At 56.8% G+C, this 56,232-nt stretch carries 54 protein-coding genes and 1 tRNA gene (2 of these 55 running past the window's edge); 34 read left to right on the top strand and 21 right to left on the bottom strand.

Annotation, left to right across the window (positions count from 1 at the left end):
* The 3 genes in view from uvrC to GTU67_RS00550 are tightly spaced (at most 42 nt apart) and all read left to right on the top strand, a layout consistent with a single transcriptional unit that may run on beyond the window.
* Positions 1–322: the final stretch of an excinuclease ABC subunit UvrC gene (uvrC, locus tag GTU67_RS00560; protein ID WP_185778254.1), read on the top strand. Its footprint begins 1,502 nt before the window's first position; 322 of the gene's 1,824 nt are visible here — the last part of the coding sequence; its start codon lies off the left edge, out of view; the stop codon is at positions 320–322.
* 15 nt (positions 323–337) lie between these two features.
* Positions 338–913, top strand: coding sequence for a CDP-diacylglycerol--glycerol-3-phosphate 3-phosphatidyltransferase (gene pgsA / locus GTU67_RS00555; protein WP_185778253.1), 576 nt, complete (start codon positions 338–340; stop codon positions 911–913).
* 42 nt (positions 914–955) lie between these two features.
* Entirely contained in the window at positions 956–2,215 is a 1,260-nt protein-coding gene (locus GTU67_RS00550; protein ID WP_185778252.1) for an MFS transporter, read from the top strand.
* 68 nt (positions 2,216–2,283) lie between these two features.
* On the opposite strand, the gene queF is transcribed toward GTU67_RS00550, so the two are convergent.
* Entirely contained in the window at positions 2,284–3,108 is an 825-nt protein-coding gene (gene queF / locus GTU67_RS00545) for an NADPH-dependent 7-cyano-7-deazaguanine reductase QueF (RefSeq protein ID WP_185778251.1), read from the bottom strand.
* Positions 3,109–3,219: 111 nt separating this feature from the next.
* Between queF and GTU67_RS00540 the strand changes: the two genes are divergently transcribed.
* Genes GTU67_RS00540 through GTU67_RS00500 form a run of 9 tightly spaced genes read left to right on the top strand, consistent with a single transcriptional unit; the run spans position 3,220 to position 9,752 of the window.
* Positions 3,220–4,197, top strand: a complete 978-nt coding sequence (locus GTU67_RS00540) for a P-type ATPase actuator domain-containing protein (protein WP_185778250.1) — start codon at positions 3,220–3,222, stop codon at positions 4,195–4,197.
* 9 nt (positions 4,198–4,206) lie between these two features.
* Positions 4,207–4,392: a cbb3-type cytochrome oxidase assembly protein CcoS gene (ccoS, locus tag GTU67_RS00535; protein WP_185778249.1), complete on the top strand. Its 186-nt coding sequence runs from the start codon at positions 4,207–4,209 to the stop codon at positions 4,390–4,392.
* Positions 4,393–4,435: 43 nt separating this feature from the next.
* On the top strand, positions 4,436–5,941 hold the full coding sequence (ccoN, locus tag GTU67_RS00530) for a cytochrome-c oxidase, cbb3-type subunit I (protein ID WP_185778248.1): 1,506 nt from the start codon (positions 4,436–4,438) through the stop codon (positions 5,939–5,941).
* An 11-nt stretch (positions 5,942–5,952) separates the two neighbouring features.
* The gene (gene ccoO / locus GTU67_RS00525) at positions 5,953–6,612 is read left to right on the top strand and encodes a cytochrome-c oxidase, cbb3-type subunit II (protein WP_185778247.1); all 660 of its coding nucleotides are present in this window, start codon (positions 5,953–5,955) and stop codon (positions 6,610–6,612) included.
* 2 nt (positions 6,613–6,614) lie between these two features.
* A complete protein-coding gene (locus tag GTU67_RS00520) occupies positions 6,615–6,818 on the top strand; it encodes a cbb3-type cytochrome oxidase subunit 3 (protein ID WP_185778246.1) in 204 nt (67 codons plus the stop codon).
* Entirely contained in the window at positions 6,811–7,713 is a 903-nt protein-coding gene (gene ccoP, locus GTU67_RS00515) for a cytochrome-c oxidase, cbb3-type subunit III (RefSeq protein WP_185778245.1), read from the top strand. Before GTU67_RS00520 ends, ccoP begins: the two co-directional genes overlap by 8 nt.
* Before the next feature lie 11 nt (positions 7,714–7,724).
* Positions 7,725–9,233, top strand: a complete 1,509-nt coding sequence (gene ccoG / locus GTU67_RS00510; RefSeq protein ID WP_185778244.1) for a cytochrome c oxidase accessory protein CcoG — start codon at positions 7,725–7,727, stop codon at positions 9,231–9,233.
* Between the two features lie 25 nt (positions 9,234–9,258).
* The gene (locus tag GTU67_RS00505) at positions 9,259–9,507 is read left to right on the top strand and encodes a hypothetical protein (protein ID WP_185778243.1); all 249 of its coding nucleotides are present in this window, start codon (positions 9,259–9,261) and stop codon (positions 9,505–9,507) included.
* Positions 9,504–9,752 (top strand): hypothetical protein, encoded by a 249-nt coding sequence (locus tag GTU67_RS00500; RefSeq protein WP_185778242.1) that lies wholly within the window; start codon positions 9,504–9,506, stop codon positions 9,750–9,752. The genes GTU67_RS00505 and GTU67_RS00500 overlap by 4 nt, the downstream gene beginning before the upstream one ends.
* Positions 9,753–9,765: 13 nt before the next feature.
* Here GTU67_RS00500 and GTU67_RS00495 read toward each other — a convergent pair whose 3' ends face one another.
* Both GTU67_RS00495 and GTU67_RS00490 read right to left on the bottom strand, forming a co-directional pair.
* Positions 9,766–10,494 (bottom strand): helix-turn-helix domain-containing protein, encoded by a 729-nt coding sequence (locus GTU67_RS00495; RefSeq protein WP_185778241.1) that lies wholly within the window; start codon positions 10,492–10,494, stop codon positions 9,766–9,768.
* 105 nt (positions 10,495–10,599) lie between these two features.
* Complete coding sequence (locus GTU67_RS00490; RefSeq protein ID WP_185778240.1) at positions 10,600–11,508, bottom strand: LysR family transcriptional regulator; 909 nt, start codon at positions 11,506–11,508, stop codon at positions 10,600–10,602.
* An 81-nt stretch (positions 11,509–11,589) separates the two neighbouring features.
* On the opposite strand from GTU67_RS00490, the gene clpB reads away from it, so the two are divergent.
* Positions 11,590–14,190, top strand: a complete 2,601-nt coding sequence (gene clpB, locus GTU67_RS00485) for an ATP-dependent chaperone ClpB (RefSeq protein WP_185778239.1) — start codon at positions 11,590–11,592, stop codon at positions 14,188–14,190.
* 241 nt (positions 14,191–14,431) lie between these two features.
* Here clpB and GTU67_RS00480 read toward each other — a convergent pair whose 3' ends face one another.
* Together GTU67_RS00480 and glnE are read right to left on the bottom strand one after the other, a co-directional pair.
* Positions 14,432–15,091 (bottom strand): epoxyqueuosine reductase QueH, encoded by a 660-nt coding sequence (locus GTU67_RS00480; protein ID WP_185778238.1) that lies wholly within the window; start codon positions 15,089–15,091, stop codon positions 14,432–14,434.
* A gap of 76 nt (positions 15,092–15,167) precedes the next feature.
* Positions 15,168–17,966 (bottom strand): bifunctional [glutamate--ammonia ligase]-adenylyl-L-tyrosine phosphorylase/[glutamate--ammonia-ligase] adenylyltransferase, encoded by a 2,799-nt coding sequence (glnE, locus tag GTU67_RS00475; protein WP_430458988.1) that lies wholly within the window; start codon positions 17,964–17,966, stop codon positions 15,168–15,170.
* A gap of 102 nt (positions 17,967–18,068) precedes the next feature.
* Between glnE and GTU67_RS00470 the strand changes: the two genes are divergently transcribed.
* Positions 18,069–21,722 carry a YhdP family protein gene (locus GTU67_RS00470; protein ID WP_185778236.1) on the top strand — a complete coding sequence of 1,218 codons (3,654 nt, stop codon included), beginning with the start codon at positions 18,069–18,071 and terminating at the stop codon, positions 21,720–21,722.
* A gap of 96 nt (positions 21,723–21,818) precedes the next feature.
* Here GTU67_RS00470 and gdhA read toward each other — a convergent pair whose 3' ends face one another.
* From gdhA to trxA, 3 genes are all read right to left on the bottom strand, one after another.
* Entirely contained in the window at positions 21,819–23,159 is a 1,341-nt protein-coding gene (gdhA, locus tag GTU67_RS00465) for an NADP-specific glutamate dehydrogenase (protein WP_185778235.1), read from the bottom strand.
* Between the two features lie 193 nt (positions 23,160–23,352).
* Positions 23,353–24,609: a transcription termination factor Rho gene (rho, locus tag GTU67_RS00460; protein WP_185778234.1), complete on the bottom strand. Its 1,257-nt coding sequence runs from the start codon at positions 24,607–24,609 to the stop codon at positions 23,353–23,355.
* A 77-nt stretch (positions 24,610–24,686) separates the two neighbouring features.
* Positions 24,687–25,013: a thioredoxin TrxA gene (trxA, locus tag GTU67_RS00455; RefSeq protein ID WP_093970551.1), complete on the bottom strand. Its 327-nt coding sequence runs from the start codon at positions 25,011–25,013 to the stop codon at positions 24,687–24,689.
* Between the two features lie 131 nt (positions 25,014–25,144).
* Between trxA and GTU67_RS00450 the strand changes: the two genes are divergently transcribed.
* The 6 genes from GTU67_RS00450 to GTU67_RS00425 all read left to right on the top strand — a co-directional run bounded on the left by GTU67_RS00450 (position 25,145) and on the right by GTU67_RS00425 (position 33,392).
* On the top strand, positions 25,145–27,109 hold the full coding sequence (locus GTU67_RS00450) for a DNA topoisomerase IV subunit B (RefSeq protein ID WP_488153840.1): 1,965 nt from the start codon (positions 25,145–25,147) through the stop codon (positions 27,107–27,109).
* Positions 27,110–27,135: 26 nt separating this feature from the next.
* The gene (gene parC / locus GTU67_RS00445) at positions 27,136–29,442 is read left to right on the top strand and encodes a DNA topoisomerase IV subunit A (protein ID WP_185778233.1); all 2,307 of its coding nucleotides are present in this window, start codon (positions 27,136–27,138) and stop codon (positions 29,440–29,442) included.
* A gap of 32 nt (positions 29,443–29,474) precedes the next feature.
* Entirely contained in the window at positions 29,475–30,515 is a 1,041-nt protein-coding gene (locus tag GTU67_RS00440; RefSeq protein WP_185778232.1) for a CDP-6-deoxy-delta-3,4-glucoseen reductase, read from the top strand.
* Positions 30,516–30,581: 66 nt separating this feature from the next.
* Positions 30,582–31,835: a D-amino acid dehydrogenase gene (locus GTU67_RS00435; RefSeq protein WP_185778231.1), complete on the top strand. Its 1,254-nt coding sequence runs from the start codon at positions 30,582–30,584 to the stop codon at positions 31,833–31,835.
* 7 nt (positions 31,836–31,842) lie between these two features.
* Complete coding sequence (locus GTU67_RS00430) at positions 31,843–33,159, top strand: extracellular solute-binding protein (RefSeq protein ID WP_185778230.1); 1,317 nt, start codon at positions 31,843–31,845, stop codon at positions 33,157–33,159.
* A 156-nt stretch (positions 33,160–33,315) separates the two neighbouring features.
* Positions 33,316–33,392 (top strand) — tRNA-Met (locus GTU67_RS00425).
* A gap of 147 nt (positions 33,393–33,539) precedes the next feature.
* Here the strand turns inward: GTU67_RS00425 and GTU67_RS00420 are convergent.
* Positions 33,540–33,854 carry an addiction module antidote protein gene (locus GTU67_RS00420; protein WP_185778229.1) on the bottom strand — a complete coding sequence of 105 codons (315 nt, stop codon included), beginning with the start codon at positions 33,852–33,854 and terminating at the stop codon, positions 33,540–33,542.
* Positions 33,851–34,165, bottom strand: a complete 315-nt coding sequence (locus GTU67_RS00415; RefSeq protein WP_185778228.1) for a type II toxin-antitoxin system RelE/ParE family toxin — start codon at positions 34,163–34,165, stop codon at positions 33,851–33,853. The genes GTU67_RS00420 and GTU67_RS00415 overlap by 4 nt, the downstream gene beginning before the upstream one ends.
* A 173-nt stretch (positions 34,166–34,338) precedes the next feature.
* Between GTU67_RS00415 and GTU67_RS15650 the strand changes: the two genes are divergently transcribed.
* Positions 34,339–34,575, top strand: coding sequence for a putative hemolysin (locus GTU67_RS15650; protein WP_185778227.1), 237 nt, complete (start codon positions 34,339–34,341; stop codon positions 34,573–34,575).
* A 93-nt stretch (positions 34,576–34,668) separates the two neighbouring features.
* Here GTU67_RS15650 and GTU67_RS00405 read toward each other — a convergent pair whose 3' ends face one another.
* The 4 genes from GTU67_RS00405 to GTU67_RS00390 all read right to left on the bottom strand — a co-directional run bounded on the left by GTU67_RS00405 (position 34,669) and on the right by GTU67_RS00390 (position 37,190).
* Positions 34,669–34,959 carry a hypothetical protein gene (locus GTU67_RS00405; protein ID WP_221893212.1) on the bottom strand — a complete coding sequence of 97 codons (291 nt, stop codon included), beginning with the start codon at positions 34,957–34,959 and terminating at the stop codon, positions 34,669–34,671.
* 141 nt (positions 34,960–35,100) lie between these two features.
* Positions 35,101–35,301 carry a hypothetical protein gene (locus GTU67_RS00400; RefSeq protein WP_185778226.1) on the bottom strand — a complete coding sequence of 67 codons (201 nt, stop codon included), beginning with the start codon at positions 35,299–35,301 and terminating at the stop codon, positions 35,101–35,103.
* Positions 35,302–35,378: 77 nt separating this feature from the next.
* Positions 35,379–36,299, bottom strand: a complete 921-nt coding sequence (locus GTU67_RS00395; protein ID WP_221893211.1) for a DMT family transporter — start codon at positions 36,297–36,299, stop codon at positions 35,379–35,381.
* A complete protein-coding gene (locus GTU67_RS00390; protein WP_185778225.1) occupies positions 36,300–37,190 on the bottom strand; it encodes a LysR family transcriptional regulator in 891 nt (296 codons plus the stop codon).
* Positions 37,191–37,315: 125 nt separating this feature from the next.
* Here GTU67_RS00390 and GTU67_RS00385 point away from each other — a divergent pair, with 125 nt between their 5' ends.
* Together GTU67_RS00385 and GTU67_RS00380 are read left to right on the top strand one after the other, a co-directional pair.
* Positions 37,316–37,498, top strand: coding sequence for a tautomerase family protein (locus GTU67_RS00385; RefSeq protein WP_185778224.1), 183 nt, complete (start codon positions 37,316–37,318; stop codon positions 37,496–37,498).
* A gap of 72 nt (positions 37,499–37,570) precedes the next feature.
* The gene (locus GTU67_RS00380) at positions 37,571–38,047 is read left to right on the top strand and encodes a YybH family protein (protein ID WP_185778223.1); all 477 of its coding nucleotides are present in this window, start codon (positions 37,571–37,573) and stop codon (positions 38,045–38,047) included.
* Between the two features lie 193 nt (positions 38,048–38,240).
* On the opposite strand, the gene GTU67_RS00375 is transcribed toward GTU67_RS00380, so the two are convergent.
* The gene (locus GTU67_RS00375) at positions 38,241–38,462 is read right to left on the bottom strand and encodes a TIGR02450 family Trp-rich protein (RefSeq protein WP_185778222.1); all 222 of its coding nucleotides are present in this window, start codon (positions 38,460–38,462) and stop codon (positions 38,241–38,243) included.
* Positions 38,463–38,685: 223 nt separating this feature from the next.
* On the opposite strand from GTU67_RS00375, the gene GTU67_RS00370 reads away from it, so the two are divergent.
* A complete protein-coding gene (locus GTU67_RS00370; protein WP_185778221.1) occupies positions 38,686–40,137 on the top strand; it encodes an aldehyde dehydrogenase in 1,452 nt (483 codons plus the stop codon).
* Between the two features lie 57 nt (positions 40,138–40,194).
* On the opposite strand, the gene GTU67_RS00365 is transcribed toward GTU67_RS00370, so the two are convergent.
* The gene (locus GTU67_RS00365) at positions 40,195–41,448 is read right to left on the bottom strand and encodes a GAF domain-containing protein (RefSeq protein ID WP_185778220.1); all 1,254 of its coding nucleotides are present in this window, start codon (positions 41,446–41,448) and stop codon (positions 40,195–40,197) included.
* A 258-nt stretch (positions 41,449–41,706) separates the two neighbouring features.
* On the opposite strand from GTU67_RS00365, the gene GTU67_RS00360 reads away from it, so the two are divergent.
* The 4 genes from GTU67_RS00360 to GTU67_RS00345 are packed head-to-tail and all read left to right on the top strand — an operon-like array spanning position 41,707 to position 45,058.
* Positions 41,707–43,443: a GMC family oxidoreductase gene (locus tag GTU67_RS00360; protein WP_185778219.1), complete on the top strand. Its 1,737-nt coding sequence runs from the start codon at positions 41,707–41,709 to the stop codon at positions 43,441–43,443.
* A gap of 59 nt (positions 43,444–43,502) precedes the next feature.
* Positions 43,503–44,045, top strand: a complete 543-nt coding sequence (locus GTU67_RS00355; RefSeq protein WP_185778218.1) for a YaeQ family protein — start codon at positions 43,503–43,505, stop codon at positions 44,043–44,045.
* Between the two features lie 10 nt (positions 44,046–44,055).
* Entirely contained in the window at positions 44,056–44,745 is a 690-nt protein-coding gene (locus GTU67_RS00350) for an AzlC family ABC transporter permease (protein WP_185778217.1), read from the top strand.
* The gene (locus GTU67_RS00345; RefSeq protein WP_185778216.1) at positions 44,738–45,058 is read left to right on the top strand and encodes a branched-chain amino acid transporter permease; all 321 of its coding nucleotides are present in this window, start codon (positions 44,738–44,740) and stop codon (positions 45,056–45,058) included. Before GTU67_RS00350 ends, GTU67_RS00345 begins: the two co-directional genes overlap by 8 nt.
* A 76-nt stretch (positions 45,059–45,134) precedes the next feature.
* On the opposite strand, the gene GTU67_RS00340 is transcribed toward GTU67_RS00345, so the two are convergent.
* The gene (locus GTU67_RS00340; RefSeq protein WP_185778215.1) at positions 45,135–45,983 is read right to left on the bottom strand and encodes a 3-hydroxybutyryl-CoA dehydrogenase; all 849 of its coding nucleotides are present in this window, start codon (positions 45,981–45,983) and stop codon (positions 45,135–45,137) included.
* Between the two features lie 191 nt (positions 45,984–46,174).
* Here GTU67_RS00340 and GTU67_RS00335 point away from each other — a divergent pair, with 191 nt between their 5' ends.
* The gene (locus GTU67_RS00335) at positions 46,175–47,605 is read left to right on the top strand and encodes a bifunctional enoyl-CoA hydratase/phosphate acetyltransferase (RefSeq protein ID WP_185778214.1); all 1,431 of its coding nucleotides are present in this window, start codon (positions 46,175–46,177) and stop codon (positions 47,603–47,605) included.
* 92 nt (positions 47,606–47,697) lie between these two features.
* Positions 47,698–48,903: an acetate/propionate family kinase gene (locus GTU67_RS00330; protein ID WP_185778213.1), complete on the top strand. Its 1,206-nt coding sequence runs from the start codon at positions 47,698–47,700 to the stop codon at positions 48,901–48,903.
* 336 nt (positions 48,904–49,239) lie between these two features.
* Here GTU67_RS00330 and GTU67_RS00325 read toward each other — a convergent pair whose 3' ends face one another.
* A complete protein-coding gene (locus GTU67_RS00325; protein ID WP_185778212.1) occupies positions 49,240–50,901 on the bottom strand; it encodes an FMN-binding glutamate synthase family protein in 1,662 nt (553 codons plus the stop codon).
* Between the two features lie 167 nt (positions 50,902–51,068).
* Here GTU67_RS00325 and GTU67_RS00320 point away from each other — a divergent pair, with 167 nt between their 5' ends.
* Both GTU67_RS00320 and GTU67_RS00315 read left to right on the top strand, forming a co-directional pair.
* Positions 51,069–51,266: a hypothetical protein gene (locus tag GTU67_RS00320; protein ID WP_185778211.1), complete on the top strand. Its 198-nt coding sequence runs from the start codon at positions 51,069–51,071 to the stop codon at positions 51,264–51,266.
* Positions 51,267–51,350: 84 nt separating this feature from the next.
* Complete coding sequence (locus GTU67_RS00315) at positions 51,351–51,812, top strand: GNAT family N-acetyltransferase (RefSeq protein WP_249417471.1); 462 nt, start codon at positions 51,351–51,353, stop codon at positions 51,810–51,812.
* A gap of 16 nt (positions 51,813–51,828) precedes the next feature.
* Here GTU67_RS00315 and rsuA read toward each other — a convergent pair whose 3' ends face one another.
* From rsuA to GTU67_RS00300, 3 genes are read right to left on the bottom strand one after another with little or no spacing between them, the layout of a single operon-like run.
* Entirely contained in the window at positions 51,829–52,524 is a 696-nt protein-coding gene (gene rsuA, locus GTU67_RS00310) for a 16S rRNA pseudouridine(516) synthase RsuA (protein WP_185778210.1), read from the bottom strand.
* A 15-nt stretch (positions 52,525–52,539) separates the two neighbouring features.
* Positions 52,540–53,373: a class I SAM-dependent methyltransferase gene (locus tag GTU67_RS00305; protein WP_185778209.1), complete on the bottom strand. Its 834-nt coding sequence runs from the start codon at positions 53,371–53,373 to the stop codon at positions 52,540–52,542.
* Between the two features lie 53 nt (positions 53,374–53,426).
* Positions 53,427–55,070 (bottom strand): sensor domain-containing diguanylate cyclase, encoded by a 1,644-nt coding sequence (locus tag GTU67_RS00300; protein ID WP_185778208.1) that lies wholly within the window; start codon positions 55,068–55,070, stop codon positions 53,427–53,429.
* A 251-nt stretch (positions 55,071–55,321) separates the two neighbouring features.
* Between GTU67_RS00300 and GTU67_RS00295 the strand changes: the two genes are divergently transcribed.
* Both GTU67_RS00295 and GTU67_RS00290 read left to right on the top strand, forming a co-directional pair.
* Positions 55,322–55,738 (top strand): DUF411 domain-containing protein, encoded by a 417-nt coding sequence (locus GTU67_RS00295; RefSeq protein WP_185778620.1) that lies wholly within the window; start codon positions 55,322–55,324, stop codon positions 55,736–55,738.
* Positions 55,739–55,748: 10 nt separating this feature from the next.
* Positions 55,749–56,232: the 5' portion of a cupin domain-containing protein gene (locus tag GTU67_RS00290; protein WP_185778207.1), read on the top strand. The gene runs 182 nt beyond the window's last position; only the first 484 of its 666 coding nucleotides appear in the window; the start codon lies at positions 55,749–55,751; the stop codon falls past the right edge of the window.

Below are 56,232 nucleotides of genomic sequence, written 5' to 3'. Positions count from 1 at the left end.
GGTGGGGCTTGAAACGCTGGTGTTTGCCGATGGCCGCCCGCCTGTGGCTTTAGGGGTAGAATCTGCGGCATTGATGCTGGTTGCGCAAATTCGCGACGAAGCGCACCGGTTTGCCATCACGGGTATGCGCGCGCAGCGCGCCAAAGCACGTAATGTGTCGCGCCTGGAACAGATCGACGGGGTCGGCGCCAAGCGCAGGCAAAAGCTTCTGGCCCGTTTTGGCGGGTTTTCGGGGGTTGCCGCCGCCAGTATCGATGACCTGCGGTCAGTCGACGGGATTTCCGGCGAGCTGGCTGAACGCATTTATTTCGCCTTGCGATAAGTTAGTATTGAGCCTATGCCGACCAATTTCCCAATGATGCTGACGTGGCTGCGGATTGTCATGATTCCGCTGTTCGTTGCGTTTTACTATGTGCCCGAAAGCTGGCTGTCGGTACCTGTGCGCGATACCGCGGCGGCCGTGGTGTTCATTGTTGCGGCCCTGACCGACTGGTTCGATGGCTGGCTGGCGCGCCGCTGGAATCAAACATCGTCGTTTGGCGCCTTTCTCGACCCGGTTGCCGACAAGCTCATGGTGTCGGCAGCGTTGTTGGTTTTGCTCGACCTGCAGAGAGTCGACGTGTTTATCGCACTGATTATTATTGGCCGCGAAATCACAATTTCGGCGCTGCGCGAATGGATGGCCAAAATCGGCGCGAGCGGCAGTGTGGCCGTGCACTGGTTGGGTAAATTCAAAACTGCAGCGCAAATGGTCGCCATACCGTGCCTACTGTTTTGGCAACCCTTGTATGGTGTGCCCCTGCATTGGGTGGGCCAGGTACTTATTATTGTGGCCGCCATTCTTACGGTATGGTCAATGTTTTATTATTTGCGCCGTGCCTGGCCGCAAATTCGCGCCAAATCGGGCGAATGACCCGATCGAGCCCAATCGTTTTTATTCGTTTCTGCTAACGTCATGACCACAACAACCGTCGAGCATTTCGCTGACTCGCCACAAATCCAGCGTCGCGACTGGAAAATCATCACGCTTATCGGTGCGGCGCATTCCTGCTCGCACTTTTTCCAGCTTGTTTTTCCCACATTATTCATTGCACTGAATACCGAGTTTGGTTTCAGCTACAGCCAGTTGGGGCTGCTGGTAGCGATTTTCTTTGTGGCGTCGGGTGTCGGGCAGGCGTCGTCGGGCTTTATTGTTGATCGTATCGGCCCCACGCCTGTGTTGCGTTTCGGGCTGGCCAGTTTTGTGGTGGCCGGGATGCTCATCGGGCTCGCTAACGGTTATGCCATGCTGGTGCTGGCAGCCCTTATTGGCGGGTTTGGCAATTCCGTGTTTCATCCTGTCGACTACTCCATTCTTAACCATCGGGTCAGTGCGCGCCGGTTGGGGCATGCGTTCAGTACCCATGGTTTTACCGGCAACCTGGGGTGGGCGCTCACGCCACTCTTCATGTCGGCGCTTATTTACCTGGCCAACTGGCGGGTTGCGGCCATTGGCGCCGGCGCGCTGGTGGCGGTTGTGCTGGTGTTTGTCTGGCGAGGCCGCGAGTTGCTGGCGGGTAAAAACGTCGAGCATGCCGCCGGTCAGGCCCACAAAGAAGGGTCGCTGGCGTCCAAGTCGGTCGGTCAGACCCTCGCTACGCTGGCTCGGCAACCAGCATTGTGGGGGGCGTTTTTCTTTTTCGCACTCACGTCCATTTCGCTGTCGGCCGTTCAAAATTACAGTATTCCCATGCTGGGCGACGTCTACAGCATCGATGCCGTGCTGGCGGGTACGGCGCTGTCGGCCTATATGCTGGCTTCGGCACTGGGCATGATCGCCGGCGGTTTTCTTGTTAGCGCCAATCCGCGTACCGAACTCACCATCGCCGGGTCTCTGGTGCTGGCGGGTGTGTTGCTGGTGGTGTTGGCATCGGGCCTTGTCTCCCCCTGGCTGGCCATGGTCGTGGTGGCCACAGGTGGTTTTTGCGCCGGTGTTTCCACACCCTCGCGCGACATGCTGATTCGCAAAATCACGCCCAAAGGGGCCACCGGTACGGTGTATGGCCTGGTGTATTCGGGTATGGATGTCGGCGCATCGCTGGCGCCGCTTGCCTTTGGCATCATGCTCGACCTGGGCTACGTGAAGGGCCCATGGGTGGGTGGTGCAGCGGCATTTGTCATTGCGGCTGCAGCAGCCCTTGTTATTGGTCGCTCTACCGCGGCACGTGGCGGCTAAGCGTCGCCACTTTGTTCAGGCTGTTTCTTTAAGCGCCTTGCCGGCGCTTAAAGTAATGCGGTAGTTACTTACTGGCGTGGCGTGCGTTGCACCAAGACCTGGGCCGTTGGGTTGCTGCTGCGCCAGGGGTTGATGTCTAGCCCGCCACGACGGGTGTAGCGCGCATAAACCTGTAATGCGCTGGGTTCGCACAGGTGCCAAAGGTCGCAGTACATTTTTTCAACACAATGCTCATGAAACTCGTTGTGTTGGCGCAGCGACACGATATATTTCAGCAAGGCAGCACGGTCTAGCTTGGGGCCCGTGTATTCAATTTGCACGCTGCCCCAGTCGGGCTGGCCGGTTACCGGGCAGTTCGATTTCAACAAGTCAGAGGTCAGTGTTTCGGTAACGATTTGCCCCCGGTCGCACTGCAGCAGGTCGGGCGCGGGCTGGTAGCGGGTAATTTCTACATCAATATCGTCAATGTTTTCGCCGTGCATGGCGCGGCAAGACACTTCGAGGCCGGCTTGCAAAGGTTCGATTTCAATCTGAACTGTCCCGCCACTGGCTGCATCAAGGTCTTTTTGCATCAGTTGCTTGACGTCTTCAATGTGCGCGAAGCGGCTCTCGTTGAATGAATTCAGGTACAGCTTGAATGACTTGGATTCGATTAAAAAGGGCGTGCTGTGGGGCAGGGTAAAACGGCCCATGGCCACGACGGGTTTGCCCTTGGCATTTAGCCACGACAGTTCGTAGGCCGTCCAGATGTCGGCACCGTGCCAGGCCGGCAGGCTGCCCAGGCCGGCCCGGTTGTTGGCCCGCGCAATCGGGAACAATAAAGAGGCATCGTAAGTTGTGGGGTAGACAACGTCATGGCCCAGCGGCGCGTTAACAAGGTCGGAATGGCTCATGGTGACAATATAAAAACGGTGATCAGGCCCTATAGGCCAAAGTTTTTGCATTGTAGCGGGTCTTGATTTTGATCAAGCGTCTAAACCTATCTTTCATGTACGGTTTTAAACATGTCACCCTGGACGCTATTCGCCCCCCCTAAAAACTTGTCCGATGCCGATCGCAACGACCGGCGTCACATGCTCGCGCGTTTGGGGCTGGCCTGGCTCGGCATGATGCAAGTCATGATGTTCGCGTTCCCGGGGTATGTGCGCCACCGGCCCATGTCCCCCGAAGACCTCTCTTTCCTTGACGAAGCCATTGTGTTGCTTAACTGGCTTAGTCTGGTTCTTACCGTTCCCGTAGTGTTGTACTGTGCCTGGCCTGTGTGGCGGGGCGCTTTTGCGCGGCTGCGCCAGGCGTCGGTCAGTATGGATGTCCCGGTGGCGTTGGGTATTTTGGCTGCGTTCATTCCCAGCACCTATGCCACCTGGGTCAACCAGGGCGAAGTCTACTTCGAGTCGGTCACCATGTTTGTGGCCTTTTTGCTCACAGCCCGCTATCTGGAATTCTGCGCCCGTCAGGCCGCCGGCCCGGCTGGTAAACAATCGGGCCCTGTGCATCGGCACATCGAGTCGGCCCGCGCGCTAATGTCGGCAGGCGCCGATCGTGTCGCGCTGTGGTTCACCATTGCGCAATTGGCACTGGCCTTTGCCGCGGGTGCCTTCTGGCTTTCGTATGCACCCGAACATGCCGTGGCCGTCACCGTGGCATTGCTGGTTATCAGCTGTCCCTGCGCTTTGGCTATGTCTGTGCCTACAGCTGTGTCGGCCGCGCATGCCGTAGCCCTCGAGCGCCCCGACCTGACACAAACCGAGCTCGACGCGCTGGTGTTGTCCACTCGTCGAACCGCCAATCAAAGTCTTTACGGGTCGATGGCCTGGCATTTGCTGCTGACACCATTGGCGGCCATGGGTTATGTCCAGCCGTGGTTGGCTGCCATCACCATGCTGGTGTCGTCGTTGGCGGTAGCTGCCAATGCCTGGCGCCTGTACCGGCGTATGTCGGTGCCGCCATCGTTGCGGTTGTCAGCAGCTGTTCAGGTATAGGGCAATACTATGGGCGCGTTGTATCTGTTGTTGCCCATTTCGCTGGTTTTGGTGGTGGTTATCGGTATTGCATTTTGGTGGGCCATTTTTTCGGGCCAGTTCGACGACGCTGACGAGGCCGCGCGGTCTATTCTCGACGATGACGACACGACCGTAGCGCCCAAAGAGGGCGGCAAGCCGGGCGACACGCTTTAATTAACAACAATATTTGTTTTACTTTTGTAATTAGGGGATTCTCATGGGCACTTCCGGTACGCTGGGGAAACAGGCCGAGACCTTCAATTATGGTGTGGTGCGGCAGTTCACCATCATGACCATATTTTGGGGTGTTATCGGCATGGCGGTGGGCGTATTGATTGCGGCGCAGTTGTTCTGGCCGGAACTCAATTTCAATACGCCATGGCTAAGCTATGGCCGTTTGCGGCCGGTGCACACCAACACCGTCATTTTTGCATTTGGCGGTACGGCGCTGTTTGCCACGTCTTACTACGTCGTGCAACGCACCTGTCAGGTCAGGCTGTTTTCCGACAAGCTGGCGGCGTTTACGTTTTGGGGCTGGCAAGCATGTTTGCTGGCGGGCTTTTTGACTCTGCCCATGGGCTTTACCAGCACTAAAGAATACGCCGAATACGAATGGCCTATCGATATCCTGATCACCCTGGTGTGGGTAGCTTACGCGGTGGTGTTTTTCGGCACAATTGTCAAACGCCGGGTGCGCCATATTTACGTGGCTAACTGGTTTTTTGGCTCGTACATTCTTACCATCGCCATTTTGCACATTTTCAACAACATCGAAATCCCGGTTTCGATGTGGAAATCGTACTCGGCGTATTCGGGTGTGCAAGACGCCATGGTGCAATGGTGGTACGGCCACAATGCGGTGGGCTTTTTCCTGACCACCAGCTTTCTGGGCATGATGTACTACTTTGTGCCCAAGCAGGCCGAGCGCCCCATTTATTCGTATCGCTTGTCGATTGTGCACTTCTGGGCACTGGCCTTTACCTATATGTGGGCCGGCCCTCATCACTTGCACTACACCTCGTTGCCCGACTGGACCCAAGCCCTGGGTATGGTGTTTTCATTGATTTTGCTGGCGCCTTCGTGGGGCGGCATGATCAACGGCATCATGACCTTGTCGGGGGCCTGGCACAAGCTGCGCACCGACCCGATCCTCAAGTTTTTGGTGGTGGGGCTCTCGTTCTACGGGATGTCCACCTTCGAAGGCTCGATGATGTCCATCCGTACGGTTAACGCCTTGTCGCACTACACCGACTGGACGGTCGGGCACGTGCACGCGGGCGCGCTGGGTTGGGTGTCCATGACGATTTTCGGGTCGCTGTATTACCTTATTCCCCGCCTGTACGGGCGTACCACTATGGCCAGCATGAAACAGGTCGAACTGCATTTCTGGCTCGCCACCATTGGTGTTGTGCTGTATATCGCCTCAATGTGGGTAGCGGGTGTCATGCAGGGCCTGATGTGGCGCGCCACTGGCGATGACGGCACACTGACCTACAGCTTCGTCGAATCCGTCAAGGCGACCTATCCCTTGTATTTCATCCGCTTGCTGGGCGGGATCATGTTCTTGTCGGGCATGTTGCTGATGGCCTGGAACACGTTCAAAACGGTTGTGGGCCAACCCAAACCTAATCCCCGGGTTTATCTGTACAACCCCGACAGCACCGACCCTGCACTGGTCGGGCCCGCTTCCGACAAAGCCGTGACTGGCACTGCATCGGCATAAGGAGAAACAACATGGCCAACGAGAAAAAGAAATTTTTCAGTCACGACACCCTCGAAACCAATATTGGCTGGATGATTATCGCCAGCATTCTGGTGGTCAGTTTTGCCGGTCTGGTCCAGATCGTTCCGCTGTTCTTTCAGCACTCCACCACGCAGCCGACCGAGGGCGTCAAGCCCTACGAGGCCCTGCAACTGGTGGGGCGCGACCTGTACATTCGCGAAGGCTGTGTGGGTTGCCACTCGCAGCAAATTCGCATGCTGCAGTCCGAAGTCCAGCGTTACGGCCCGTATTCTTTAGCAGGAGAGTTCGTCTACGACTACCCCTTCCTGTGGGGGTCCAAGCGTACTGGTCCCGACCTGGCGCGTGTCGGCGGGCGTTATTCCGACGAATGGCATCGCGTGCACCTGCGCAACCCCCGCGACCTGGTCAAAGAGTCGAACATGCCGGCGTATCCGTGGCTGGCACAAAACACGGTTGAAGGCGCCGACGTGCAGGCACGCATGCGCGCGTTGCGTGTGCTGGGGGTGCCTTATACCGACGAACAAATCGAGACGGCACCGGCGCAGCTTAAAGGCAAAACCGAAGAAGACGCCATGGTGGCCTATTTACAAAGTCTGGGCGTGGCCGGTCGCGAAGCGGCCGCCAAGGCCGTGGCAGAAGGGAGTCGCTGATCATGGGCGTTCTTAACGGCATTGTTACTTTAATTGCACTGGTGACCTTTTTGGGCATTGTGTTCTGGGCGTTCTCTAAGGGTCGCGCCAAAGCCAACCAAGAAGCCGCCATGCTGCCATTCGCACTTCCCGACGAAGCCGCCACCGCGGGCAACGGCAGTACGTTGCCGTCGGGCCGTCAGCCACAAGGGGGTTCTCATGAGTGACTTTTTCAGTGGTTTCTGGGGGTATTTCATTACCATCATTACCCTGCTGGGTATTGCCTTTTGCGTCTGGCTGCTGTTTACACAACGCCGATGGTTGGGCAAAGACGTCAAGCAGGTACAAGATACCGGCCACGTCTGGGATGGCGACCTGACCGAACTGAACAACCCCGTGCCGCGCTGGTGGACGGTGTTCTATGTGCTGCTGTGCGTATTCAGTTTGGGTTACCTTGTTTTGTATCCGGGCCTGGGGACGTTTCAGGGGGTGCTTAATTATTCAACGGCCGAGTCGGTCAAGCAGGCACAAGCCGAACTGGCCGAAAAAATCCGGCCGGTGTATCAACGCTACGAGGCAATGCCCATTCCCGAAATTGCCAAAGAGCAGCAGGCCCGCGAGATCGGGCAGCGTTTATTCTTGAACGCCTGTGCCCAGTGCCACGGTTCCGACGCCAAGGGGGCACCCAGTTTCCCCAACCTGACCGATACCGACTGGCTGTATGGCGGCTCTCCCGAGCAAATCATGCAGTCCATCACCAAGGGTCGTCACGGCATCATGCCGCCCATGGCAGCCCAGGTCAAACCCGACGAGGCCGCGGCTATTGCCCAGTATGTCAGGTCGTTGTCGGGCCTGGCCAGCGACCCTCTAATGGTGGTGCCCGGCAAGCGCGGCTTCGAAACGTTCTGTGCGGCTTGCCACGGGGTTGACGGCAAGGGCAACCAGGCCTTGGGAGCCCCCAATCTTACCGACGATGTATGGCTGTACGGCAGCTCGTCGGCAACGATTGTCCAAACCATCATGAGCGGCCGGAACAACCAGATGCCGGCCCAAGAGGGCATTCTTACGCCAGAGCAGATCCGTATGCTGACGGCATACGTCTGGGGTTTGTCTAACAACTAGCCGGAAGCATCATGGACAAGAAACCCGTCGTCTCTACTGAACCCTTAACCGGGGATCAGCCCATCCCCGCGTGGCAGCCGCCCAGGGTCGAGGCGACGGCGTCCAGGGGCGCGTCGCCCCAGGTTGAACAAGCGCTGGCCGATGTACGCCGCAAAATTTACCCGCGTGCTGTCAGTGGTATTTTTGCCCGGTGGCGCATCATCATGGTGTTTTTTACCCAGATTATTTTCTATGGGTTGCCATGGCTCGAGTGGGGCGGGCGCCAGGCGGTGCTTTTCGACCTGGGCGCGCGTAAGTTTTATATTTTCGGCATGGTGTTGTGGCCACAAGACGTCGTGTATTTGGCCGTGTTGCTGGTCTTGTCGGCGTTGTCGCTGTTCTTGTTTACCGCCATTGCGGGGCGATTGTTTTGCGGGTATGCCTGCCCTCAAACTGTTTACACCGAAATTTTCATGTGGGTCGAGCGCAAAATCGAGGGCGACCGCCTGGCGCGTATCCGCCTCGACGAGCAACCCCTGTCGTTTCGAAAATTCCGGCTGAAAGCGGCTAAACACACCGTCTGGGTACTCATTGCCTTCTGGACGGGTTTTACGTTCATTGGTTACTTTGCGCCTATTCGCGAGCTGGGTGCAGGTCTTCTGGCGCTGTCGCTGGGCCCCTGGCAGTGGTTCTGGATGGTGTTTTACGCCTTTGCCACCTGGGGAAATGCCGGTTTCATGCGCGAAGCGGTATGCAAGTACATGTGCCCGTATGCGCGGTTTCAAAGCGTGATGGTCGACGACGATACCTTTGTCGTCACATACGACCATGTCCGGGGTGAGCCGCGGGGCGGGCGTTCGCGGCGCATCGATCATAAAGAAGCCGGGATGGGCGATTGCGTCGACTGCAGTCTTTGCGTGCAGGTTTGCCCGACGGGCATCGATATCCGCGATGGTCTGCAGTACATGTGCATTGGTTGCGGGGCCTGTGTCGATGCCTGCGACCAGGTGATGGACAAAATGGACTACCCGAAAGGCCTGATACGCTATACATCGGGCTCGGCGATCACCGAGCGCCTGAGCCAAACCCAAGCGCGCAAGCGTGTGTTTCGGCCGCGCGTGTTGTTTTACATCGGTTTGCTGGTGGTCATTACGGCCGGCTTCTTGTATGCCCTGGTCGTACGCGAAACGCTTAAGGTCGACGTTATCCGGGATCGGGGGGCGCTGGGTCGCGAAGTGGCCGGCGGCCTGATAGAAAACGTGTACCGGCTGCAAGTCATGAATACCAGCGAAGCACCGCTGACCTTGCAATTGCGTGCCGATGGCTTGCCCGGGCTGTCGATTGCCTTGGCCGAAAATGCACAACGTTCTTATTTTTATGTGGATGGTTCGGCCAACAGGTTGGTGCCGGTTATTGTGCGCGCGCCGGCCGGTCAGGTACAGCCGGGCATGCACGATATTTCAATTATCGTCTCCGACCTGAACCCCGAAATTGCACCGCACAATGTTACAGAAAAAACCAGTTTTTATGTACCTCAGTAAACCCGAACAATAATCAGGTGGAGCCATGACTGAGCAAAACAACACAACCAACCCCTGGTGGAAAGAACCGTGGCCCTGGATCATTATGGCCGGGCCATTTCTGGCGTTGGTGGGGTGCGCCATCACCATCGCACTGGCGGTCAAGCATTTTAGTGGCGAAGCCATTACCGACGGCGGCGTGCGGCAGGGTTTGGTCGTTAAACGCGTCGGCCCCGAACGCAGCCCACAGGCCCCATCGGCGGTATCGCAAAACGACGCACGGGGTGCGCCATGAGTCGCTATTCTTTAATGTGGATTTTATGGCCGTCTTTTTTGCTGGCAGGGGCAGGTAGTGCCGCAGTGTTCGCGTTGGTCGACCCTTTAGATATTGCCGTGTTTGGTTCAATGCATTTCAGTCGCGAGGTTGTGTACACCGCAGGCTTTTTTATTTTCTGGGTGGTCACGGCGTTGTCGAGTGCGCTGACGCTTTACATGGCGCCCCCCGAGGGGCCGGCAAAACTGAAAGACGATGGCTTGTAATGCGCGCCGGGGTTTAGCCGTAATCGCTGCCGGCAAGTTCGCGCAGGGCGGGCAAGTCGAGCAACTGGACTTCGCGCTGATGAATACGGATGAGGTTTTCTTTGGCAAACCGCGAAAACAACCGGCTGACGGTTTCCAGGGTCAGGCCCAGGTAACTGCCGATTTCTTCGCGGCTCATGCGCAAAATGAATTCGGTTGACGAATACCCCAAAATGGAGAGCCGTTGCGACATATTGACCAAAAACGCGGCCAGACGTTGTTCGGAGCGCAGCACACCCAACGCCATGACCAATTGCTGCGACCTTTTGATTTCCTGGCTGGTCAGCCTGCGCAACTGGTGCTGCAATGCGGGTACGTGGGCGATAACACGGTCAATTTCGTTGACCCGGGCCACGCACACTTCGGTGTCTTCAAGGGCAATGGCGTGCGACAGCTGCTTGCCTTCCAGGAAACCGTCGAGCCCGACGATTTCGCCTGGCAACAAAAAGCCCGTCACCTGGATATGGCCGGTAGCATCTTCGAGCTGGGTTTTCATTGAGCCCACCCGAATGCCGTAAATGGCCTGGGCAGGGTCGCCTGTGTTGAACAGGGTGTCGCCTTTGGGTACGCGAATGCGTTCTTGGACGACTTCTTCGAAGCGCGCAATATCTACGGTTGACATCCCCACCGGAAGGCACAGGCTGTTAAGCATGCAAGTCGAGCAACGATGGGAATCGGATGTCAGCGTGATTTTTTTCTGCATACAGGAAACAGACTAGTTATGCGCGGCTGGCATATAGACATAGCCCTATGGCATAAGCTAATGGGCAGATTGTCTGAACATTGTACATGCTTTAAAAATTAATGCTTAATGCGAATCCCAGTAGCTGGTTTGCGTGTATGTGGTTTTAAGCAGGTCGGTAAAAACCTGCAGCCGGGGGGGAATATGTCGGCGTTCGGGCATAAGGGCAAAAATACCGTTGGGCGGTGCGGCAAACTCGTCCAGCACCGTCACCAGGCGGCCTTCTTCGATGTCCTGGCGCACTTCCCACAAAGATCGCCAGGCCAGACCGCAGCCGGCCAGGGCCCACGCGTGCAGTACCGAACCATCGCTGCTGCTCACGGTTCCCTTGACCCGGTAGGCTTTGACATGGCCTTCTTGTTTAAGCAGCCACCCGCGCGACTGGTTGCCCTGGGTGCCGAACGACAGGCAATTGTGATTGACCAGGTCGTCGGGGGTGTTGGGGCGGCCAAAGCGGTTCAGGTAGTCGGGCGACGCCACAATGACCCTGCGGTTGTCGGCCAGCCGTATGCCCACATATTGCGAATTGTCCAGGTCGCCAATACGAATGGCGCAGTCATAGCGCTCGTCGATCAGGTCGACCAGACGGTCGCTCAGGTCAAGGGTAATGCTGATGTCCGGGTAGCGTTCCAGAAACTCAGGCAGCAAGGGGGCAATATGACGCCGCCCAAACCCCGCCGGGGCGCTGATGCGCAGCGGGCCGCTGGGTCGTGTCCCACCTTGGGCCACCTGGGCCTCGGCTTCGGCCAGGTCGCGCAAAATGCGCTGGGCTTCTTCCAGAAACAGCCCGCCCTCTGCGGTCAACGACAATCGGCGCGTCGAGCGTACAAAAAGCTTGACCCCCAAACGGGCTTCCAGGGCGTCCAGGCGCCGGCTCATCATGGTGGGAGCGATGTCCTGGGCCCGGGCTGCGGCCGACAGGCTGCCCAGGGCGGCTACCGCGACAAAACTTTCCAGTTGTTTGAACTTGTCCATTTCACATCTTGAAATTTTCTTGGCAGGCCTTATTTAATCATCATTCGAGCGAATGCTCTTACCCTACAGTGAAAGACGACTATGCGATTCGACAAATTGACCACGAAATTTCAGCAAGCGATTGCCGATGCGCAAAGCTTGGCTGTGCAAAATGACAACCAGTATATCGAGCCGGTGCATGTGCTGGCGGCCTTGCTGGCCGATACCGACAGTGGCACCGGCAGCTTGCTGGCGCGCGCCGGTGTGGCCACCAACCGCCTTACATCGGGTCTGAATACGGCCATAAAGGCACTGCCTCAGGTCAAAGGGGCCGGTGGCAATGTGCAGGTTGGCCGCGAACTTCAGGCTGCGTTGGCGCGTACCGACAAAGAAGCATCCAGTCGGGGCGATACCTATATTGCCAGCGAGCTGTTCTTGTTGGCGCTGGTCGACGACAAAGGCGAGGCCGGGCGTTTGCTGCGCGAGGCCGGCCTGCAACGCAAGCCTTTAGAGGCGGCGATTGAGGCCGTACGGGGTGGCGCAACGGTATCCGACGCTGAAGGCGAGTCTAATCGCGAAGCCCTGAAAAAATACACGACCGACCTGACGGAACGCGCGCGCGAAGGCAAGCTCGACCCGGTGATTGGCCGCGACGACGAAATCCGCCGTGCCATCCAGATTCTGCAGCGTCGCACCAAAAACAATCCGGTCCTGATCGGTGAGCCTGGCGTGGGTAAGACGGCAATTGTCGAAGGCCTGGCCCAGCGCATTATCAACAATGAGGTCCCGGAAACCCTGAAGGGCAAGCGGGTGCTGTCTCTTGATTTGGCGGCCTTGCTAGCCGGCGCCAAGTATCGAGGCGAGTTCGAAGAGCGCCTGAAAGCGGTGCTGAAAGAGCTGTCGCAAGACCAGGGTGGCATTATTGTCTTTATCGACGAGATCCACACTATGGTGGGGGCCGGTAAAGCCGAAGGTGCCATGGATGCGGGCAATATGCTCAAGCCTGCATTGTCGCGCGGCGAACTGCACTGCATTGGCGCGACCACCCTCGACGAATACCGCAAGTACATCGAAAAAGATGCCGCGCTGGAGCGTCGATTCCAGAAGGTGTTGGTCGACGAGCCCGATGTCGAGTCAACCATCGCTATTTTGCGAGGTTTGCAAGAGCGCTACGAACTGCACCACGGCGTTGCCATTACCGACCCGGCCATTGTGGCGGCGGCTGAGCTTTCACATCGGTATATTACCGACCGTTTTCTGCCGGACAAGGCCATTGACCTCATCGACGAGGCTGCCGCGCGTATCCGCATGGAGATTGACTCCAAGCCAGAGGTCATGGACAAGCTGGATCGCCGCATTATCCAGCTGAAAATCGAGCGCGAGGCGGTCAAGAAAGAGACCGACGAGGGTTCGTTGCGTCGCCTGAAAGCCATTGAAGACGAGCTGGAAAAGCTGCAGCGCGAATATAACGACTACGAAGAAATCTGGAAGGCCGAAAAGGCGGCCGTTCAAGGGTCGCAGTCGGTTAAAGAGGAAATCGAGCGTACGCGTGCCGAAATGGCCGAGTTGCAACGCAAAGGCCAGTTCGACAAGCTGGCCGAGCTGCAGTACGGCAAGCTGCCCGAACTGGAAGCACGCCTGAAGGCGGCCGAGGCCAGCGGCGATGGCGACAAAACGTCCGAGACGGATAAGCCGCGCTTGCTGCGCACCCAGGTTGGGGCTGAAGAAATTGCCGAGGTGGTGGCGCGCGCCACGGGCATACCGGTGTCCAAAATGATGCAGGGCGAACGCGCCAAGCTGCTGGGTATGGAAGACCACCTGCATCGTCGTGTGGTGGGGCAAGACGAAGCCGTCAGCCTGGTGGCCGACGCCATCCGCCGTTCGCGTGCAGGTTTGTCCGATCCGGCACGTCCTTACGGCTCGTTCCTGTTTTTGGGGCCGACAGGGGTGGGTAAAACCGAGCTCACCAAAGCATTGGCCGACTTTCTATTCGACTCAGAAGAGCATCTGGTTCGTATCGACATGAGCGAGTTCATGGAGAAGCATTCGGTGGCCCGTCTTATCGGTGCGCCTCCCGGTTATGTGGGTTACGAAGAGGGCGGTTATCTGACCGAAGCGGTGCGTCGCAAGCCCTACAGCGTGATTTTGCTGGACGAAGTAGAAAAGGCCCACCCGGATGTCTTTAACGTACTTTTGCAGGTGCTTGATGACGGTCGCCTGACCGATGGTCAGGGGCGAACTGTGGATTTCCGTAATACGGTCATCGTAATGACTTCCAACCTGGGTTCGCAACATATCCAGAGTATGGCGGGGCAACCTTACGAGGTCGTTAAAGAAGTCGTCTGGGAAGAGCTCAAAACGTCATTTCGCCCTGAATTCCTCAACCGTATCGATGAGGTTGTCGTGTTCCATGGCCTGGAAGCCAAGCACATCGAGTCTATTGCCCAGATCCAGATTCAGCGCTTGCAACAGCGTCTGGCCCAGCAAGAGATGCGTCTGGAAGTGTCGGATGCGGCGTTGGCGCAGTTGGCTCGGACAGGCTTTGATCCTGTGTTTGGTGCGCGACCGTTGAAACGGGCAATTCAGCAGCACATCGAAAATCCGGTGGCGCGTTTGTTGCTGGAAGGCAAGTTCGGGCCCAAAGACGTGATTCCGGTCGATTGGCGGGATGACAAGTTTGTGTTCGAACGTACGTTGCAGTAACACCGGCCTTGCTACAAAAAACATCGGGCGCCCCAGGGCGCCCGATGTTTTTTTGCATTGATGCAACGTGGCAGGTAGGGGTAGCGTGCTGACCTGAGCCGATCTGATTTGACTCTACCCAACCAAACCCGAGCCGACCCGACTTGGCCTGACCTGACTTAATTCGATCTGGTCTGATCTGGTTCGAGCCTGTCTGATCGTGCCCAGGCCAAGCCAGCCCAGCCCGACACCGGACTGGCGCTTAAAGCGTTTCTTCGCGCCCGTAGAACTTGACGCCGATTTGCACCGGCTCGCGGCCCTGGGCCCGGCGGTGGCGATTGGTATCGCGCAGCGAATAAATACAGCCGCAGTATTCTTGCTGGTAGAAGTTTTCGCGTTTGCTGATTTCGATCATGCGGGCCGACCCGCCGCCTTTGCGCCAGTTGTATGTCCAGTACAACATGCCGGGGTAGCGTGCTGCCGCGCGTTCGCCGCAGCCGTTGATCTGGTTCATGTCTTTCCAGCGAGAAATGCCCAAGGAACTGGTGATGGTGTCGTAGCCGTTTTCGTAGGCGTACAGGGCGGTGCGCTCGAAGCGCATATCGAAACACTGCGTGCAGCGTTCGCCGCGTTCGGGCTCGTTTTCCAGGCCTTTGACGCGTTCGAACCAGTTGTCGCGATCGTAGTCGGCATCGATAAATTCTATGCCGTGCTCTTGCGCAAAACGGATGTTTTCGTTTTTGCGGATGTCGTATTCGCGGTCGGGGTGGATGTTGGGATTGTAAAAATAAATGGCGTAGTCAATGCCCGAGGCGGTCATGGCTTCCATGACTTCGCCGGAGCAGGGGGCGCAGCACGAGTGCAGCAAGACTTTCTTGCGTGATTCGGGCAGTTCGAGGGTGGGGCGTTTAATGTCAGTCATGTCGTTATTTTAAGCGGGCTGCCGGAAATTCAAAAGTGCCGGCGCCAACGGGTGTGTTTGGCGCCGGCGCCTGGGCTCAATCGCCAATAACCGCCTTCCAGAGCGCGCACACGGCGTCGCGCTCGGGCTGGAACTGGTCGGCAGGGATCCGGGCCACGTCGTTGCCCTGCAGTCGCATTTCGTGCTGCGCTTTTCGAAACACCCGATAGGCGTCGGCAACTTGGGACGACAGCTGCTGCGGTATAAGGCCCGCGCGTGCGGCCAGGCCCAACAGGGCAATATTGCCCAGGTTGTCGAGCAGCTCGGGGTGGGCGGTAGATGTCGACAGCACCAGGTACTGCGTAATGAATTCGATATCAACCATGCCGCCACGGTCGTGTTTAAGGTCGAACAGTTGGGTAGGGTTGGGGTGGCCGGCCGCGATTTTTTCGCGCATGACCTTGACCTCGTCGCGCAGTTTGTTTGGGTCGCGCGGCAAAAGCAGCACCCGCTGCCTGATTTCTTCGAATCGGGCGCCCACGGAAGGGTCTCCGGCGGCAAAGCGGGCGCGTGTAATCGCCTGGTGTTCCCAGGGCCAGGCGTGCTCAAGCTGATATTGCTCAAAGGCGTCGAGCGACACGGCCAGCACGCCGGCATCGCCGTCGGGGCGCAGACGCAGGTCAATTTCGTACAAACGGCCCGATGAGGTCATGGTGGATAGCCAAGAAGCCATGCGCCGCCCCAGTTTGGCGTAGATTTCGCCGGCGTCATCGCGATCGTCGTCGTATACAAAGACCAGGTCCAGGTCGGACGCGTATCCGATTTCTTTACCGCCCAGCCGGCCATAGGCAATAACGGCAAACCGGGAGGGCGGCAGTGACGATACGGCCTGGCCTTTGGGCTGCACAAGCGGCCAGACGCGCCGAATGGTCTCGGCCAGCAGCATGTCGGCCAGCGCCGAAAGCTGGTCGGCCAGTTGTTCGACGCTGAGTACGCCGCCCAGGTCTTGCGCCAGTAGCTGAAAACTGACCTGGCGCTGGATGTCGCGCATCAGGTTCATTTGCTGTTCGACGTCGGGCTGCCCGGTCGGCAGCATGCAGGCATCGAGCTCGCTACGCATATGCTGGGCCAGCTCGACGAAGTCGGGCGGCGCCATGAGCGAGTGCCATTCGATCAGGCTGTCGAGCAAGAGCGGATACTGACGCAAGTATTGCGCCGCCCATGGGCTGGCGCCCACAATCCGGGCGACACGGGCCAGAATTTCGGGGTATTCGGCCAGCAGCGCCAGGTAAGGGCTGCGCTGCACGATTTGTTCGATCAATTCGAGCAGCCGCAGGGCGGTTTGCTCGGGGTTGGCGGTTTTGGCGGCCGTTTCGATAATGGCCGGTAACAGCGCCTTAAGACGTCGGCGGCTGGTGGTGGGCAGGCTGCGCACCCGGTGGCTTTGGCGCAGGCTGTCGATGCGCTGCAGCAGTGTTTCGTTCGGGCTGCCGAAATGTGCCTCGATATGCCGGGCCATGGCATCGTCGGTTGCGGCGGCCGTGCCGGTGCCAGATTCGGGCTCGGGCTTCGTCGCCGCGGTTTCGCCGTCGTCGCCCATGCCGGCAAGCCGGAAGGCGTTGCGGAACGTACCATTAACGAAGGCCCGATGGGCGGCCAGGGTTTCTTCGAACTCGTCGGGGGTCATCCCCATGGCTGTGGCCAAATCTGCCCGAAGCTGCGGGTTGTGAGGCAGTAAATGGGTTTGCTCGTCTTCGCGATACTGCAGCAAATGTTCGGTGCGACGTAAAAACACGTAGGCAGACTCAAGCCGTTTAGCCAGGGTTTCGTCGATGACACCGGTAATTACCTGTTGCTGCAGGGCCTTTAACAGCCCCCGCTTTTGCAATGACGGGATACGCCCGCCCCGAATCAGCTGGTTCAGCTGCACCACAAATTCTATTTCGCGAATACCGCCGTCACCCAGCTTGATGTTGTGTGTGGCGTCGATGCCGTTGCGCTGGCTGGCCCGTTTGTTCCAGTCTTCGCGAATGCGTTCGCGCAGCGCCCGCAGCGACGACAGCGCGTCGAAGTCGAAGTACTTGCGATAGACGAATGGTTTGCGAAGGGCTTCTAGCTGAGCCTCTTGCTGACGCATATTGCTGTCGGCAAACGCCTGGGCCGGGATCACCCGGCCTTTCAGCCACGCATAGCGCTCCCATTCACGACCTTGTGTAATCAGGTAGTTTTCAAGGGCGTCCAGGCTCCAGGCCAGAGGCCCTGCGTCGCCATCTGGGCGCAGGCGCAAGTCGGTACGAAAGACCTGCCCATTGGCGTCGGGTTCTGACAACACGGGCATCATGCGTTGCGTCAGGCGCCCGTAAAACTCGTGGTGACTGATGCGCCGGCGTCCGTCGGTTTCGCCTTCTTCGCCGTACAGCATAATCAGGTCGATGTCGGACGATACATTCAGTTCGCGCCCGCCCAGTTTGCCCATGCCGATAATCAGCATTTCTTGGGGGGCGCCGGTTGCCGGGTCGAGGGGGGTGCCATGTACCCCTGCCAGGTCTGCCGCCACTGCCCGGTATGCTTGGGCAATGGCCAGGTCGGCAAAATGGCTCATGGCGCCGACGACTTCTTCAAGCGGTGCCACCCCGGCCAGGTCGCGCACCAGCAGGGTGTAGAACACTCTTTCGCGCGTCTGGCGCAGCGCCTTGCGCAATACGTCGAGCGCTGGCGCCTGTGCGGTCAACGCGTGCCCCGCCAGCTCGGTGAACCAGGCGTCGATAAGCGACGCAGTTACCGGTTGGTCGGCGGCTTGTTCAAGCCATGATTCGAAGCCGGGGTGGGCACTGGTTTTGCGGCGCAAAGCGCCCGACCAGCGCAATGCCGGTGCGAGTGAAAGACGGGACATGATTGCAGCCAGATATTGGGGTAATTGAAGACGCTAAGGCATAATTCGGGTATAAGACTCCAAAAGATACAACAAAACCCCCTGTTCCGGTAAACATACTCCCACGTGCGTCAGATCTATCCCTATATCCGCTGGCTAGGCCGCACGGCGCTGGTGCTGTACTTTGTTCTGGCCGCCTTGGTGCTGGGGGTACGTTACTGGGTACTGCCCAACATCGACACCTGGCGCCCTTATCTCGAGCAGCAGTTGTCGGGCGCCTTGGGCAGCCCCGTTACCCTGGGGAAGGTATCGGCGTCGTGGTCTGGTCTTAACCCATCGCTTCAGGTCGAGCAACTGGCTGTAAACAATGCCCAGGGGCGGCAGGTGTTTTCTTTACCGCAGGTCAGCGCACAGTTGCATTGGCTGGGCTTGCTAAGCGGGCAGGTCAGGCTGCTGGGCCTCGAAGCCACCGGCCTGGTGCTCGATATCCGTCGGGCGACCGATGGCCGGATCTGGCTGATGGGGCAGCCACTAGAGGCCGAAGATACCCATGCCCCCGACACGCCGCACCCGTTTGCGCAATGGTTGCTGGCGCAACAATACATTGCCCTTGACCATGCCACATTGCGCTGGCGCGACGAAATGCGGGACGGCCGGCCGCTGGCGCTCGACGATGTGACCTTGCAGTTTCTGAAGGTCGGTCAAGGGTACCAGGCGTCTTTAACGCTTAACGCACCCGCCGCATTGGCAGAGTCGCTCAGTCTGTCGGCCAACATTCAATACGAAGACCAGACGCTCGAAATCACCGATCCGGGTGCCTGGTCGGGGCGCCTTTATACGCGCATGACGCAGTTGCAGCCCCAGGCCTGGGCGCCCTGGATTGATATTCCACAGCATTTGAAGCATGGTGAGGTGTCGGGCCAGTGGTGGATCGACGTGCGTCCCGGTCAGTCGCCTGTGATTACGGCCGATGTGCACATCAATGAAGGTCGGTGGCAGCTCGACGACCTTGAGTCCCACTACATCCAGGCTGGAAATGTGCAGTTATATGCGGGCGGCCCGTGGTCGGCCATCAAAGCCATTTTCGAATCGCTGGGTGTCGAGCAAAGCCGGCCCACCCCTGCCCGGGAGGGCGACGAGGTGCAATGGCGCCTTCGGGCCGACGAGCTGAATCTTTCGATGCCAGAGGTCTTCGAGGCGCCCCTGTCGTTCGAGCATGTTGCGCTCGATGGCGCGTTTAGGCTAGACGCCGCGCAACGTTTTGTGGTGCCGGTACGCCAGGCGCATGTGGTCAGCGAGGCGATGGACCTGGTGCTGCAGGGCCGGTGGCAGCAAGGCGACACGGGTACGGCGGGTATGGCCGACTTCAAGGGGCGGTTCAATCGGGCCAGCCTTAATCGCATTGGGGCGCACCTGCCAAAATCAGTCGACCCCGACGCGCGCGAATGGCTGGGTTACGGATTGATGTCGGGGCAGTTGTTGTCGGCCGATATTGTGCTGGCCGGCGCGCTCGACCATTTCCCGTTTGGCGAGGCCCCCGATCAGGGCCGGTTCCAGATTGCCGGTCGTTTTGAAGACACCGATATCGATTACGCCCCGGCCGACACAGACGAACCCGGCTGGCCCCGCCTGATGGGGGTGAATGGCGTGGTAATGCTCGATCGGGTCGACCTGCGTTTGTATGCCGAATCCGCTCAGGTCAGCCCCGCCGAAAACGCCGTCATTGCGCTTGCCGATGTGAGGGCGCGCATCCCAAACATTGAATCTGATGCCGTACTGACAGTGCAGGGCGCATCGGTGGCGCCGGCGTCGGCTTATCTTGCCCTGGCGCATCATTCGCCGTTGGGTGGGCTGCTGGATAACGCCCTTGACCTGGCGCAGGCCGACGGGCAGTGGCAGGTCCCCCTGAAATTGCGCGTGCCCTTGCTCAATACAGACGACACCACCGTTCAGGGGCAGATTTTTTTTGATGGCGGTCAGGTCGTGCTTGACCCTGACGTGCCCGCATTGCAGCAAGTCAGTGGTCACCTGAACTTCTCTGACACGGGGCTGGATACTGATAACCTCAAGGCGACCTTCCTGGGTGGGCCGCTGGCCGTGCGTGGCGGCATTGGCGGCGGGCGCAAGGGGCTGGCCCTTGAAGGGCGCCTTACAGCCGATGCCTTGACAGCGTTTTTCGACCTTGAAGGGATGAAGCGGCTGTCTGGTGTTATCGATTACACCGGTACGGTTCGGCGATTGCCTACCCGTCGCTATGCCATGGCGGTGCAGTCGGCGTTGCAGGGGCTGTCGGCCGATTTCCCCGCGCCAGTCGGTAAAGGTGCGCAACAACAGCGTACCTTGCGCGCCGAATGGGTACCTTTAGAACGCGGCTCGGCACGTCTTGACGTCAGTCTGGCTAACGACGTCCGGTTGCGCCTGTTGCGGCGTGTTTCCCCCGATGCGCAGGCTTATTTCGACGCGGTGGCCATTGGCGTCGGGCAGACGCCGCTGTTGCCGACCCGTGGCCTGTCTGTCGATGCGCGTTATCCCGTTATCGATGCCGATATCTGGATGGCTATTGTGGATGAATTCGACCGGAGCCTGTCGGGTCGCGAGCCTGCAAAGAGCACGGGTGCGCGAAAGTTGCCGTTGTTGCCTTCATTGCGCCAGCTTCGTGCGCAGGCCGGGCAGCTTAAGGTTTACGGGCTTGATCTTGATAAAGCCACGCTAACCGCTGCTTATCAGCCTATGGCGCAATGGCGTGTGGATGTTAGTGCAACCGAGACCGCGGGGACGCTGTTCTGGAAAGAGGCCAATGGCACACAACTTGAAGCCGTTGACGGCAAGTTTGAGCGTTTGGCCCTGGGCCGGGCCGGGCAAGCCGACGATGCCTCGGGTGCCGATCAGGCTAAAGACGACACCGGTCTGGAGCATTTTGATATCCCGGAACTGAAGCTTGATGTGCGTAATTTCACGCTGTATGGCAAGCCGTTGGGCCAGTTGCTTGTGGCCGGCGTGAACACGCCAGAAGCCAATCAGTGGGTATTGAACCGGCTAGCCATCAAGAACGAGTCGGGTGAGCTCGACGGGACCGGCGTCTGGAAGTTGTCTGGGCCAGACCGAGGCCTGTCGCTGGATGCTGAAGTTAAAGTGGTTGACCTGGGGGGGCTGCTTGACCGGCTGGGCATGGCTGATGCGGTGTCGGGCGGTAACGGCACGGTGACGGGCAAGATCCGTTGGGGCAATATGCCCTGGCGTTTCAGCCGGCAAGATATCAGTGGCCAGTTGCGCATCGATCTGCAAAAGGGCCGGTTCAGTTCGGTCAATTCAAGGTCGGCAAAAGTTCTGGAGCTGCTGTCTTTTCAGTCGATGCAACGTCTGCTGACGTTCGACCTCAACCCGAACGGCATGTTTCGTGAGGGGTTTCCGTTTGATTCTTTTGGGGGCACGCTGGCCATCGAGCGCGGCGTAATGACGACCAATAATTACCGCGTTGAGGGGCCTGTGGGCAATATCAGCCTGGGGGGCGATGTTAATCTGGTTGACGAAACCTTGAACCTGCAGGCCATGGTTGTGCCCAACCTGGATATGAGCGGCGCCGCATTGGCAGGCATTGCAATCAACCCCATTGTCGGGGTGGGCGCGTTTTTAACGCAGTGGTTGTTGAAAGCGCCGTTATCGCGAGCAATGACCTTGCATTACCAGGTAACGGGCAAATGGGACGAACCCAGACTGCAAGAAGTTACCGACAAACGAAGCGCCGGTAACGGCAACACAGAAAAAGCAGCGGGCGAATAAAAAACACAGCCGTAAATGAAAGAAGGGGTTGGCCTTCGCAGCGCTTGGCTATGCGTTGGCCAACCCAATCTTGCGGTTCACGATGTCAGGCTCCGATCAATAAACACCTTGCTGCAACATGGCGTCGGCGACTTTGACGAAGCCGGCGATGTTGGCACCATTGACGTAATTGACTGCATTGCCATTCTGGCCAAAACGGACGCAGTTTTCGTGGATGTCGCGCATGATTGCGTGCAGTTTGTGGTCGACCTCTTCACGGGTCCACGACAAACGGGCGGCATTCTGGCTCATTTCGAGGCCCGATACCGCGACACCACCAGCGTTGCTGGCTTTGCCAGGCGCGTACAGTACACCTGCTTCGATGAAGGCATCTGCTGCTTCGATCGTGGAAGGCATGTTTGCACCCTCGGCGACACACAGCACGCCGTTCTTGATCAGCGTTTTGGCATCGTCGAGCTCGAGCTCGTTTTGCGTTGCGCAAGGCAGTGCGACATCGACAGGCACGTGCCAGGGGCGCTTGCCTTGTTCGTAGGTCAGGCCCAGCTCTTTGGCGTAAGTGGTCAGGCGCTCGCGGCGGTTATTCTTGATGTCCATGAGCAGCGCGAGTTTTTCGGGCGTAAAGCCAGCCGGGTCGACAACGCAGCCGTCGGAATCGGATACGGTAATGACTTTGGCGCCGATTTGCATGCATTTTTCGATGGCGTACTGTGCCACGTTACCCGAGCCGGACACGGAAACCGTCAGGCCGTCGAGCGATTTGCCCGCGTGCTTGAGCATTTCTTCGGCAAAGTAAACCGTACCGTAGCCGGTAGCTTCGGGGCGGATCAGGCTGCCGCCGAATGTCAGGCCTTTACCGGTGAAAACACTGGCTGACGAGTTCGACAGTTTTTTCATCATGCCGGCCATGAAGCCGACTTCGCGACCGCCAACGCCAATATCGCCGGCAGGCACGTCGGTGTCGGGGCCGAGGTGGCGATACAGTTCGATGATGAGTGCCTGGCAGAAACGCATGACTTCGCCATTGGACTTGCCTTTGGGGTCGAAATCGGAACCGCCTTTACCGCCGCCCATGGGCAACGTGGTCAGTGCGTTTTTGAAGGTTTGCTCGAATGCGAGGAATTTGAGGATGGACAGGTTCACCGAGGGGTGAAAACGCATGCCGCCCTTGAAGGGGCCAATGGCCGAGCTGTGCTGGATGCGGAAGGCGCGGTTGGTTTGGACCTGACCTTTGTCGTCGACCCAGGACACGCGGAACTGAATGACGCGTTCGGGTTCGACCAGACGCGACAGCAAGCCCTGTTCGGCATATTGGGGGTTTTGTTCGATGAAAGGCCAAAGCGAAATCATGACCTCTTTGACGGCCTGCATGAATTCAGGCTGATGAGGGTCACGCGCCTGGACCTGATCCAGGAACTGGTTAAGACTGGGTAGTTTCATTGGCTGTTTTTCTTAAGTTGCTCACGCAGACGCACCCAAAGGGTTTGCCTTTGTGATTGATAACGAGAGAAAGAAACGTTTTGTTTTTGTTGACTGTTATTGTTGTTGGCAAGCTGCCCGTGGATACATCCCGGATGCACAAGACAGCCAAGATGCACTAAGCCTCTCGGTTGAGAGGCTTAGGGGCGGTAAATCATTTCTTCATCATGTCGAAGAATTCGGCGTTGTTTTTAGTGGCGCGAATTTTATCGAGAATGAACTCCATAGCAGCAACTTCATCCATGTCGTGAATGAATTTGCGCAAGACCCAGATTTTTTGCAGCAGATCGGGTTTGATGAGCAGTTCTTCGCGGCGGGTGCCGGATTTGTTCAGGTTGATGGCCGGATAAACGCGTTTCTCGGCCAGACGGCGCTCGAGGTGGACCTCGGAGTTGCCGGTACCTTTGAATTCTTCGTAGATGACCTCGTCCATGCGGCTGCCGGTTTCGATAAGCGCGGTGCCAATGATGGTGAGCGAGCCGCCTTCTTCAAGGTTACGTGCCGCACCGAAGAAGCGTTTGGGGCGCTGCAGCGCATTGGCGTCGACACCCCCGGTAAGCACTTTGCCCGATGAAGGCACCACCGTGTTGTAGGCGCGGGCCAGGCGGGTGATCGAGTCGAGCAGAATGACGACGTCTTTTTTGAGTTCGACCAGGCGCTTGGCCTTTTCGATGACCATTTCGGCGACCTGAACGTGCCGGGTGGCGGGTTCGTCGAAGGTTGACGCGACGACCTCGCCGCGCACCGTGCGCTGCATTTCGGTGACTTCTTCGGGGCGTTCGTCGACCAGCAGCACAATGACCGTGGCTTCGGGGTAGTTGGTGGTAATGGCATGCGCAATGTGCTGCATCATGACCGTTTTACCCGATTTGGGGCTGGCAACAATTAACGCGCGCTGGCCTTTGCCGATGGGGGCAAAGATGTCCATGATGCGGCCGGTGATGTTCTCTTCGCTTTTAATGTCGCGCTCGAGCGTCATGACCTGGTTGGGGTGCAACGGGGTCAGGTTTTCGAACATGATCCGGTGCTTGATGGCCTCGGGTTGCATGCCGTTGACCTTGTCGACCTTGACCAGGGCAAAGTAGCGTTCGCCGTCTTTTGGTGTGCGCACTTCGCCTTCGATGGAGTCGCCTGTATGCAAATTGAAACGGCGGATCTGGGACGGCGAAATGTAGATGTCGTCGGTGCTGGCCAGATAAGACGTGTCGGGGGAACGCAAAAAGCCGAAGCCGTCGGGCAGGACTTCGAGAACGCCGTCGCCGAAGATCTGTTCGCCTTGTTTGGCGCGACGCTTCATGATGGCAAACATGATTTCTTGTTTGCGCAGGCGGCTGGCGTTGTCGATATCCAGGCTGGCAGCCATTTCGAGCAGCTGCGAAACGTGCAGCGCTTTGAGTTCGGTGAGATGCATGAGAGGGGAAGAAGGGAAGTTGAGCTAGTGGCAGGCCTGGACAGGCCTGCGCGCAAGTGAAAAACGGTTAGTTGAAATTAGACGGCGTCGTCGAGGAAAGCGCCAAGCTGAGACTTGGTGAGCGCGCCCACTTTGGTGGCGGCTGCCTTGCCGTCTTTGAACAGCATGAGCGTCGGGATGCCGCGTACACCAAACTTTGCAGCGGTGTCGGGGTTTTCGTCGACGTTTAGCTTGGCAATAGTAACACGACCTTGGTATGTCTTGGCGGCTTCGTCGAGCAGCGGGGCGATCATTTTGCAGGGCCCGCACCAGGCAGCCCAGTAATCGACCAGGACAGGGCCGTCGGCTTGAAGAACGTCGGCTTCGAAGCTGGCGTCGGTAACGTTTTTGATGAGTTCGCTCATGGTATTGAAATAAAGGTTTGAGTTACTAAAAACTATACTAAGCATAACATCTGCCGGGTTTTGCTGACTACCTGGTCAGCCGATCTCAGGCAAAATACTGTTTTTTCGTCCACCAGATTTTTGGGGAAACCTTGGCTACGACACCACACTACGACGAAGCATCGATTCGGGTCCTGAAGGGGCTGGAGCCGGTACGCCAGCGCCCGGGCATGTACACCCGCACCGAAAACCCGCTGCATATTCTGCAAGAGGTCATCGACAACGCCGCCGACGAGGCCCTGGCGGGTTTTGGTACGCAAATCAGTGTCACCTTGCACACCGACGGCAGCATTTCCGTCGAAGACGACGGTCGCGGTATCCCGGTGGGGCTGCACCCCGAAGAGCAGGTGCCCGTGGTTGAAATTGTGTTCACGCGGCTGCATGCCGGCGGCAAATTCGATAAAAAAGCCGGTGGTGCGTATGCGTTCTCGGGCGGTTTGCACGGTGTCGGCGTGTCGGTCACCAATGCCCTGTCTACCCGGCTCGAAGTCGATGTCATGCGCGATGGTTCTGCCCACCGGCTGGTGTTCGGGCACGGTGAAGTCATCGAACCCCTGCAGCAGTTGCAGTCGGTGCCCAAAAAGAAGACAGGCACCCGGGTTCGTGTCTGGCCCGATCCGCAGTATTTCGATTCGGCCGTTATCCCGGCGGCCGAGCTGGTGCATTCTTTGCGCAGCAAAGCTGTGTTGCTCAGCGGCATCAAAGTGTCGTTGTCGGTCGAAAAAACCGGTGAGTCCCGTCAGTGGCAATATGCCGACGGCCTGCGCAGCTACCTTGACGAGGCCCTGGGCGATGCCGAGCGCATCGTCCCGCTCTTCGAAGGGCGGCAGTATGCCGGCGCCGACGACGACAGCTTTTCCGAAGGCGAGGGCGCGCATTGGGCGGTGGTCTGGACATCCGAGGGCAACGTGGTGCGTGAGTCTTACGTCAACCTGATCCCGACCCCTGCAGGCGGGACGCACGAGGCGGGTCTGCGCGACGGTCTGTTCAACGCGGTCAAGTCGTTTGCCGAACTGCACAACCTTATTCCGAAAGGGGTGCGTCTGTTACCCGAAGACGTTTTTGCCCGCGCCAGTTTTGTGTTGTCGGCCAAGGTGCTCGACCCGCAGTTTCAGGGGCAAATTAAAGAACGTCTGAACAGTCGCGACGCGGTCCGGTTAGTTAGTGCGTATGTCAAGAATGCGCTTGAGCTGGTCTTGCACGCCAACGTCGAGGCCGGCAAAAAGCTGGCTGAAAGCGCCATTCGGCAGGCCCAGGCGCGGGCGCGTTCTGCGCAAAAAGTAGAAAAGCGTAAAAGCTCGGGCGTGGCGGTATTGCCCGGCAAGCTGACTGACTGCGAGTCCTCCGATGCGTCGCGTACCGAACTGTTCCTGGTCGAGGGCGACTCGGCAGGCGGGTCGGCAAAAATGGGGCGCGACAAAGAATTCCAGGCCATTTTGCCTTTGCGGGGCAAGGTGCTTAATTCGTGGGAAGTCGAGCGCGACCGGCTTTTTGCCAATAACGAGATCCACGACATATCGGTGGCAATCGGGGTCGACCCGCATGGCCCCGACGACACGGTCGACCTGTCCGGCTTGCGTTACGGGCGTATTTGCATTTTGTCAGACGCCGACGTCGACGGCTCTCATATTCAGGTGTTGTTGCTGACGCTGTTTTTCCGGCACTTCCCGCGCTTGGTCGAGTCGGGGAACGTTTATATTGCCCGGCCGCCCCTGTTCAGGGTCGACGTTCCCGCATTGGGCAAGCGCCCGGCGCGCAAGCTGTATTGTCTCGACCAGGGCGAACTTGAAGCCGTTCAAGACAAGCTGCGTGCCGAAGGGGTGCGCGAGGGCTCCTGGAGCATCAGCCGATTCAAGGGCCTGGGCGAAATGAGTGCTGAACAGCTTTGGGAAACCACCATGAACCCGGACACCCGCCGCCTGATGGTGGTCTCGTGTGGCGAACTGGGCGTCAAAGGCACCGTGGAAATGTTCGACATGCTGATGGGTAAAGGCGAATCGGCGCAGCGCCGCGCCTGGCTCGAAGAAAAAGGCAATCTTGCCGATGTCGACGTCTAACAAAACAACGCAGGACAACAATAGTTATGGACAATACTCAACCCGGCTTGTTTGACGGCGGCGGCGACGACGGCGAACAGCTGACGCTGGGCCACTACGCCGAGCAGGCCTATCTGGATTACGCCGTGTCGGTGGTGCGCGGTCGCGCCCTGCCCGAGGTGGCCGACGGGCAAAAGCCCGTGCAGCGCCGTATTTTGTATGCGATGGACGCCATGGGCTTGGGCCCTAACGCCAAGCCGGTCAAGTCGGCGCGTGTGGTGGGCGATGTGCTGGGTAAGTATCACCCGCATGGCGACCAGGCCGCCTACGACGCTATGGTCCGTATGGCCCAAGACTTTTCCCTGCGTTATCCGCTTATCGACGGGCAGGGCAATTTCGGCTCTCGCGACGGGGATAACGCTGCGGCCATGCGATACACCGAGGCGCGTCTGACGCCGTTTTCAAAGGTATTGCTCGACGAGCTTGACGAAGGGACGGTCGACTTTGCGCCCAACTACGATGGCAGCCAGAAAGAACCGCAATTGTTGCCGGCGCGCTTGCCAGTCATGTTGCTTAACGGGGCTTCGGGCATTGCCGTAGGCATGGCCACCGAAATCCCGTCGCACAATTTGCGCGAAATCGCTTCGGCCTGCGTGGCCTTGTTGCGTAACCCCAAACTCGATGACGACGAACTGATGGCATTGGTGCCGGGCCCCGATTTTGCGGGGGGCGGACATATTATTTCGTCGCCGCAAGACATTGCCGCGGTTTATCGCAGCGGCCGGGGCTCTTTAAAGGCACGTGCGCGCTGGGAATTCGAAGACATGGCGCGCGGCCAGTGGCAACTGGTGGTGACCGAATTGCCGCCGGGCACATCGGCCCAGAAAATTCTTGAAGAAATCGAGGACCGCACTAACCCGAAAGTAAAGGCGGGTAAAAAAAGCCTGACTACCGAGCAGCAGCAAACCAAGGCGCTCATGCTGAATTTGCTTGATGCGGTTCGCGACGAGTCGGGCAAGCAGGCGGCTGTGCGTCTGGTTTTCGAGCCCAAAAGCAGCCGTATCGACCGCGATGAGTTCGTTAATACGTTGTTGGCGCAAACCAGCCTTGAAGGCAGCGCGTCGGTCAACCTGGTGTGCATTGGCACCGATGGGCGCCCGGGCCAACGCGCGTTGCGCGACGTGCTGGTTGAATGGCTGGGGTTCCGTACGCAAACCGTTACGCGTCGTACCCAGTTTCGCCTGGACAAGGTCACCGACCGCATCCATGTGCTTGAAGGGCGCATGGTGGTCTACCTTAATGTCGACGAGGTCATCCAGACTATTCGCGAGTCAGACGAGCCGCGTGAAGCGCTGATGACCCGGTTCTCGCTAAGTGAGCGTCAGGCTGAAGACATTCTTGAAATGCGCTTGCGCCAGTTGGCGCGCCTGGAAGGGTTCAAGATAGAAAAAGAGCTCGTCGAGCAAAAAGAAGAACAAGCCAAGTTGCAAGAGTTGCTGGCCAACCCGTCGTCGTTAAAGCGGTTGATCATTCGCGAAATTGAAGCCGATGCCAAACAGTATGGTGACGACCGCCGCACGCTGATCGAAACCGCAGAGCGGGCGGTGCTTGAAACCAAAGTGGTAGACGAACCGGTCACGGTGATTATTTCCCAGAAAGGGTGGTTGCGGGCGCGCCAGGGGCACGGCCACGATGCGTCGCAATTCAGTTTCAAAATGGGCGATGCGCTTTACGACGCTATAGAGTGCCGCAGCACCGAAAGCCTGATTGCGTTTTCTTCAACGGGGCGCGTGTATACGGTACCGGTGTCCAGTCTGCCCTCGGCGCGCGGCGATGGCCAACCCATTACCGCCATGGTCGATATCGAGCAAGGCAGCCGGGTGGTGCACATGGTGGCCGGCCCGGAGGCACAGCGGTATTTCATTGCCACACAGTCGGGTTACGGGTTTATTGCATCGTTTAAAGACATGAGCACGCGCCAGCGGGCGGGCAAGCAATTTGTCACGCTTGAAGCCAAAGATGTCATGCTCAAGCCGCTTGCACTGCCGTCCGACAGCAGCCATTTGGCCATGCTGACACGCAAAGGCCGTTTTCTGGTTGTCGGGCTCGAAGAGTTTAAGACCTTGTCGGGTGGCGGCCGAGGGACAATTCTGATGGGGCTTGACGAGGGTGATACCCTGAGTCAGTGGGCCGCCATCGGGCCTGCGGGGGTTTGCGTCAGCGGGGTTTACCGCAACAAGCAAACCGACGTCGTGCTCGACATGCCGGCCTTGGCCGAGTACGTAGGCAAGCGCGCACGCAAAGGCAAAATGCTCGACGCGAAAGTCAAGCAGCCGCTTATTCGCCCGGCGTAAAATAGCGGGCTAACCCTAATATTTTTAGTGCCATGAGTTTCAAAGTTACCGTACAGCCATCGAATCACACGTTTAATGTCGAGCCTGGCAGCACCGTGCTCGATGGCGCTTTGGCGGCCGATATTATTTTGCCCTACAGCTGCCGTACGGGGGCATGCTCTACATGCAAGGGCAGGGTGGTTTCCGGTACTTTTGATGCCGGGTCGTCACCGGCACAAATGTTGTCCCCCGAAGAACTCGCCCAAGGCTACACCTTGTTCTGCCAGGCCAAGCCCACCTCCGACTTGCTTATCGAGGCGCAAGAAATCCGTATGGCCAGCGATATCCAGATCCGCAAAATGCCATCGCGGGTCATGGGGCTGAATCGCATTCGCGACGATGTCATGGTCATCGATTTGCAGTTGCCACCGGCGGAACCTTTCCGTTATTACGCAGGTCAGTACATAGAGTTCATTCTTAAAGACGGGCAGCGACGCAGCTATTCCATGGCCAACCCGCCGGCCGAAAACAACCGTGTCGAGTTGCATATCCGGCATATGCCGGGCGGGGTGTTTACCGATCACGTGTTCGGCGCCGGCGACACGGCCATGAAGATTCGCGAAATCCTGCGCATCGAAGGTCCGTTGGGGTCGTTCTTTTTACGCGAAGATTCCGACAAGCCTATTGTGTTTCTGGCCAGCGGTACGGGTTTTGCGCCGGTCAAAGCCATGATCGAGCGCATGATTGCTACGGGGAATACACGCCCTGCGGTGTTGTATTGGGGCGGGCGCCGCCCGGCCGACTTGTACATGCACGCGCTGGCGCAGGGCTTCGGGCAGGTTTTACCCAACTTGCGTTACGTGCCCGTTATTTCCGACGCCTTGCCCGAAGACCAATGGGCAGGTCGTACCGGCTTCGTTCACCAGGCCGTGCAGCAAGACATCCCCGATTTATCGGGCTATCAGGTGTATGCCTGCGGTGCGCCCGTTATGGTCGAATCGGCGCGTCGCGATTTTGTACGCGACAACGGATTGCCCGAGGCCGAGTTTTACGCCGACGCCTTTACGTCGCAGGCCGATACGCACAAGGGCTAAGCGTTAGCAGCCCCGTCGGGCGCACGTCGTTTAACGCCAACATACTGTCATTCAAAGGTAAGCGTTATGAAAGTAGTGGTAATGGGCAGTGGCATTATTGGAATCTCTACGGCCTGGTGGCTGAACCAGGCCGGCCACGACGTGGTGGTCATCGACCGCGAACCGGGGCCGGCCCAGGAAACCAGCCGGGCCAATGGCGGGCAAATTTCAGTGTCGTACGCCGAACCCTGGGCGAACCCGCAAGCGCCCCTCAAGCTGTTGAAATGGCTGGTGTCCGACAACGCCCCGATGGTGTTTCGCCCGCAGGCCGATTGGCGTCAGTGGGCCTGGGGCCTGGCATTTTTGCGCGAGTGCCTGCCCAAGCGTGTGCCCCAGAATATCCGGGCAATGGTCAGTTTGGCCGAGTACAGCCTGCAAACCCTGCGCACCATGCGCGACGACCTCGACATCCATTACCACCACCTGTCGCGCGGTATTCTGAACATTTACCGCGACGCGGAGCAATTCGAGGCCTCGCAGACGGCAGCCAGCTATATGCGCGACTTTGGCGTCGATCGTCGTATTGTCAGCGTCGATGAGGTTTTGGCGCTTGAACCGGCGCTTGAACCGGCTATTCATGACATTGTCGGTGGCGACTACACCGCTACTGACGAAAGCGGCGACATTCATATGTTTGCCAGTGCCCTGGCACGAAAAGCCCGTCATGCCGGTGTCGAGTTCATGTTTTCAACCCAGGTCAACCGCCTGCGGGCCGAGGGCGGGCGCATTACGGGCGTCGAGGTCATCGATGCAGAAGGTATCTTCCGCGAAGTGACGGCCGACGCCTATGTGGCGGCCCTGGGCGCCTTTACGCCGCATCTGGTCAACCCGTTGGGGGTGCGGTGCCTGGTGTACCCGGCCAAAGGGTATTCGGCCACCTTCAAAATTACCAACCCCGATGCCGCCCCCGAAGTCAGCATTACCGACAGCGAACACAAGGTCGTGTTCAGTCGCCTGGGCGATACCCTGCGCATGGCTGGCACTGCCGAATTATCGGGCTATAGTCGCGCTTTAAACACAAATCGTTGCCAGAATATGGTGTCTCTGGCGAAGGATCTATTCCCTTCTGCACTTGATTTTGATAACGTTCAGTTTTGGTCGGGCCTGCGCCCGTCTACCCCGTCTAATGTGCCGCTTATCGGGCGTACAAAAATATCCAATTTGTACCTGAATACCGGCCATGGCACGCTGGGGTGGACGATGGGCGTCGGGTCTGGCAAGGTTCTTGCCGATATTATTTCAGGCCAAAAGCCCGAGCCTGATTTCCCCTTTTTAGGTTGATTCCGTTATGACGATACATCGGTTTTTTCGTGCGCCCGCTTCCTGGCGCGCGACAGCAGTTGCGGTTGCAGTATCTGTGTTGGGGGCGGGTTCAGCACACGCCGCAACAGACATCCAGGTGTGGTTTTCTTTAAACGAGCATAACCACGAAGTCTTCGAAGACCTGGTCAAAAAATTCAACCGGGATCAAGATGACGTCAAGGTGACCCTGAAGTCGTTCAAGAGCCCCAAAGAAATCGAGCCCGAACTGCTCAAGCAGGTTGGCGCCAAAGCCAAAACGCCGCACCTGGTTCAAATCGACGACAACCGCGACCCGGAATCGCTGGCCAACCGCAGTTACATCATGCCGCTGCATACGTTATTGGCCAAGTACCCCATTAAAGATGCCAACTGGTTTGTTGCGCCGCAAAACCTAAGCATGCGCGACGCTAAAGGCCGCTTGCTGGCTTTCCCCTACATGATCGATGTGCCCGTCATGTATTACAACCACGAAGCCTTTAAAAAGGCCGGCCTGCAGCCCGCAGTGCCCGACCGCTCCTGGATGGGGCTTCAAGACCAGTTGGTAGAACTGGCCAATAAAGCCACACGTTATTGTCCGGCAACCACCGACCAGTCGGTGTCGGTCAACCTTGAAAACCTGGCCGCTGTAAACAACCAGTTTTTTACAGCGGGCGACAACGGCACAAAAGGCGTTCCTTCGTTCTCGTTCGACATCACGTTTGTACGTCATTTGTCGCTCATGATCAGTTGGGTGCGTACCGAACTTTTGGTTAACCCCGGCGCCGACCCTAAAGCCATCGACCGCTTTGCCAATAACGAGTGTTCGATTCTGATGTCTGAATCCAGCAACATGGGGCGGTTTATAGATACTCGCCCCTTGAGCTTTGGCGTAGTGGGTTTACCGTATTACCCGCAAGTTACCAAGCAGCCAGGCAACCCGTTTCTTGACGGTACAGGTTTGTGGGTAACGTCGGGCCACGCCGATGCCGAGAACAAGGCCACGGCGCAGTTCCTGGCATGGCTGACCCGCGCCGACAACGCCGCCACCTGGTACCAGAAAACAGGCTTCCTGCCGTTAACCCAGCAGGCGTTTGCGGCTACCAGCAACGACTATTACAAAAAGCTGGGCGACTGGAAGAACCTTGTGGCGGTTTATGCCAAGCCGCCAACACAAACCGCACGCGGCTTCAAAATCAACAACTACCCCGAAATCCGCGAAATGTTTCATCGAAAATTGCAGGAAGCACTTCAGGGTAACAACCCCGCAGTGACAACCTTGACGGCGGCTTCATCTGAAGCGGCCCAGATCATGAAAAGCAAGTAATCAGGGCAGGGCACTTTAGGGTGCTGGCCCGACATTGACACCCCCCGTTGTTTTGCAGCGGGGGGTGTTTTTTTATTTTTGATTTTTTGCGTGAAAATTTATTGAACGACTTGCTTGGAAATGAATTTTTATGCTATAGTTTTGGTCTTCAAGTGTGGCGCATTAGCTCAGCCGGTTAGAGCGACGGAATCATAATCCGCAGGTCCCCTGTTCGAATCAGGGATGCGCCACCAGAGATTTACTTGTTTATCAAGACGTTAACGCCACCCTCGCCGGTGGCGTTTTTGTTTTCTGGTGTCCCGTGTGACCAAAACGTGACCGCGTTTGCGAAGGGTGCCAGGTGTGTGGCGTCCATGTGGGTGTACTTCTGCGGGTTGCCGTTATGGATGCTGCTCAGTCTGAACGACAAGACGCACCCCCAGTGCCTTGCACACCTTGGCTATCGTATCGAAGCGTGGGTTAGCGTCCGGTCGAAGGGCTTTGTACAGAGACTCACGGCCAATGCCAGCGGCCTTGGCAATTTGGGCCATGCCTCGTGCCCGAGCAGCAACGCCCAAGGCGTTGGCAAGCTCACCAGAGTCACCTTCCTCGATGATCTGAGTCAGGTAAGCCGCAATGTCCTCATCGTCGCGAAGATAACGCGCTGGGTCGAAAACTGGGAGTTCGGATACTTTGATATTTTTTGTCTTGCTCATGACGGGTTCTCCTCGTCGTTTCTCAGGATTCGAGCCAGTTCCTTGGCCCGTGTGATGTCTCGGCCTTGCGTGGCCTTGTTGCCACCGCCCAGCATGACGATCAACACATCACCCTGTTCGATGTAGTACATGCGCCAACCAGGGCCAAAAAACTCGCGCATTTCGTTGACTCCTTCTCCAACCGGCTCCACATCACCTAGAAGGCCACGCGCTGCCTTCTCAAGCCTGCGGATGAGGCGGGCGCGAGTAGTTGAATCTTTCAGGCTGTCAAACCAAGTGTCAAATTCCGGTAGTGACTTTATCGTGTACATGTCTCATTGTATTCGTTCGAATACTTTTCTCAAGAATTTATTGTCATCAAGCTAGGCTTGCACTGCTCGCCAGGGGTTGTGCACCCATTATCTACTTTCCGTAGTTGAAGGTCGCGGTTGGGCATAGCAGCTATGCTGGCGGTACAATCCCGGCAAATCAAACAGGAGGGGTTATGTATAGATTCGGTGTCGTGGTTACCGCAATATTAGTTACGGGTTGCACTGTCTCGGGACCAAACCCGGCGCTCTCTATTGGTATGCCCAATCCTGCTTCGGTTTACTGCATAGAGCGGGGGGGTACGCTTGATATCCAGCAACGCCCGGACGGAGATGTCACTACATGCGTACTGTCTGATGGGTCACGAGTCGATGAATGGGAGTTCTATCGGCGCAACCACCCGAAGCAATAACGACCCGGTGCTGGCCTGAGGGATAGGGTCTTCATCTACCCCGAAGTGGGCCTCGACGGCTTCTTGCGTTCAGGTTTTCATCAGCCACACATCTTACTTTGCCAACCGAACCTCAAACCATGCCTCGGTCTCGCCCAGGTCGCGCAACCCGTCATTTCGGGCGCGCGATGCTGCGGCAAACCATTTTTTGGCCATCGCCATATCTTCGTCAGACATTTCTGCTTCTGAGGTTTCTTCGGCTGTTTGCCAGGCACGGTAGGCGGCGATGACGTTTTCTGGCCCGCCAAGCGCCCGTTCAAGTGTTCTTTGGAAACGATGCTCGGCGTCGGATCGGGCGCGTTCCGGGGTGTCGGAGGGAGGATCTTGGAGTGTGATGGTATACATAATTCAGCCCATTAATTAGACTGTTTAAATATACAGTATTTTTGGCAAAAAGAAACCCGCACGAGGCGGGAGGTATGCGCTATGTGGCTAATTTGTCTAACCAAAAAAAGCCGGCCTTTACAGGTTGACCTTTTTGTTTGCTTAGGCCAGCGCTTCTTTGGCAGCTTCTTCGGGGGTCAGGCCGTCATAGAACATGTCTGTCAGCCAATCGGCCTCGTCTTCGATGTATTGCTGGGCGTCTTTGCGCGGCACACCGGCTGCAACGAACAGTTCTTCAACTTGAATGCACCACTCAATCAGGGCGGCTTCGTCGGGGTCGGTGTCTTGGGGTGTGTTTGACATGATGGATGTCCGGTTGGGGTTGAAAAGCCATCATACGCCAGTGGTGGCGGCTGACAATGGCATGTAATTTTGTGCTGTTATTGCTTTGCCCGCAAGGCAGTCAGGTCTCGGTAAAAGTACAGCAGTAGCCCGGTAATAACCAATGCCGTGCCAATCACAATGTTGATCTTGAACGGTTCGTCATTCAGCAAAATGCCAAAACCAATGGCCAGCATGGGCGTTAATACCGTTGCCAGCGAGAGCGTGGTTGCTGATATTTTTTGCATCAGGTTGAAGTAGCAAAACATCCCCAATACCGATGAAGCAATGACCAAATAGCCGATGGCCATCATTGATCGGGCGCCCGGCATAGCTTGGGGCATTTCTGCCCAGATGAATGGCAGAAAGCAGAACGAGATGAGCGTTGAGACAAAGATGGAGCCGGACGCTTGTGCGATAGGCGGGATACGTGCGTTGATGTGTTTTACCCAGAAGATGGATATGGCGTAGGTGAATATGGCGCTGAACATTAGTACCAGCCCTACGGTGTCGAGGCGTGCTGCTTCGTCGGCCATGGTGTTGGTGTACAAGCCCACAATGGCCACCGCCATGCCAAGCCACTGAATGCCCGATAACCTGTGCCGGTAGAGCAGGTAGGCAATCAGGCCGGCCACAATCGGCGCAAAGCCGAACATCAGTGCAATCATGCCCGACGACAAGTACCCTGTGGCCAGGTAGGTAAACGTTTGCGAGACAACCAGGCTGAACGAGCCCGCCAGGTAACTGTGCAATGCCGTGCGCGTTAATGGCAGCCGTACTTTAAGCACCACCAGCACCAGGGCAATGACAGGTGCGGCCAGACAAAAGCGCAGCATTAACGACCATAGCTTGGGGATTTCGGCCACGCTCCAGACAATAGCCAGGGGCGTTAGCGCCCAGATCAAGACAAGTGATACGTATATTGGAACTACGGTCTTGATCTTTGATTCCATGGTGTACAGGGTGTGTTTTGAACCCAATTATTCTGTCTCGCCAAAAATTTCAATGGCGAAATCGATGAAGCTGCGTATTTTGGGCGTCATTCTTCTGTCAGGAGCATAAAGAAGTTGCAAAGGGCGCGTTGGCACGGAATAGTTGGGCAATAGCTCGACAAGAGTGCCGTTGACTAGGTCGTCGCGTACCAGCTCATCGGGCTGAAGCATAACGCCCATTCCCGCGCGTGCTGCAGATAATAACGCCTCGCCGCTGTCGGCCATGAAACGACCTGACACCTCGATGTTTATCGCGCCCTGCGGCGACTCAAAGTGCCAGCGTCGGCGAAGATCGGTGTACGAAAACCCCAGGCATTCGTGCCGTGCCAGATCGCTGGGATGAACAATTGGAGTGTGTGTGGCAATGTAATCGGGTGCGGCACAAAGTCGCAAGCGATAAGGGGCCAGTTTGCGTGCGATGAGTCCGCTGTCGGACAGCTCACCCACTCGGAAGACTACGTCGAAGCCTTCGTCGATCAAGTCTACGGAACGGTTTGTCAGCGAAAGATGAACGGTTACTTCTGGGTGATGACTCATGAACTTTGGCAAATGTTTAGACAGCGCATGTACGCCAAAGGACACCGGCGCATTAATACGCAATCTTCCACGCGGGGTGCCCAGACTTTGTGCTGCTACCCCCTCTGCTGCATCAACCTCGGCCAAGATGATTTTCACCCGTTCGTAAAAGGCCTCGCCAGCTTCGGTGAGACGCTGGCGTCGGGTGGTTCGGTTTAGGAGGCGTACCCCCAAGTGCAATTCAAGCGCTTGAACATGCTTACCCACCAGTTGCGGTGACATAGCCAATGCCTCGGCGGCGGCAGAGAAAGAGCCTGCTTCTACCGACTTGGCAAAAGCCTGCATGCTCATTAAGCGATCCATTCCAAATAATTAGTTTCAAGTGATGAGCTGATTAGCTCATTGATTCGGATATGTTGTCAATACTAAAGTACGAGTGCTCCAACGTCTGTACACATAAACATCAAACTAATTCTTGAGGATTCATTATGCCCGTTGTTCGCGTTGCCTGGTTTGAAGGCAAAGACACTTCCACTAAGCAGGCCGTTGCGGCCGATATCACTGAAAGCATCGTCCGGCACACGGGAACCGACCCAAAATACATTTATGTCATTTTTGAAGATGTAAAGCCGGCTGACTGGGCCGGTGATGGCAAGCTCTTCGGGGGCTAAGACCCTTATCAGTCACATTGTTGCACTGACTTTTTAGCTCAGCCTATTCACTATTATTTCTTGGAACATATCATGTTGAATACCCGTCGAATCACAGCTTCTGTCTTGCTCAGTCTTGCGCTCATTCCGACTTTTTCCAACGCATCGGCTAGCTCTGTCGAGAATACCATTCTTCAGACGCTGTCTCGATACGAATCGGCCTTGAACGCTGGTGATATCGCGACAATCGTGGATCTTTACATGCCTGATGGTGTTCAGATGGCACCTGATGCCCCAGCAGCCGTCGGGGCGCCAGCGGTGCGCGCGGCGTACAACGGCACGTTCAAAGCCGTGGCGTTTAATCTCGATTTTGAGGTTGACGAAGTCAAAGTTTTAAGCGAAAACACTGCATTGTTGCGTACGCATTCGGCTGGCACAGTCAAGGTCAATGGTACGGACCAGCCTGCAGCGCCTGCCGCCTTCAAAGAGCTGTTCGTGCTGCAAAAGCAGGCCGATGGCCAATGGAAGTTTTCACACTATGGCTTCTCCTCTTCGCCCCTGAAGCCCTGAGCGATACCGAGGTCTCGTCTATAAGTAAGCCTTCGTTAGTCTGGTGTCCCACTTCGGCTGATTCTTCGGAGACGCAGGCCGTTGTACAGCAGTGTTGACCGTAATACGGCTTCCACCAGTATCTTTTTTGGGGCCTCGACAACATTAAAGAGATAGTCTGCCGTGCCAGGGTTTAGGTCAAGAAAAGAGATGCCTAAACCCAACCCTGACGCCATTGGGTAATGTCTTTTAGCTCACGCCAGTCTATGATTTTTGTCGTTTTTGAATAGACCGCTTCCATTTCAAGCCACTTGATTGGAGTGTCGGGCGGTAAGGGGGCAATAACTTTTGTTACTAGAAAGTGTTTGTTCTTGCTTACCGGCTGGAGCGCAGTCCATTTGGTCAGCAACAATTTCTTTGGATGTAGGGGGTTCAAGCGAGTGATCCTTCTTAGAGCATGTGACGTTGCAAATAACTATGCTGATGTGTGAAGAAATTGAGGGTCTGGGCGCGGTGCAGCATCTTTTATTGTCGCGTTATGGAACAATTGGTTCAACGGGTTTTCCCTAAGTTTAGCGCCGCTGTTCACGCCCTTTACAGTCTGTCTTCGAGAGTGTGACGCACTCTCAGATTCAAGTCACTCATAATCAGGAGACATCATGGAAGCAAAATTGCTTATTGGGAATCGCTGGGCAGCGGCCAGTAGCGGAAAAACCTTTATTCGAAAGCATCCGGTGACGGGTGAGGTTGTCACGACTTGTGCTGCTGCAGGCCGGATAGATGCTCAAGAGGCGGCTGTTGCCGCCGAGGGGGGATATAGATCGTGGAAGAGCAGTGCGCCGTCTGAGCGACGGCGGTTACTGCTAAAGACTGCGGACATCCTCGAGGCAAAAACTCCCCAGTTCATTGAAGCAATGGCCAGCGAGGTAGGTGCAAGTGCGCTGTGGGCAGGATTCAACGTGCATTTGGCGGCAAATGTGTTTCGTGAAGCGGCATCGCTGGCTACTCAGATTCAGGGCGAAACCATACCGACAGATAAACCTGGTGCGTTATCCATGACCCTTCGTCAACCTGTAGGCCCCATTTTAAGCATCGTCCCTTGGAATGGGACGGTGGTGCTTGCCGCCAGGGCTATTGCATACCCCATTGTATGCGGTAACTCCGTGGTGTTTAGGGGGTCGGAGTCAAGTCCAAAAACGCATGCGCTGGTTGCCGAGGCATTGCTTGATGCTGGCTTCCCGGAAGGAGTGCTGAACTACATTAACAATGCGCCGGACCAGGCCGAGGAGGTGGTCGACGCATTGATTAGTCATCCAGCTATCCGGCGTATTAACTTCACAGGTTCCACACGCGTTGGCCGCATTATTGCCCAAAAAGCTGCTGCTCATGTAAAGCGCTGCTTGCTCGAGCTGGGCGCTAAGTCACCTTTGATTGTTCTTGACGATGCAAATGTAGATGAAGCTGTCAAAGCCGCCATTTTCGGCACTTTCTTGTATCAGGGGCAAATTTGCATGTCTACAGAGAGGCTTATCGTCGATGAGCAGGTTGCGGACGAGTTCGTGGAAAAATTTGTCGCACGGGCGCGTACGTTGACCAGCGCTGACCCGGCAAAGGATCCGGGTGCCATTATTGGCCCAATGATCAGTTCTGCGTCGGGGCCGCGAATTAATGAAATGCTGGATGATGCGTTGAGCAAGGGCGCTGTATTGCGATGTGGTGGTGTCGCTGATGGCGCGCTGATGCCAGCCACGGTTGTTGACAACGTTGATGCGAGCATGCGCATATATGACGAAGAAACGTTTGGTCCGATTACGGTTGTTATTCGGGTTAAAAATACCGAAGAGGCCATTAAAGTAGCCAACGATAGTGCTTATGGCCTTTCGTCCGGGGTGTTTTCCAAAGACGTAAACAAAGCATTAGCCGTTGCCTCGGAGATTGATTATGGGTCGGTACATATCAATGGCAGCACAGTTCAGAATGAGGCGCAGGCACCTTACGGCGGCACCAAAGCCAGTGGCTATGGTCGGTTTGATGGGCGGGCGGTTATTGACGAGTTTACCGAGTTAAAGTGGTTGACGATTGAGCCTCAGGTTCAGCAGTATCCTTTTTGAACGGTAAAAAAACTGTGTAACGTGCCCAGGGCAGCCCGAGTAGTTTGTGATAACAAACTACCCGGGTGTTTCTTTTTGTAGTGCTAATCGTCGATAAATTAGTCCTCGTGAAACTTTTAGAACTTTTGCTGCTTTGGAGATGTTTCCGTCGAATCTCTTAACGGTGTTCAGAATAATGTCTACGTCACATTCTTTCAGTGAAGAGGGGGGTGTTTCGTTATCTGGCTTGTGTCCGGGGTTTGGAAGAGGTGCGCTAGGGGCCGTTGTTGTTTGTCCAGTGGAAACAGATGTGTTTGCTATGGGTAGTGAGGATGCTGTTGACGAGCGCGTGGTTGCCATTGGCTGAAGGTGGTGTGTTGGGATCGGGCCGCACGGTTTGCGCGTTACTTTTAGCCAGATGCGCAGGCCAGAGGAAAGTTGCACAGCCAGGGGGTAGCCCGACGACCCCAATAGCAATCTATTGATCGAGCTGCCGAATATATGTTTTATGTTTAGTGGGCCATCGTCGCACCAGATATTATTGGTGTCGCCGATTAGTTGTCCTGCTACCTGATTTTGCCATAGCACGTCACCTGTTTCTGAGCATCCTATGAGGCCGACGTAAGGGGTGTTTAGAAGCGAAGGATTTAGTTGCAGCGCAATGACGATTTGGTCGGTCGCGCTTGAGGCAAGATAGTTGTTCTCGATTGAGGCGGCATACAACGATACAAGTGCAGAGGCCTGGAAAGTGAACGGGCTTCCTTCTCGGGCGATATTCAACACCCCTGCGATATTGTTGTGGATGTTTTTGATAGGGGCCGCAGCGCAGTACATGTGACTAATGTGGTTGGAAAAGTGCTCACCCCCTTTTACGGTAATCGTTTTTCCCGCTTTTAGTGCTAGGCCTGGGGCGGTTGTGCCGACGGCCTCTTCCGAAAGATTCACGCCGATTCGGTGCGCATGACGGGTAATCCCGTCGCGATCGTCATTTTTTCCGCTACAGGCAATCACAATGCCTGTAGCGTCGGTCAGTATTGCCGAGCACGAAGTGCCTGCAAGTGTCTTTTCTAGCTCGGAAACTTGCGATGACCAAGCCAGAAGCAATTGATGGTTTCGTTGCTGTGACAACGCGATCCGACTCTGCGTGACTTCATTGAATTCGGTTTTTGTGTCCGGATCAATACCTCGTCGTTGGCATCGCATCCAGGACTCGAAAACGCTACTGTCGACGACTCCAGAAGGCAACAGGCCTTCGTCAAAATAACGTCGACGCGCCAGTGAAATCCGTTCCTCTAATGTCTTGAAGAATAATGAACTTTGCGGGTCTTTCAAGTTATCCCTCCCATTAGGTTTGTCGCGTCATAAGCGCACGATTGCCCAGTATAAATGTCATTGGATGCCTTCAGAAAGCCATGGTGGGTTGTTCTGTTTCGGAACATATTCTTATCGGGAAAACCCGCGATTATGTCGGTTGGCGGCTCTGCTTAGACTTTGACCCGAGATCTTATAAAAAGGCTCATTAAATAACTAACCAAATGTACTGACACGGGCTGATCGAGTCAGCCCTTTGTTGGCCAAGGAGGAGCGGAGATGTTTGATAAAAGAAATTGTGACGGCAAGACAGATAGCTTGATGGATCGACTTGAACGATCACTGATTTCGGGAAAAATTACACGTCGGCGATTTATGATGGGTGCCGTAGCTCTGGGTTTTGCCGGTAATAGTCTGGCTGCATTGGCGGACGAGCTTGACGCTATTCGTGCCAATCAGGATAAAGGCGTTCGGAACTTGCGTAAGTCGTACGACTACATTGTCGTAGGTACCGGGTCCGCTGCATGTGCGTTGGTGGGTCGACTTGCAAGCCGCGCCGATGCTTCAATATTGATGATTGAGGCCGGCGCCTGGGATGTGGCCCCATCTGTACTCGATCCGCGAGAATGGTTTTTGAATCTTGGAACCGAACGGGATTGGAACGATATTGCACTTCCATCGCCCGGAACGAACAATCGGGCAATACCCGAGCACATGGGGCGCGTGGTTGGTGGCGGTAGCAGTATAAACGCAACGATTTGGGCGCGACCCTTCAGACAGGATCTCGATCATTGGGCGCAAGTTGCGGGTGACGACGTATGGCGTTATGAGGCGGCGCTTAAGGTAATGAAGAGAATGGAAAGTTGGCAAGGCCCGCCGTCGGCGTATCGAGGTACAGGAGGGCCGGTGTGGTGTCAGCCTGCTCAAGACCCGCATCCCGTGGCGCCGGCAATGCTTGTTGCATGTAAAACCTTGGGGCTCAGAGTATTTGATGACTTGAATGGTGAGCGCGAAGAGGGCCTGGAGGGTTTTGCGCTGATGAATCAGATCATCAAGGATGGGCGTCGTAATAGTATGGCGCGCGCTTACTTGTACCCGGTATTGAGTAAGCCCAACGTTACATTATTGACGGGTTGTCATGTTAATAGGGTCTTGCTTTCCGGAGATACCGCGACGGGCGTGGAAATAAGCCGCGACAGTAAACTCAGTGCACTGGCCGCCGACCAAGAGGTCATTTTATGTGCCGGAGGGATCAATACGCCCAAGTTACTGATGTTAAGCGGGATTGGAGATGAGAAGCACTTGAAAGACGTTAATGTAAAGCTTGCAGTGCACTCGCCGGAAGTCGGGCAGAATTTTCAAGATCACTTGTTGCACGGTGGGTGCTTGTGGGAGCCGCAGGATCATCTTCCACACCGAAACAGTGGTGCCAACGCCGCTGGATTTATTAAAAGTAATTCTGACCTAGCTGCACCGGATATCAATATCGTACAAATTGAATTGCCTTATGCAAGCGATGTTATTGCCAAGCAGTTTGATCCGCCCAAGTCTGCGTGGGCGCTATGTTCCGGGTTGGTCGCGCCGAAAAGTCGGGGCGAAATCCGGTTGCGGTCCTCTAAGCCAGAAGATCGCCCTGTAGTCGATGCAAGATTTCTGAGCCACCCGGACGATGTGAAGGCCATGGCCCGTGGCATCGAGGTTTGTCGAGATATCGGGAATTCACAGGCAATGAAGGCTTATGTAAAGAGAGAGGTTGCGCCTGGGAAAGCACTGAGGGGCGCTGAAATGGAAAATTTCGTTAGAAATGGTGCAACCACTTACTTTCATCAGTCTGGTACATGCCGTATGGGTAGCGATGCCGACGCCGTGGTGGACTCAAGGCTGAGGGTAAATGGGGTAAAGAGGCTGCGCATTGCAGACAGCTCTGTCATGCCTCGCATCGCCTCAGTCGCAACAATGGCCACCTGCGTTTACATCGGTGAGCAAATGGCTGATTTTTTGATGCCCCAGGCCTGATCTTTTAAGGGTCGGCGATTGCGATACACTGGGCACCCGTTGTTTTTTCGAGTTGCATCATGGCGTTGCGTGCCACTGTTTATAAAGCCGACCTTAATATTGCCGACAATGACCGCGGGTACTATGCCAGCCATGCGGTAACGCTGGCGCGGCATCCGTCGGAAACGGATGAGCGCATGATGGTGCGGTTGCTGGCGTTTGCCTTGTATGCCGACGATGCTGATACGCTGGCGTTTACGCGAGGTTTGTCGGAAGCCGATGAGCCCGATTTGTGGCGTCTTGATCTTACCGGAGCTATTGAGTTGTGGGTTGAAGCCGGGCTACCCGACGAGCGTCGTGTGCTCAAGGCCTGTGGCCGTTCTGACGCGGTGGTGCTTATAGCGTATGGCCGTAACGCGACCCTGTGGTGGCAGGGGGTGCAGAATAAATTGGCCCGTAACCCAAAAGTGCGCGCCTTTATGTTTGATGTAGACGGTACCCAGGCCCTGGCAGCTTTGGCCGAGCGCAAAATGACGCTTAACATCAATATCCAGGACGACACATTATGGGTGTCTTCAGACGCGGGCGAGGCCACCGTACACCTGCAGCGTCTTAACGGTTAAATCGGCGCCTATGTCTGCACGTCATACTGCGCCCACGCTGGCGGAACTGACCACGCCTGTCGCGATGGGCTATATCCCGTTAGGGATTGTCTTTGGCTTTTTGTTTGTTGAAGCGGGCGGAAGCCCGTGGCTGGCCATTGCTGCCAGCGTATGGGTATATGCGGGTGCGGCCCAATTCATGATGGTACCTATGCTGGCCGCTGGTTTACCGTTGGGCGCCATTGCGCTGGCGACGCTGGTCGTCAATTTGCGCCATGTGTTCTACGGTATCTCTTTGCTTAAAGCGGTGCCGCTGGCGGGTTGGCGGCGTTGGTACTGCATTTTTGCGCTAACAGACGAAACTTACGCTGTACTTACGGCGCTACCCGAGCACCTGCGCGGACAAAAAATGGTGTTGCTCTCGGCCCTGAATCAATTGTGGTGGGTTGGCGGTACGGCGCTGGGTGTGTGGGCGGGCTCGGTCGTACGGCTCGACCTGACCGGCCTTGATTTTGTGCTGGCCGCGCTGTTTGCCGTTCTGGCCATAGAGCAATGGCGTGCAAAGCGTTTGGTCTGGCCGGTTTGGGTGGCGGTGCTGGGTTATGGGGTGGGCTATGCCATTGCGCCAGATCAGGCCTTGGTGATTGCCATTGGCTTAAGCGTGCTGGCCGGTGCGTTGGTTAAACCGGTATCACCCACAGCAGGGGGCAGCAATGGCTGACACAAATTACGTATGGATAACGATTGCCGTGATGGCCGGCGTGACTTTCGCCCTGCGTGCCTTGCCTTTTGTGGCCGGCCGATGGTTACGTCGTCAGGGCCTGGTGCACAAACTGGGGGCGACACTGCCTTTGTCGGTAATGACACTGTTGCTGCTGCATGCCATGGTGGGCGCTGCCCGCGACAACCCTGCGGGGGTCTGGCAAGAAGGGGTGGCGATACTTTTGGTGCTTGTGCTGCAGTGGCGCACCCGAAATACGTTGCTCAGTATTGTGGTGGGTACAGCAGCCTATTTGTTGATGCGCAACCTTTAAGCACATGTTGCCTGCAGGTAGCGACCAATAACTTTCCGGGGTCGTGACCTTATTGACCCCGGAAAATTCACTTTCTTCAGTAGGTATACACACCACGGCCGGTTTTACGGCCCAGGCGGCCTGCGGCCACCATTTCGCGTAGCAACGGGCAGGGGCGGTACTTGCTGTCGCCAAATTCGGTCAGGTAAACCTCCATAACGGCCAGGCAAACATCCAGCCCGACCATGTCGGCCAGCGCCAGTGGGCCAATGGGGTGGTTGCAGCCCAGCTTCATGCCGGCGTCAATGTCTTCGGGCGTTGCCAGGCCTTCGGCCAGCACAAAAAACGCCTCGTTGATCATAGGGATGAGGATGCGGTTAACGACAAAGCCGGGCGCATTCTTGACCGTAATGGGGGTTTTGCCCAGACGCTCGGCCAGGTCTTTGACGCGTGCGTGCGTGGTATCGGCTGTTTGCAGACCTAAAATCAGTTCAACCAGCGTCATCATGGGCACCGGGTTGAAGAAGTGCATGCCGATGAATTTGTCGGCGCGCTTAGTGACGGCAGCCAGCTGGGTAATGGAAATAGACGATGTGTTAGTGGCGATGATGACGTCGCTATCCAGCATGTCGTCCAGTTGCTTCAGAATCTTGACTTTCAGTTCATGGTTTTCGGTTGCGGCCTCAATCACCATTTGCGCCGGTTTCAGGTCTTCGTAGCGCGTCGAGCCTTTAATACGCGCCAATGCCGCAGCCTTATCGGCTTCGGTAATTTTTTCTTTTTTGATCAGGCGGTCGAGGCTGCCTGTAATGGTGGCCAGACCTTTTTCGACGGCTGCGTCAGAAATGTCGACCATTACTACATTAATACCGGATACGGCACACGCTTGTGCAATGCCGTTACCCATTGTGCCGGCACCAATGATGCCTACCGTTGAAATCGTCATGTCAGTATCTCCTTGTGCATGTTTTGATGCTGCGCTGCAGTATAAACGACCGGCGAAGACAGCGGCAGATCCCTCGGCAGGCTTGCGGTTTGTCAATCGGGTTGTCATGCGGGGTTCTTACAATCGGTCGTTGATTTCGGTATGGTGACGTTTATATTGGTCATCAACTTTTTGTAAGAGCCTGTCTGCCTATGCATCGCGATACTGATTCTGAATGGATGGAAAACGTCACTTTTGACGAATTGAAGGTCGGGCAGAGCGCACGCCTGGTGCGTACCGTCACCACCGAAGATATTCAGGCGTTCGCCGCCGTCTCCGGAGACATTAACCCCGCCCACTTAAATGTCGATTACGCCAATGCGTCGATTTTTCATGGGGTTGTCGCGCATGGCATGCTGGGCGCCGCCATGATTTCAGCCCTGTTCGGCACGCATTTTCCGGGCGCCGGCACCATTTACCTGGGCCAAGACCTGAAGTTCATCAGGCCGGTACGCATTGGCGACACACTGACCGTGCTGGCCACCGTGCTTGAAAAAGTCGACCCTAAAAAGCATGTAGTCATGGACTGCCTGGTCACTAATCAGGCCGGAGACGCCGTGCTTAAAGGGACGGCACGTTTGCTCGCGCCGTCCCAAAAAGTGCGTGTCCCCCGCGTCAGCGCACCGCATATTCAGCTTTTTGACCCCGAAGCGCGCCTTAACGATTTACTGGCGCGGGTAAAAGGGGAAGACCCTGTACGTTGCGCGGTTGTGCACCCGTGCGATAGCGACTCGTTAAGCGGCGCGCTTGACGCCGCGCGTCATGCGTTGATTGTGCCTGTGCTGGTCGGCCCCGAGGGCCGTATACGGCGCGTCGCTCAAGATGCCGGGCTTGATGTGTCGGGCGTTGAAATTGTTTCGGTGGAGCATAGCCATGCCGCTGCCGAAATGGCGGCGGGTATGGCCGCCCGTAACGACGTAGCCATGCTTATGAAGGGCAGTCTTCATACCGATGAACTGCTCAAGGCGGTATTGTCTGAACCGGCCTTGCGCGCCGGGCGCCGTCTGTCTCATGTGTTCCGTTTCGACGTGCCGTTGTACCCCAAGCCTTTGCTGATTACCGATGCGGCCATCAATATCCGGCCCACGTTGCTTGAAAAAGCCGACATTATCCAGAACGCGATTGATTTCGCCCGGGTGTTGGGCGTGAATGAGCCGCGTGTCGCTATTTTGTCGGCCGTAGAGACTGTCACGCCGGCCATCCCGTCAACCATCGACGCCGCTGCCTTGTGCAAAATGAGCGATCGGGGGCAAATAAAAGGCGGCCGCCTTGACGGTCCCTTGGCTTTTGATAACGCGATTTCGCCCGACGCGGTGCGTATCAAAGGCATTGTGTCAGACGTGGCCGGGCAGGCCGATATTCTGGCGGTGCCCGACCTGGAAAGCGGCAATATGGTGGCCAAGCAGCTCGAGTATCTGGCCGGGGCGAGCGGCTCTGGGCTGGTGCTGGGCGCGCGCGTACCCATTGCCCTCACCAGTCGGGCCGACGGGCCGATGGCGAGGGTGGCTTCTGCCGTGCTGGCCGTGCTGGCGGCGCGCGATATACAACGGCGTCAGGCCGAAAACGCCTGGAAATTAGGCTGAGCAAGGTTTATCAGCCCGGATTGGCTCTGCTTTCTTTGATGCCGGGTTGATTCCTTGAGACTGGGTTAAGTGTGTTTCTTTAAAGGTAGGCGATGGCCATTCTTGCTGTTAATGCGGGCTCTTCTTCCCTGAAGTTTTCGCTGCACCCCTTGCGTGACGGTCAGGTCCAGCCATTTGTGTTGTCGGGCTGTATCGACGGGCTTGAGCCCGAAGGTTGCCCGGGCATGCGCTGGAAGTATCTGGGTAAAAATGCACAAGTCCGCCTGGCTGTGCCGCCGGGCATCGGGCCCTTCGAAGCCGCGCTTGAACGGTTGCGTGAGCTGTTATCTAGTTTGGCGCATGGCTCGGCAATCGCCGCGGTTGCGCATCGCGTTGTGCATGGCGGCGGGCAGTTTACCCAAAGCGTTGTGGTTACCGACGATATTCTGGCCAGGCTTGCATCGTTCAATTCGCTGGCGCCGCTGCATCAGCCACATAACATCGAAGGCATCCGCCGTTTTCGGAAGGCGTTTCCGGCGGTGCCCCAGGTGGCCTGCTTCGACACTGCGTTTCATGCCACCTTGCCTGAAGTCGATTACGCCTTTGCCTTGCCCCGCAAGCTTTTGGGACAGGGCATAAGACGCTATGGCTTTCATGGCTTGTCGTATCAGTACATTATGTCGGTGTTGCAACAGCAATCTGCCCGCGCCAACGCCCGCGTCATCATGGCGCATCTGGGCAACGGGGCCAGTCTGTGCGCCACGCGTCAGGGGCAAAGCATTGCCACAACCATGGGGTTTTCGGCGCTCGATGGCTTAATGATGGGCACCCGCAGCGGCTCGCTTGATGCCGGCGTTCTGCTTTACCTGATGGAGCAGGGTTGGACGCATGCCCAGATCGAAACCTTGCTATATAAGCAAAGCGGTTTGTTGGGCGTTTCGGGTATTTCGGCCGACGTACGAACGCTGCGTGCAAACGGCTCGCCCAATGCGGTAAGGGCGCTCGAACAATTTACGTATCGAGTGGTGCGTGAAGCGGGTGCGCTGACGGCGTGCCTGGGCGGCCTGGATGTGCTGGCGTTCAGTGGCGGGATTGGCGAGAACGACGCCACTTTACGTGCCGATGTCAGTGCGCGGCTGGCGTGGTTAGGGGTTGAGATTGACCCCGTACTTAACCAGAAGGCCAGTGGCAGTGAGGCCTGCACAATTCATACAGCCGACAGTGCGATTGAGGTGTGGGTAATACCCACCGACGAAGGGCGCGTTGCGGCTTCAGAGGCAGCCTTGCTATTGGCTCGTGGCGCTCATCTGGCCGCCTGAGACATTCTTAAGTTTGTTTGGGCCCGAAGGGCAAATGAGCACGTGGACTGCATACACAGGCAGTGACGCGTGCTTTGGGAGAAAGCCAGTTGGGGGGCATCTAATGCAAAGGCCCCGCCTTCTGGCGGGGCCTTACTGCCACGATGGCAGTGACACCTGATATAACAGGTGTATTCAAGAGCCGCTTCGGAGAGCGGCTAAGCTGCCCCCTGAGGGCAGTGAGTTCAATTTACTGCTGTCATTCAACGGCTTCAACCTAGGATTACTACTGATTTAGGTAACCTGATAACGGCAAGCGGCCTGGCGACAGGCGATAAGGGGGCGGACGGCAGGCGGTTATTGTGCATGCTCTTTGGCGTTGGCTTTGTTGCCCGAAAGCGCAGCACTTAAGCTGTAGGCCGGGTCGAATGAGTCGTCACGGGCCATAGGCCAGGCCACCCGGAAAATAGTCTGGCGGAATTTGCCGTCGAGGATCTCTCCGGGCTCCAGGTCGGGAAACAGAGCCGACAATACTTTGACTTCACTGCTGGAGATCCGGCGCGCAATATGGTGGGGACGCAGCTCGGTGGGGTGGCGTAGCCCCGCCGCACCCAGCAATTCGGCCAGCGCTTTTAATGTGTTGTCGTGAAACTGTTGTACACGGACCGATTTGTCTTCAACCACCAAGGCTTTTTGGCGTTTTGGGTCTTGGGTTGCCACACCAGTGGGGCAGGCACCCGTGTGGCAGGCCTGGGCCTGAATACAGCCCACGGCAAACATAAAGCCCCGCGCACTGTTACACCAGTCGGCGCCCAGCGCCATGGTGCGGGCCATGTCGAAGGCGCTGATGATTTTCCCAGATGCCCCCAGTTTTATGCGGTCGCGTAGCCCGATGCCCACCAGGGTATTGTGTACCAGCCGAAGGCCTTCGCGCAGCGGTGTGCCCACATGGTCTACAAACTCTATCGGTGCCGCGCCGGTGCCGCCTTCGGCCCCATCGACAACAATGAAGTCGGGCGTGATGCCGGTTTTGAGCATGGCCTTGGCGATGCCAAACCATTCCCAGGGGTGACCAATGCAAAGCTTGAATCCGACGGGCTTGCCGCCTGACAGGCGGCGCAGCCGGGCGATGAATTCAAGCAATTCGGCGGGTGTGCCAAAGGCGCTGTGGCGGGCTGGTGAGTTGCAGTCTTGCCCCACCGGAATGCCGCGGGCGCGTGCGATCTCGGCGGTGACCTTGGCCCCCGGCAGCATGCCGCCGTGGCCGGGTTTTGCCCCTTGCGACAGCTTGATTTCGATCATCTTCACGTTGTCATGGGTGGCGCGCTTGACGAACTCCTCTTCTGAAAAATTGCCCGCTGCATCGCGGCATCCGAAATAGCCTGAGCCGATATTCCAGATCAGGTCGCCGCCGTGCTCAAGGTGATAAAGACTGATGCCCCCTTCGCCCGTATCGTGAGCGAACTGACCCATTTGGGCGCCCTTGTTCAGCGCACGGACGGCATTGCCCGACAGGGCACCGAAGCTCATGGCCGAAATATTGAATACCGAGAGGCTATAGGGCTTGCCACAGTCGGGGCCGCCCACGGTGATGCGAAAGTTGCTGTTGTCGATATGGACCGGATTCATGGAGTGGTTGATCCACTCGTAGTTGTTGCCGTAGACATCGTTTTGTGTACCAAACGGGCGCTTGTCGATGTCGTGCTTCGCGCGCTGGTAGACCAGTGAGCGCTCGGCCCTGGAAAACGGCAGTTCGTCTTTGTCGCTTTCAATAAAGTATTGTCGGATCTCGGGCCTGATGAATTCGAAGAAATAGCGCAGATTGCCAATAACCGGATAATTGCGCCGAATGGCATGCCGGGTTTGGTTCAGGTCGTAGACGCCCAGCAGGCTCAGCCACAGGCACACGACAGCTGCCACCCACCAGGCCCCGTGATGCATTAGGGCCAGCAAGCTGAATACCAGCGTGCCGACGATGACCAGATAAAACACGGTATGGCGGGTAAGCAATTGGGGCATAAATAACTCCTGTGTTTCTGTAGGGGCCAAACCGGGCCCGCGTTTTGGCGGGCAGGGCAGCTGACTGCCAAAGGGCCGACGGTGGCAGGCTCAGCTTAACCCAGGCTGGCCATTGCAGGCCAAACATGGCACGATGACGAACGATTCAGCCCAGATGGAGTCTACCGATGAAATGTTACCCCCTGCATATGCGTCAAATCCATCAGCGGCGCCGCAGCGCTTTTTTTATACTGTCGGGGTTTGCCGATGACGCGACAGACAAGCTGCAACCTGTGCCTGGCCAGGCCGCGCACTTCAGGCCCGAACCCAGCGGCACAGACAGGCGCAACGACGATGAGCCCGAAGACGATGACGGTCGAGATTAGTCGCCGTTGGCAGCGTGGGCGGCGCCCTGACTTTTACCAACCTGCATAGCATTTTTAGCCTTGAACAAAGAAATTCCAACAACCTTGAGTAAAGAAACACAAACCGGGTTGCCGGGCACGCTGACCCTGAAAACCGGGACATGGGACGACCTGGGCGCCATGGCCCGAGAAGTGCGTTATACGGTTTTTGTACAAGAACAAAACGTTCCCGAATCGCTTGAGCTTGATGAGTTTGACTCGGTGTCGCTGCATGTGCTGGTGCTAGATGCCAACGGCCACGCCATTGGCACAGGCCGGTTGCTTCCCGATGGTCATATCGGGCGTGTTGCTGTGCTTAAACCCGCCCGCGGGCAGGGGGTTGGGGAATGCATCATGCGTGCATTAATACGCGCAGCGCAAGACCAGGGCCACACTAGCGTTGAGTTGTCGGCCCAGTGTCACGCCGCACAATTCTACGAACGCCTGGGTTTCAAGCAAGACGGCGAGGTCTACCAAGAGGCGGGTATTGCGCATGTTTTCATGCGCTGTGATTTTGGATTGGTTTAGCGCCTGGGTAGCTTGTTCAAGGTGCCAGGGCCTTTACTTCTTCGGCGGTTAAAAACCGTGATTCGCCCGGTGCCAGGTCAGTGTCCAGCGCAACCGGGCCAATGCGTTCGCGGTGCAATGCGGTAACCAGGTTGCCCAAGGCCGCAAACATGCGCTTCACCTGATGATATTTGCCTTCCTGGATGGTAAGGCGGGCCAGGGTTGGGCTGACGCGTTCGACGTGTGCGGGCAGTGTGGGTTTGGTTTCGCCATCCAGCAAAATACCTTCTGCAAAGCGTTGCTCGGCGTCGTCGCTTAAAGGTTCGGCCAGCGTGGCCAGATACACCTTGTCGCACTGGTGTTTGGGCGAAATAATCCGGTGCGTCCATTGCCCATCGTCGGTGACCAGAATCAGCCCGGTGGTATCAACATCCAGCCGCCCTACGGTATGCAGTCGATCACGCTTCTCGATGTCGATCAGGTCCATGACCGACGGGTACTGGCTGTTCTTCAGTACGCATTCGTAGCCGGCGGGCTTGTTAAGCATCAGATAGCGCAGCCCGACGGGCGACAGCGTTTCACCCTCCCACTGAACAACATCATTTTCTTTGACGACGTAAGTGCCTTTGTCGACCACTTCGCCATTAACGGTGACCTCGCCGGATGACAGGACGCGTCGCGCCAGTGATCGGGTCAGGTCGGTGCTTTCGCAGAGGAATTTATCCAGGCGCATAGTGGCTTCTTAGTGTTAAGTCGGTGACGTGAAGAAACGCTCACGCAGTTCCTCCAGCCCCAGTGTGCCCAGCAACTGCTCCAGTCGTTCGGCCGGCTTGCGGCGGGGCTGGTTGGTGTAGCTGGCGACAATCAGTTCGTTTTTCATAGAGTGTTCCCACCCAACCAGTTCGGTGACGGTAACCTGGTAGCCATGCGCTTGCAGTTGCAGGCAGCGCAGTACGTTGGTGGTATGGCTGCCAAATTCGCGGGTATGAATCGGGTGGCGCCATAGCTCGGCCAGCGCACCGGCAGACAGCATGGCTGCTTTGTTTTTGCGCAAGACGCTGGCGACCTCGGCCTGGCAGCATGGCACCAGCACAATGTGGCGCGCCTTCTTTTCGAGCGCAAACCGGATGGCATCGTCGGTGGCCGTATTGCAGGCGTGCAGGGCGGTTACTACGTCAATGCGTTCGGGCAGTTGGCGGGCCGAAATAGAGTCGGCGACAGACAGATTCAAAAACGACATGCCGTCAAAGCCCAGGCGCGCGGCCAGTTCGGTCGCGCTGGTAACGAGGTCTTCGCGGGTTTCGATGCTGTATATATGGGAGGTGTCGTTGAGCTGCTTGAAAAACAGGTCGTACAAAATGAAACCCAGGTACGATTTGCCCGCACCGTGATCGACCAGGTTGATCGCTTCGTGGTGCTGCTTGACGTCTTTTAACAGCGGTTCGATAAACTGAAACAGGTGATAGACCTGTTTCAGTTTGCGTCGGCTGTCCTGGTTCATTTTGCCGTCGCGCGTCAAAATATGAAGCGCCTTGAGCAACTCGACCGACTGGTCGGGGCGGATGTCGTGGGAAGCGGCCATTAATGTCTGAAAGGTAAACGAAAGGCCCGGGTCAGCGGGGCATCGCCGTCATTTTAGAGCATGCCGCTGTCGGAGACTTCTTGGGTGGATTTAACGATACACTGGCCTTTGCCTCTTGCCTTGGCCTGATACATCAGCATGTCGGCCCAGCGCATCAGGTCGCTGGCATTATTTTGTCCGTCGCTAATTACGGCCCCCAACGAGGCACCCAGCTCGCACTGTACACCCGCCACATCGAAAGGTTGCTTAAGCGTGCTGATGACCTGGTTGGCCGTGTTTTCGACGGCTTGTCTGGCCTGGGCTTCAGCGCCAAGTTGGGTAAGCAAGATAACAAATTCGTCACCTCCCAACCGGGCAACGACATCGCTTTCGCGGACCAGACCGGACAAGCGTTGCGCCACTAACTGAAGGACTTTGTCGCCGGCCTCGTGACCCAGCGTGTCGTTGACAGGCTTGAATTGATCAAGATCGATAAAGATCAGCCCCAAGGTTTCGTGGCTACGGCGTGCTGCTGCCAACGCAGTTTTAAGGTGGTCGGCCAGCAGGCGCCGGTTGGGCAGCCCCGTAAGCGAATCGTGGTGCGCCGCGCGTGATAATTCGTTTTGCTGGTCTTGAAGCTTGAGCAGCAAGCGATTGAAGGCCGAAATCAATACGCCGACTTCGCCTTTGTCGGCCCCCGAAAGCGGGGCGAGCGGCGCAAGACCCCGAGACATCTTGTCGGCCTGGCGTGTGGCTTGTGTGAGCGGGCGCAACGTAAAGGGCACCACCACAGCCAAAGAGGCGAACAAGAATAAAACCGTTAAAAGTGTATTGCGCAGCAAGTAGTCCTTTACGCGCTCGACCGTGCCCAGTGCCTCGGCGGTGGCAATGGCCGACACCACGAACCAGGACGTATTGGGTACCGATGCCATAGCCGATATCTCTTCGACCCCGTGGGCGTTAATCGTTACACCGGTGCCCCGGTAGCCGAGCATGGCCTTGTCGTGTAAACGGTTGACGCCGGGCGGTGGCGTTGCGGTAAGCACTTTTTTGGGGTTGGAAGCCGCAATAAATATTTGGTCGTCGGGCGAAATGAGCAAAAACCCGCTGCCTGTGCTGCCCAGGCGGGCTTGCATAAGGTTGCCCATAAAGTCGGGGCTGTTCAAAATGGTGAAGCCCGTCAGGTATCCCCAGGGGACATTGTCGTGATCGACCAACGCCAGTGTCATGGGCAAAATGGGGCTGATTTGCCCGGCGATGACCAGAGGTTTGCCGATGTGGGCGGCCTGTTCTGACACGCCATGAAGTACTTTGTTTGGCACCAGCGATAAGGGTCTGCCGTGCCACTTGAATGTTGTCGTGTCGCGCAATACCCTGCCGTCTGTGGTGGTTAACAACAGCCCGGCCGAGAACAGGGCTTCAAAGGGAGCAGACCGGCCGAAGGCGCGGTCCAGATCGGCGTCGTATTCGGCACTGGCCGGGGTCAGGGTATTGGCCAGCTGTTGCAGCCGATACTGACGCATCAGGATTTTATGGCCGATATCGTTGGCCACGTAGGTTGCCAGCGACATTTGCTGCGATGAAACGACCTCGGCCATGTCGTCGCGCAAAAATCCGGACAGCGCAAAGTAGCGTACCGTCGACCCGACAAGTATTAGCCCCAGGCCCACAACGACCAGCCGGAACAAGATGCTTTGCGCCACCAAACGAAGGGCCATAGTGATCTTTATATTTTCGCAGCCGGTCAATCTAGCAGAAAATGCAACCAAATAATATATTTTGTTTTAGCGTCGGGGCGTTTGCGCGGGAATTTTTACGGGCAATCGTGGTCTGACCACCGATATCCACAACTGTACGCCGTGTGGCATGACCCGCAAAGTCGGGTCTATGGATTGGTTTTCAAGAAAATCCGCCTATTATTAACCACATCACGGTGCTTTAAGAACGATACATTTCAAGGTAAAACATGATGAAGAAGTTAATAGCAGTGGCTGCTTTGTTCAGTGCTTTTGGTATGGCTCACGCCGCCGAGGGCAAGCTGACGGTTTATCAAGACCCGAATTGCGGTTGCTGCACGGGCTGGGTCGACTACATGAAAGCGCAGGGCTTTGATGTGGTTGCCGTCAAGACGCCCGACGTTGTGGCGCACAAAGCCCGGCTGGGCGTGCCTGTTGCGTTGGGGTCGTGCCATACAGCGGTTGTTGAGGAAACAGGCCAGGTGATTGAAGGCCATGTGCCTGTTAACGCCGTACGCAAGTTATTGCTTAACCCCGACGTCAAAGGCGTTGCTGCGCCGGGTATGCCCACCAATGCCCCCGGTATGGGGGCGCTCGACGGTAACTTGGTCACGGTCGACTTCAATGGCCGCCCGTTTTCCCGCGACTAGGGCGCTGCCTATGCTTTTAAACGCAGATTTTTCGCGCCGTGCGCTGGTGTTGCCCGACCAGCAGAAATGGGTGGCGTCCCCGCAAGGGGGTGTCGAACGCATTATGCTTGATCGGGTAGGGGCCGAAAAGGCTCGCGCCACCAGCATCGTGCGTTATGCACCAGACTCTTTTTTTCCGCAGCACAGCCATCCGGGGGGCGAAGAGGTATTGGTGCTGTCGGGGACATTTTCGGAAGACAATGATGATTACCCGGCCGGTTGGTATATGCGCAATCCGCCGGGCTCCAGTCATCAGCCGTCCAGCCTCGAGGGCGCCGTCATTTTTGTCAAGTTATGGCAAATGCGGCCCACCGAGCAAAGCTTTGTGCGCGTCAATACCAACGACCCGGCGTCGTGGCAGCAGTGTGCCGATCGCGCCCAGTGTCCGTTGTTTAGCGATGGCATCGAATCAGTTTGGTTGTTGCGACTGGATGCCGGCGCGGTTCTGTTGCCGG

This window comes from Pusillimonas minor (assembly GCF_014237865.1).
Classification (GTDB): domain Bacteria; phylum Pseudomonadota; class Gammaproteobacteria; order Burkholderiales; family Burkholderiaceae_B; genus Neopusillimonas; species Neopusillimonas minor.
The sequence above is the reverse complement of the archived record's forward strand: the minus strand, read 5'-3'. Positions and strand labels throughout refer to the sequence as shown.

Excerpts from the sequence above, each read along its gene's own strand:
- rsuA (WP_185778210.1), bottom strand. The coding sequence starts at position 52,524 with ATGCGCCTGGATAAATTCCTCTGCGAAAGCACCGACCTGACCCGATCA.
- GTU67_RS00500 (WP_185778242.1), top strand. The coding sequence starts at position 9,504 with ATGAGTCGCTATTCTTTAATGTGGATTTTATGGCCGTCTTTTTTGCTG.
- GTU67_RS00435 (WP_185778231.1), top strand. The coding sequence starts at position 30,582 with ATGAAAGTAGTGGTAATGGGCAGTGGCATTATTGGAATCTCTACGGCC.
- GTU67_RS00400 (WP_185778226.1), bottom strand. The coding sequence starts at position 35,301 with ATGTCAAACACACCCCAAGACACCGACCCCGACGAAGCCGCCCTGATT.
- GTU67_RS00325 (WP_185778212.1), bottom strand. The coding sequence starts at position 50,901 with ATGCCCCAATTGCTTACCCGCCATACCGTGTTTTATCTGGTCATCGTC.
- parC (WP_185778233.1), top strand. The coding sequence starts at position 27,136 with ATGGACAATACTCAACCCGGCTTGTTTGACGGCGGCGGCGACGACGGC.
- GTU67_RS00390 (WP_185778225.1), bottom strand. The coding sequence starts at position 37,190 with ATGGATCGCTTAATGAGCATGCAGGCTTTTGCCAAGTCGGTAGAAGCA.
- GTU67_RS00415 (WP_185778228.1), bottom strand. The coding sequence starts at position 34,165 with ATGTACACGATAAAGTCACTACCGGAATTTGACACTTGGTTTGACAGC.
- GTU67_RS00385 (WP_185778224.1), top strand. The coding sequence starts at position 37,316 with ATGCCCGTTGTTCGCGTTGCCTGGTTTGAAGGCAAAGACACTTCCACT.
- GTU67_RS00540 (WP_185778250.1), top strand. The coding sequence starts at position 3,220 with ATGTCACCCTGGACGCTATTCGCCCCCCCTAAAAACTTGTCCGATGCC.
- GTU67_RS00495 (WP_185778241.1), bottom strand. The coding sequence starts at position 10,494 with ATGCAGAAAAAAATCACGCTGACATCCGATTCCCATCGTTGCTCGACT.
- ccoN (WP_185778248.1), top strand. The coding sequence starts at position 4,436 with ATGGGCACTTCCGGTACGCTGGGGAAACAGGCCGAGACCTTCAATTAT.
- GTU67_RS00300 (WP_185778208.1), bottom strand. The coding sequence starts at position 55,070 with ATGGCCCTTCGTTTGGTGGCGCAAAGCATCTTGTTCCGGCTGGTCGTT.
- GTU67_RS00340 (WP_185778215.1), bottom strand. The coding sequence starts at position 45,983 with ATGACGATTTCAACGGTAGGCATCATTGGTGCCGGCACAATGGGTAAC.
- queF (WP_185778251.1), bottom strand. The coding sequence starts at position 3,108 with ATGAGCCATTCCGACCTTGTTAACGCGCCGCTGGGCCATGACGTTGTC.
- GTU67_RS00440 (WP_185778232.1), top strand. The coding sequence starts at position 29,475 with ATGAGTTTCAAAGTTACCGTACAGCCATCGAATCACACGTTTAATGTC.
- ccoS (WP_185778249.1), top strand. The coding sequence starts at position 4,207 with ATGGGCGCGTTGTATCTGTTGTTGCCCATTTCGCTGGTTTTGGTGGTG.
- GTU67_RS00330 (WP_185778213.1), top strand. The coding sequence starts at position 47,698 with ATGGCCATTCTTGCTGTTAATGCGGGCTCTTCTTCCCTGAAGTTTTCG.
- GTU67_RS00430 (WP_185778230.1), top strand. The coding sequence starts at position 31,843 with ATGACGATACATCGGTTTTTTCGTGCGCCCGCTTCCTGGCGCGCGACA.
- pgsA (WP_185778253.1), top strand. The coding sequence starts at position 338 with ATGCCGACCAATTTCCCAATGATGCTGACGTGGCTGCGGATTGTCATG.
- GTU67_RS00490 (WP_185778240.1), bottom strand. The coding sequence starts at position 11,508 with ATGGACAAGTTCAAACAACTGGAAAGTTTTGTCGCGGTAGCCGCCCTG.
- GTU67_RS00505 (WP_185778243.1), top strand. The coding sequence starts at position 9,259 with ATGACTGAGCAAAACAACACAACCAACCCCTGGTGGAAAGAACCGTGG.
- GTU67_RS00480 (WP_185778238.1), bottom strand. The coding sequence starts at position 15,091 with ATGACTGACATTAAACGCCCCACCCTCGAACTGCCCGAATCACGCAAG.
- rho (WP_185778234.1), bottom strand. The coding sequence starts at position 24,609 with ATGCATCTCACCGAACTCAAAGCGCTGCACGTTTCGCAGCTGCTCGAA.
- GTU67_RS00420 (WP_185778229.1), bottom strand. The coding sequence starts at position 33,854 with ATGAGCAAGACAAAAAATATCAAAGTATCCGAACTCCCAGTTTTCGAC.
- GTU67_RS00405 (WP_221893212.1), bottom strand. The coding sequence starts at position 34,959 with ATGTATACCATCACACTCCAAGATCCTCCCTCCGACACCCCGGAACGC.
- clpB (WP_185778239.1), top strand. The coding sequence starts at position 11,590 with ATGCGATTCGACAAATTGACCACGAAATTTCAGCAAGCGATTGCCGAT.
- GTU67_RS00305 (WP_185778209.1), bottom strand. The coding sequence starts at position 53,373 with ATGGCCGCTTCCCACGACATCCGCCCCGACCAGTCGGTCGAGTTGCTC.
- GTU67_RS00320 (WP_185778211.1), top strand. The coding sequence starts at position 51,069 with ATGAAATGTTACCCCCTGCATATGCGTCAAATCCATCAGCGGCGCCGC.
- GTU67_RS00360 (WP_185778219.1), top strand. The coding sequence starts at position 41,707 with ATGTTTGATAAAAGAAATTGTGACGGCAAGACAGATAGCTTGATGGAT.
- GTU67_RS00520 (WP_185778246.1), top strand. The coding sequence starts at position 6,615 with ATGGGCGTTCTTAACGGCATTGTTACTTTAATTGCACTGGTGACCTTT.
- GTU67_RS00550 (WP_185778252.1), top strand. The coding sequence starts at position 956 with ATGACCACAACAACCGTCGAGCATTTCGCTGACTCGCCACAAATCCAG.
- trxA (WP_093970551.1), bottom strand. The coding sequence starts at position 25,013 with ATGAGCGAACTCATCAAAAACGTTACCGACGCCAGCTTCGAAGCCGAC.
- GTU67_RS00295 (WP_185778620.1), top strand. The coding sequence starts at position 55,322 with ATGAAGAAGTTAATAGCAGTGGCTGCTTTGTTCAGTGCTTTTGGTATG.
- GTU67_RS15650 (WP_185778227.1), top strand. The coding sequence starts at position 34,339 with ATGTATAGATTCGGTGTCGTGGTTACCGCAATATTAGTTACGGGTTGC.
- GTU67_RS00355 (WP_185778218.1), top strand. The coding sequence starts at position 43,503 with ATGGCGTTGCGTGCCACTGTTTATAAAGCCGACCTTAATATTGCCGAC.
- GTU67_RS00335 (WP_185778214.1), top strand. The coding sequence starts at position 46,175 with ATGCATCGCGATACTGATTCTGAATGGATGGAAAACGTCACTTTTGAC.
- GTU67_RS00345 (WP_185778216.1), top strand. The coding sequence starts at position 44,738 with ATGGCTGACACAAATTACGTATGGATAACGATTGCCGTGATGGCCGGC.
- gdhA (WP_185778235.1), bottom strand. The coding sequence starts at position 23,159 with ATGAAACTACCCAGTCTTAACCAGTTCCTGGATCAGGTCCAGGCGCGT.
- GTU67_RS00350 (WP_185778217.1), top strand. The coding sequence starts at position 44,056 with ATGTCTGCACGTCATACTGCGCCCACGCTGGCGGAACTGACCACGCCT.
- ccoO (WP_185778247.1), top strand. The coding sequence starts at position 5,953 with ATGGCCAACGAGAAAAAGAAATTTTTCAGTCACGACACCCTCGAAACC.
- ccoG (WP_185778244.1), top strand. The coding sequence starts at position 7,725 with ATGGACAAGAAACCCGTCGTCTCTACTGAACCCTTAACCGGGGATCAG.
- ccoP (WP_185778245.1), top strand. The coding sequence starts at position 6,811 with ATGAGTGACTTTTTCAGTGGTTTCTGGGGGTATTTCATTACCATCATT.
- GTU67_RS00380 (WP_185778223.1), top strand. The coding sequence starts at position 37,571 with ATGTTGAATACCCGTCGAATCACAGCTTCTGTCTTGCTCAGTCTTGCG.
- GTU67_RS00370 (WP_185778221.1), top strand. The coding sequence starts at position 38,686 with ATGGAAGCAAAATTGCTTATTGGGAATCGCTGGGCAGCGGCCAGTAGC.